Origin of the sequence: Pseudarthrobacter sp. BRE9, assembly GCF_031844305.1 — a bacterium.
GTDB lineage: Bacteria > Actinomycetota > Actinomycetes > Actinomycetales > Micrococcaceae > Arthrobacter.
Genome location: NZ_JAUZUY010000009.1, coordinates 113680 through 169692, shown reverse-complemented (window position 1 = coordinate 169692; position 56013 = coordinate 113680). Strand labels below are relative to the sequence as shown.

The following is a 56013-nucleotide window of genomic DNA, read 5'->3' as shown; positions in this document are numbered from 1 at the left end:
CGCCCTGCTCGGTCCACGCCGACAGGTCGCCATGGGCGCGGGGCGGAATGCCCAGGTCCGATTCGAGCTCGCGGTAGATGTTCACCAGGCTGCGGGGGAGGGGGCGCGTGCGCGGGTCGACGGAAAAGGACAGCCCAACAGCGTGGCCCGGGGTGGGGTAGGGGTCCTGCCCAACAATGAGGACCCTGACGCCGGCGAGCGGCTGGCGGAAGGCGCGCAGGACGTTCGACGGCGGCGGCAGGAGTTGGTGCCCGGCCGCCTCTTCGGCAGCCAGGAAGGACAGGACCGACCGGAGCTTGCCCTCCACGCCCTGCAGGGCCGCAGCCCAGTCCGGCGCCATGAGTGCTGCCAGGGGCAGGTCAGCCAGGTCAGCGAAGCTGGTGCCGTCTGCCGGGTCCTGCTGCAGCTCGAAGAGCGCATCCGATTCAAACATCGTTCCATTCTTGCAGGCACCTCCCTGCCGGCGCCCACCTCGCAGCACTCACCTCGAAGGCACCCTGCGGAGCCCGCCAGCCGGAACCACCAGACTGCGGGCCGAGGCGCGAATGACACGGGTGTTATTCGGCCGGTAGCATGGGGGTAAGACATTTACTGTAACCAGCGAAGGAGTGTGCCGTGGCGGAACCGGCCCGGGAACACCTGCCGGAGCAGGATCCACGGAAGTCCCTCCTGGCGGATTTCACCCTTCGAGACTCCTCCCTTTCCGAGCGCGAACAGCAGATGCTGGCCCTGGAACGGCAGTGGTGGAAGTACGCAGGAGCCAAGGAACAGGCCATCCGCGACCTGTTCGATCTCTCCGCCACCCATTACTACCAGCTCCTCAACGCGCTGATCGACCGCGAGGATGCCCTGGCCCACGATCCCATGCTGGTGAAGAGATTGCGTAGACTACGTACGTCGCGCCACCGTGCGCGCACTGCCCGGCGCCTGGGATCCGACGCTTAACACGCCCCAGGCCGGGACAACAGCCGCAATCAACAAGGATGTCCTTCCACCATGACCAGATACGCCCGCGATGAATTCGACAAGGTCCCGGAGGCCGCGTCGCGACAAGGTGTCCATCGGACGGCCTCGGCCCCATCCCGGGTGCGGCTCTGGCCCATCCTGGCGGTAGGAATGGCGGCCCTGGCCATCGGGCTGGTGTCCTTCCTGATCCTTCCCAGGCTTGGGTTCAACGCCACGGCGAGCCAGGCCTCGGCAAGCGTGGAGTCAGCCCCACTGGCCGGAACCGGTACCACCCCCTCGGCTCCACAGGCATCGGCGCCTCCTGCCGTAGCGGCGTCGCCGTCTGCCTCGTCCGGGCCAACCCACAGCACCGACCCCGAGCCCCAGGCGAGCGCATCTGCCACCCAGCAGGCCGTCGTCGACAGGACCCAGACAGTTGCCGTCTACAACGCCGCAGGCACGGCAGGGCTGGCCAGCCGGGTGGGCGGAACCGTCCAGGCTGATGGCTGGCGCCTGGGCCAGGTAGGAAACTGGTCCGGCGCCCCGCAGAAATCCTCCGTGATCTTCTACTCCGGTCCCCAGCAACTGGCCAGCGCACAGGCTCTTGCTGGGCTGCTCAACATCCCCACCGTGGTCAGCAGCACCGAATTCCAGGTGCCCCTCGTGGTGGTGCTGGGCCCCGGCTACCGCTAGCCGCACCCGCTCCCGTTACGCCTCCATAACGTTCATGCCTCGGGACAGTCCGCTGCCAGCGCCCGCCGGCGGCGATTGGCTAGAGTGATTTTCAAGCCAGGGCCGGCCGGGCTTTACGCCGACGGTCCGGTCCCACCCGGCACCCAACGGAAAGAGTTGTTCATCATGGCACTGGGAACCGTCAAATGGTTCAACGCTGAAAAGGGCTATGGCTTCATCACCGTTGACGGCTCCGGCGACGACGTTTTTGTCCACTGGTCCGCGATCCAGGGAGAGGGCTACCGCGGCCTCGACGAGGGACAGAGGGTGCAATTGGAAGTCGGGGAGGGCGAAAAGGGCCCGCAGGCAGAAAACGTCCGGCCCGCCCAGTGACGCCGTTTTACCGTTCCACTGTCCGCGTCCGTGCGGCGCTGGCCGCCTCCCTGGCAGCCGTCGTCACGGTCACCGCATGTTCGGGCGGCGGCAACGCCAGGGTGGACACAGCGGAAGCGTCCGGGGACGGTGTCCTCCGCGTGGGACTGATCCTGGACAACACCGGCGACAGTGCTTTCCTTAATGCACCCCAGCTGGCCGCAACCAAGCTGGCCATCCAGGAGATCAACGCTGCCGGCGGACACAAAGGCCGGCCGGTGGAGCTGCTTCCTGCGCATCCCGGCCGGGAAGCCGCGGGGCAGGCGAACGACCTGGTGGCCGCCAAAGCGGACGTGGTGATTGGACCCACCGATTCCAGCCACGCGGCCGCGGCAGTGGACATCCTGTCCCGCGCGCACATACCGCTCATCTCGCCGGCCAACACCGCTGCCGCCCTCTCCGGAACCGCCGGCGGAGGCTACTATTTCCGCACCGCTGCATCCGACGTCGCACAAGGACCCGTGCTGGCCAAACTCGCCAAGGCCGCCGGGGCCGCCACCATCGTCGTGCTGCACCAGGAAGGCGCCTACGGCAAGGACCTGGCGGCTGCCGTCACGGCAGCTGCCCAGCAGTCCGGCCTGACGGTCCTGCCCGGAGCCGGCTTCAAGCCCGGCGACGCCGCAGAAGCCGCACGTTCCGCCGCCAAAGCCAAGCCGGACGCCGTCGTCCTGGTTGCCCGGGAAGGTGCGCGGGGCGCATTGGCCGAGCTGAACAATTCCGGCCTCAGCGGTTCAAAAATCGTCCTCAGCGACGGCGCCTTTGCCCGCTACGGCTCCGGGCTCGCCCCCCGGGTCCTGGACGGTACCCGCGCCGTCGTCCCCGGCCAGCTGCCCAGCGCCGCCTTCCAGGGAAAACTGCTGGGTGTGGATCCTTCCCTGAAGGACGTTTCGTATGCTGCGGAAACCTACGACGCCGTGACGCTGGCTGCCCTGGCCGCGGCCAGGGCCCAGGACGACGCAGGACGCTCCATAGCCGCCAACCTGATCCCGGTGTCCGGCGGGACTGCATCAAGGGTGGCTGCATCCAACGGGGGTGGAACGCCAGAACCAGCAGCGCCCCCGGCCCGGTGCCTGACCTACAGGGAATGCCTGGGCGGGCTTGCCGCCAGCCCGGGCATCGATTACGACGGCGAATCGGGCCCGGTTGCCTTCGATACCAATGGGGACATCACCACCGCCGTTTTCTCCGTCTTCACGTACGGCCCGGACAATAACCCCAGTCCTACCGGGCGCGAGACGACCGGGCACTCCGGCTGATCGCCCTGGGCGAAGCCGCTGCCCCCACCCGCCCTTGCCGCGTCTTTTCGCTTGCACTCTCACCTGGGGAGTGCTAATTATTGAGTTAGCACTCTGACGTACCGACTGCTAAAGCAAAGCCAGGTTTCGGCCGGCGGCGCGCTGCACCGGTCGAGGAGCGAAAGAAACACCTAACTGGAGTGAGATCCGCACCCGGAGGCATACAGAGGCCGATGGCGAAGGATCGTCCGTCGCGGGCACTGCAGCGAAGGTTCATTCTTAACGACTGTCCCGAAAGGACTACTGCCGTTATGGCCAAGATCATTGCATTTGATGAAGAGGCACGCCGCGGCCTTGAGCGGGGCCTGAATATCCTCGCCGACGCCGTTAAGGTCACCCTCGGCCCGCGTGGACGCAACGTCGTCCTCGAAAAGAAGTGGGGCGCCCCCACGATCACCAACGATGGTGTGTCCATCGCCAAGGAGATCGAGCTGGACGATCCTTACGAGAAGATCGGCGCCGAGCTGGTCAAGGAAGTTGCCAAGAAGACGGACGATGTTGCCGGCGACGGCACCACCACGGCTACCGTCCTGGCCCAGGCCCTGGTGAAGGAAGGCCTGCGCAACGTTGCTGCCGGCGCCGACCCGCTGTCCCTCAAGCGCGGTATCGAGAAGGCCGTTGAGGCCGTCACCGCCGAGCTGCTGAACTCCGCCAAGGAAATCGAAACCAAGGAAGAGATCGCCGCTACGGCGTCCATCTCCGCCGGTGACGAGGAAATTGGTGCCCTCATCGCCGAAGCCCTGGACAAGGTGGGCAAGGAAGGCGTCATCACGGTCGAGGAGTCCAACACCTTCGGCCTGGAGCTTGAGCTCACCGAAGGCATGCGCTTCGACAAGGGCTACATCTCCGCCTACTTCGTCACCGACGCCGAGCGCCAGGAAACGGTCCTCGAGGATCCGTACATCCTGATCGTCAACTCCAAGATCTCCAACGTCAAGGAACTGGTTGCTGTCCTGGAAAAGGTCATGCAGTCCAACAAGCCGCTGCTGATCATCGCCGAGGACATCGAGGGCGAGGCCCTGGCCACCCTGATCGTCAACAAGATCCGTGGCACCTTCAAGTCCGTTGCCGTCAAGGCTCCGGGCTTCGGTGACCGCCGCAAGGCACAGCTGGCCGACATCGCCGTCCTCACCGGCGGCCAGGTCATCTCCGAAGAGGTTGGCCTCAAGCTGGAGAACGCCGGCCTGGAGCTCCTGGGCCAGGCCCGCAAGGTTGTTGTCACCAAGGACGAGACCACCATCGTCGAAGGTGCCGGCGACGCCGACCAGATCGCAGGCCGCGTTTCCCAGATCCGCGCCGAGATCGAGAACTCGGACTCCGACTACGACCGCGAGAAGCTGCAGGAACGCCTGGCCAAGCTGGCCGGCGGCGTTGCAGTCATCAAGGCCGGTGCCGCCACCGAGGTTGAGCTCAAGGAGCGCAAGCACCGCATCGAAGACGCCGTCCGCAACGCCAAGGCTGCAGTTGAAGAAGGCATCGTGGCCGGTGGCGGCGTGGCCCTCATCCAGGCCGGCGCCAAGGCATTCGCCAACCTGCAGCTGTCCGGCGACGAAGCAACGGGCGCCAACATCGTCCGCGTTGCCATCGACGCTCCGCTGAAGCAGATCGCCTTCAACGCAGGCCTCGAGCCCGGCGTGGTTGTCGACAAGGTCCGCGGCCTGCCTGCCGGCCACGGCCTGAACGCAGCAACGGGCGAGTACGTCGACCTGCTGGCTGCCGGCGTCAACGATCCCGTCAAGGTAACCCGCTCTGCCCTGCAGAACGCGGCTTCCATCGCCGGCCTGTTCCTCACCACCGAAGCTGTGGTGGCTGACAAGCCGGAGAAGAACGCCGCCCCCGCGGGCGGAGACGACATGGGCGGCATGGGAGGCATGGGCGGCTTCTAAGCCTTCCTGCCGGGACCCGTCCCGCCAACCGCAAAATGCGGCCCCCTCCTTCGAGGGGGCCGCATTTTTGTGTCCTTGAGATCTACTTCCGGGCCGAGTCCAGCATTCCCTGGACTTCCTTCTGGAAGGCTTCCGCCGCGGCCTGCGGGGTCATCCGGTCATACAGCACTTCATCCGTGTACCGCTTGATGACGTTCTGGACGCTGCCCGCACCCACTGGCGGGACCGGCGGTGCGTCCTTGATGTCCGGCGCTATGTCCTTGAGGAATCCAACCACAGTGGTGTCGGTCGGCTTGAGCTGCGGGGCGATGTTCGAAACGATCTCCGAATTGGTGGGGACGCCCCTGTCGGTCATCAGGATGGCACCCGCCTCCGGACTGTTGGTGAGGTAGTTGATGAACTCAGCGGCCTGCTGGGGGTGCTTTGAGCGGGAGGAGGCAGACCAGAACATGGAGGGCTTGTAGTACATGCCGTTTTTGGCCGAGCTACCGTCGACGCTTGGGGCGCGCAGCATCTTGATGCTGCTGCCGGTGGTGGTTTGAAGGGAACCAAGCTGGTTGGTCCACCACCAGGCCATCGCCACCCGATTTGTACCGAACAGGCTTTCCTCCAATCCCGCCCCTGCATCCTCGGTGGCCACGGTGGCCGGCGGGCTGGCCTTGGAATCGCGTTGTTCCTTGAGCCGCTCCCAGAAGGAGGCGGCGGTGGCGGTTTCGAAGTCGAGCTTGCCGTCCCCGGAGTAGAGGTTTTCCCCGTGCTGGCGCAGCCAGATGATCAGGTCGGCTTCGTTACTGCCATAAGCAGCCCCGTAGCTCTTTCCGCCTCCTGCGGCGCTGATCTTCGCCGCAGTGTCCACGAAGTCTTTCCACGTCCACGTCTTGTCGTCCGGTACGGGCACGCCGGCTGCCTCGAATACCTTGGTGTTGGCCATGATGACGTAGGCGTTCTGGCCTGTGCTCAGCCCGTACTGGGCGCCATCGTACTGGCCGGAGGCGAGTCCCTCCTTGTCCAGCTTTGAGGTGTCGATGCCGTTCTGCTTGGACAGGTCCGCCAGTGCCCCGCGGCCACCGTATTCCGCAATGTATTTCTGGTCCATCTGGATCACGTCCGGCGCATCGTTGGCGGCAGTCTTCGTCGCCAGCTTGTCCCAGTAGCTGGACCATTCGCCCGGTTCGGCCTTGATCTTGATATTCGGGTGTGATGCCTCAAACGCTGCGATCACCTTGTCCGTCTGTGCGTTCAGGTATTCATTGCCCCACCAGGCGAACCGCAGGGTGACCTGGCCGTTGTCGCCTGAACCGCCGGGGGCAGCGCAGCCGGTGGCCAGGATGGAGAGGGCCAGTGCGGCGGCACCCAGCTGGAAGCGGCGCCGGCTTACGACTGGAATCGTCATTGATGTTCCTTCCGGATTGGCTCCTTCGCGCCGAGCTGTGGTTGCACGCAGCCGCTGGACACTCAGAAACCGTTTTCTTAGCTAATGCTGCGATTGTTTCGCGTGCTGCCAGGCCACGTCAAGGACTAGCGGTAAACGTTTTCCCGTTGCTTCCAGCGCTCAACGGGAGGGCTTCCTGCTGGTCCCGGCACAGGTGCGGGCAGGAGCGGGGAAGGAACAGGGGCAGGGCACGCGGGCTGCTGCGCGCCCACGGCCTCCCGTTGTCGGTTGCTTCTGGCAGGATGGATTGGTGACGATAACTGCAGCGGCTGATGGTTCGGCCTTGGGAAACCCGGGCCCGGCCGGCTGGGCCTGGTACGTGAATGACGATTGCTGGCGGGCCGGCGGCTGGCCGCACGGCACCAATAACCAAGGTGAGCTGATGGCGGTCCTTGACCTCCTGCGTGCCACCGCGCACGTGCCCGGTGAGGACCTGCGCATTCTTTGCGACAGCCAGTACGTGATCAATTCGATTACCAAGTGGATGCCGGGCTGGAAGCGCAAGGGCTGGCGCAAGGCGGACGGAAAGCCCGTCCTGAATGTGGAACTGTTGAAGGAACTCGACCGCGAACTGGCTGGCAGGACCTACACGTTTGAGTGGGTCAAGGGGCATGCCGGGCATGAGCTGAACGAGGCCGCCGACGAACGTGCCAGGGCCGCGGCTACTGCTTATCAGCAGGGAGTGGCAGCACGGTCAGGGCCCGGTTTCCCCGGCGGGCACCACCCGGGTGCGCCGCAAGCCGGTACCGCGGGCGCCCAGTCATCCTCCGGCAACGGCCTCCCGGCCGCCACACTCGACATCGAGTCCGCCACCCTGGACATCGCCACCAATGCATCTGCCGGCCCGGTTGGAGGGCCTGGCGGCAACTCACGTGCAGCGGCCGCCGGGAGGCCGCGGGCCACCCCTGAACCGCTTCAGGCCTTCGATGAACTTGACCTGTTCAGCGAGCTGGACAGCGAAGCCCTTGAAGTGGCCGAGGCAACGCAGCAGGCCGGCTCCATCCCGCCCGAGGCTCTGGTGGAGCAGCTCGAACGTGAGCTGTTGGGCCCACTGGTGCGGGGGGATATTGGCCGGACAGCTGTCCTGCTGCATCCTGACTTCATGGAGATCGGCAGCTCGGGAAGGGTCTGGACCCGGGATGCCATGATGATGGCCCTCGAAGAGGACCCCGGTGAACGGACCGACATCGAGATCCTGGGTGCTGACCGCGTCGGCACCGGCGCGGTCCTGCTGACTTACAGGAGCTTCGCCCGCTCCGGCACCACGCTGCGCAGCTCGCTGTGGGTCCTTGACGGCGGCCGGTGGCGGCTGCGGTTCCACCAGGGAACCCCGGAAGCCTAAGTCCAGGGCCGGCTGAACAGGACCGTCAGCTGAACCGCTGCGTGTTTCCCTGCTCCGCCTGGGCGTACGTGGCGGCGGCGGAGGCCAGGGCCGCGTTGATGGAGGCCAGGGACGCCTCCACCCGGCCCTGGGTGATGGTCCATTCGGTGATGAGGGCCTGGAAGTTGGTGGCCGCGGAACCGCGCCATGAACCCTGCAGCTCGTCGAGGCCGCGCTTCATTGTTTGTACGTCCGTACTGATGCGGTCAACGGTGGCCTGGACGTTGGCGGACTTCAGCTGCAGGAGTTCGGTGTCGACCGAGATGATGCTCATGGCGGTGCCTTTCGATACGGCGGGCGGAATGCGCCCGCGCCCGGCTGATCCGGGCTGCTGCCACGAGCCTAGGGAGCAGAAGCAGGCGATAGCCATGACCGGCGGGCTATATGTGGATAACCGACCCGTCACTGCCCCTGGCCTCGGCGGCGGGCCCTGCTCCCAGCCTGTCCGTGCCGTCAGTGCGGGGTGCCTCCTCACGCCGCGGAAGGCTGACCACCAGCGTTGCGCCGCCGCCGTCGGTCTTTTCCACCCTTACCGAGCCGCCATGGGACCCCACGATCGCGGCCACGATGGCCAGCCCAAGGCCGCTGCCGCCCGTCTCCCTGGTCCGCGACGTGTCAGCCCGGTAGAAGCGTTCGAAGACCTTGGCTGCATCCTCTTCCGAAATGCCCGGCCCGTGGTCCCGTACTTCGATGACCGAACGTAGGTCACCGCCGGTCCTGCGGACCCCGACGGCGAGTTCGATGGGGCTGCCCTCCGGGGTGTAGCGCAGGGCATTGCCCACGAGGTTGCCCACCACCTGGCGCAGCTTGGCTTCGTCCCCGAGTACCGGGGCGGGTGCCGCCAATCCGCTGTCGAGCCCGGTGAGCGTGATGAGCCTGGACCTGTCGCTGGCCTGGGTATCTACCACTGCGTCGTGCGCGATCAGTTGAAGGTCCACCGGCTTTTGCTGCAGCGGCCGCTGTTCATCGAGGCGGGCCAGCAGGAGCAGGTCCTCAACCATGGAACCCATGCGCTTGGCCTCGCTTTCGATCCGGCCCATGGCCGTGGCCACGTCTTCGTCCGTGGCCAGGGCGCCGTGGCGGTACAACTCGGAGAATCCGCGGATGGTGACCAGGGGAGTGCGCAGCTCGTGGGATGCGTCGGCGGCGAAGCGGCGCATCCGTGCTTCGGAAGCGGTCCGTGCCGCGAAGGCGGTCTCGATGTGTGCCAGCATGGCATTCAGGGAGCTGCTCAGCCTGCCCAGCTCGGTGGCCGGGTTCTCCACCTCCACACGGCGGGAGAGGTCACCGGCGGCAATCGCAGCCGCCGTTTTTTCCACCCGGGCCAGCGGCCGGAAGGACCGCGACACGGTCCAGCTGGCAATCAGCGAGGCCAGCAGCAGCGTCAACAGGCCCACCCCGGTGACCACCAGGGTGGCATGCTTGAGGACATCGTCAACGCTTTCCAGGGGCAGTCCGATGACCACGACGGCGGTGGTCTGGCCGTTCTGGACGGTCACTGCAACTACCCGCCAGTTTTCCCCGTCCGTCCCGCGGACCTGAAAGGGAGCCAGCCCGCGCGCCTGTGCCTGGTCCACGGTCATGGAGCTGATGTCGGGGTGGTGGGCAGGATCCCCGCCGAAGGTGTACGGCTCCTCACCCGGGGCGAAGAGCATGAGCGAATAGTCGGTGGGAATGGAGCTGGGCGCCTGCAGCTGGGTGAATGAGCGCTGTTTCCGGGCAGAGTCGACGGCGGCATTCAGTTTGTCGTCCACCTGGCCTTGCAGATAGCTGTGCAGCAGCGTCAGTGTGACCGTTCCGGTCACCGTCAGGGCCACGATCAGCAGTGCCATGATCATGGCCACCAGCTGCGACCTGAGCGAGGCCGACTTCCACCGCTTGAGCAAGATCAGCGCTTTTCGGCCGTCCGCAGCACGTAGCCCACGCCGCGCTTGGTCTGGATCAGGGCCGGTGCCTCCGGGTCAATGTCAACTTTCCGGCGCAGGTAGGAGATGTAGGACTCCACGATGGACGCGTCACCGTTGAAGTTGTACTCCCACACATGGTCCAGGATCTGCGACTTCGACAGGACGCGGTTGGGATTGAGCATGAGGTAGCGCAACAGCTTGAATTCCGTGGGGGAGAGCTCGATGACCGTGCCCCCGCGCCGCACCTCGTGGGCGTCGTCGTCCAGTTCCAGATCGTCAACCCGGATAACTGCATCATCGTCCAGCAGGGGCTGCGTCCGGCGAAGCACGGCGCGGATCCGGGCCACTACTTCGTCGAGGCTGAAGGGCTTGGTCACGTAGTCATCGCCGCCTACCGTGAGGCCGGTGACCTTGTCCTCGGTGTCATCCTTCGCGGTCAGGAAGAGGACCGGGAAGTGCTTTCCCGAGGCACGGAGCCGGCGGGTCACGGTGAAGCCGTCCATGTCCGGGAGCATGACGTCCAGCACGGCCAGGTCAGGGGCGTGCGTATCGGCTGCGGCCAGGGCGTCGCGCCCGTTCGCAGCGGAGACCACTTCAAAGCCGGCGAACCGCAATGAGGTGGAGAGGAGCTCGCGGATGTTGGGTTCATCATCGACGACGAGCAGCCTGGCTTCTGGACCGTTCTTGTTCATGCTCCCATCATGCTCCCAGTGTCTGGGAGTTGTCTGGATATTCCTTGTGAACGCGATGAAGCCAGGCTTACCAGGCCATGGTTCCCGGTTCCCCCTTGAAGGGGCCCGCCACCCGGCTGGTAATCCAGCCGCCATAGAACCGGCCGGGCTGGGGACGCACCCGCTCTCCATCCACTTCGCAGTAGTCCATCCTTCCCGCGTAGACGGCCACCCGGTCCGCGAGCGCCTCAAACCCGGAAGCCGGCTCGGGATAGGACCAGGCGGCGCCCTCCGCCTCTTTCCCGCCGCCGCGCACGGTCAGGTAATCCGCCGCGCCCTTGAATTCGCAGAAGCTGCTGCCCGCCGCGGACTCCAGCGCGCCCTGCACAAATGCTGACTGCCGGACGTAGTACACCGGTGGATGGCTCGTCTCAAGCACCCGCAGCGAATCGGTGGTGTCAAGGATCACCTCGCCGCCCAGGACGATGCGAATCCGTTCCGTGCTGGCTTCGATCCTCGGCGGACGGGGATAGTCCCAGACGGACTCCTGGCCGGGCCCGGGCACGTCCGGAATAATGCGTGGACTCATGCTTCCAGTGTGCGCCCCGCAGGTGCAGCCGCACAGGGGGTTCCTACTCCGCCGCGTGCACGTCCTTGGCGTCCATGATCCGGTAGGCGTACCCCTGCTCGGCCAGGAACCGTTGGCGCTTGGCGGCGAAGTCCTGGTCCAGGGTGTCCCGTGCCACGAGTGAGTAGAAGCGGGCCGCCCGGCCGTCCTTCTTGGGCCGCAGCAGCCGGCCCAAACGTTGCGCCTCCTCCTGCCGGGAACCGAAGGAGCCCGAGACCTGGATGGCCACCGACGCCTCCGGCAGGTCAATGGAGAAGTTGGCCACCTTGGACACCACAAGGGTCTGCAGCTCCCCGGCGCGGAACGCGTCAAAGAGTTTTTGCCGTACCTTCACGGAGGTATCGCCCTTGATTACCGGTGCCTGGAGGCGCTCGCCGAGGTCGTCCAACTGGTCGATGTATTGGCCTATCACCAGGAGCTGCTCACCGGCGTGCCGTGTCACCAGCTGCTCCACCACCTGTGTCTTGGATTCCGAGGTGGCGCACAGCCGGTACTTGTCGGCGTCGTCCGCCATGGCGTAGGCAACGCGTTCGTCCTTTGGCAGGTCGACGCGGACCTCGACACAGTCGGCCGGAGCGATATAGCCCTGGGACTCGATGTCCTTCCAGGGCGCGTCATACCGCTTGGGGCCGATCAGGCTGAACACCTCGCCCTCGCGCCCGTCCTCCCGGACCAGGGTGGCGGTCAGCCCAAGGCGGCGGCGGGCCTGCAGGTCGGCCGTCATCCGGAAGATCGGCGCGGGCAGCAGGTGGACCTCGTCGTAGATGATCAGTCCCCAGTCGTGGCCGTCCACCAGTTCCAGGTGGGGGTAGATGCCGCCGCGCTTGGTGGTCAGTACCTGGTAGGTGGCGATGGTCACCGGCCGGACCTCTTTCAAGGCGCCGGAGTATTCGCCCACCTCGTCCTCCGTGAGGGACGTCCGCCGAAGCAGTTCGTCCTTCCACTGCCGGGCGGCCACGGTGTTGGTGACCAGGATCAGCGTGGTGGTGGAACCTGTGGCCATGGCCGCGGCCCCCACCAGGGTCTTGCCGGCGCCGCAGGGCAGCACCACCACTCCGCTGCCGCCCGCCCAGAAGTTTTCGCTGGCCAGGCGCTGGTAGGGGCGCAGTTCCCAGCCGTCCTCGTTAAGCGAAATCAGGTGCGGGGTGCCGTCCACGTAACCGGCCAGGTCCTCCGCCGGCCAGCCGAGCTTCAGCAGCAGCTGCTTAAGCTGCCCGCGCTGGGAGGCATGCACTACCACCGTCTCGCCGTCGATCCTCGGGCCCAGCAGAGGCGCGATCTTCTTGGCCCGGATCACCTCCTCAAGGACCGGGTAGTCATCCGTCCGCATGACCAGTCCGTGCCGCGGATCCTTTTCGAGGCGCAGCCGGCCGTACCGGGACATGGTTTCCTCGACGTCGATCAGCAGCGAGTGCGGCACCGGGAAGCGGGAGTACTTCAGTAACGTGTCCAGGACCTTTTCCGCGTCCAGTCCGGCGGCCCGTGCGTTCCACAGTCCCAACGGGGTCAGCCGGTAGCTGTGCATGTGCTCGGGTGCCCGCTCCAGCTCGGCGAAGGGCGCAATGGCATGCCGGGCCTCGGTGGCCAGCTCGTGGTCCACCTCGAGGAGGATGGTTTTATCGCTTTGGACGATCAGGGGTCCGTCGGTCACGCGGGGGATCCTTTACTGGCGCAGTTCCTCTGCGGCCTCGATGTCGATGATGCGGTGGACGGACAGGACCCGTTCGGTGTCCTTGGCGGGATCGAACACACGGACCCGGCCTCCGCTTACAGAGAGCGGAACAACAACTTCCAGGCTGGCATTCCCCAGGTTGTCCACCACGTTCATGTTGATCCGCTGCTTCAGCCGGATGGCCCGTTGCAGCGCCTCAAGCCCCAGCTGGGTGGCTGCCTCGCCGGCCCCGGCGCCGGGGAGATGCCCGACGGCGGGTCCCGCCTGCCGCAGGACGTCCAGCTGGGCGTCAACCTCCTCCGCTGCGGGCGCCAGCCGCGGCGCGCTGTACACGGGACGGAGGCTTTCCTGCGGCGCGGAAGGCCGCCGGGGGTGCGCCGAGGGCTCGGCGCCGTCCACCGTAGGGGACAGGCCCAGGCTCCGGAGTGCGGCGGCGAGCTCGCGCGGGGGTGCCGACGACGTCAGGACCGTGGGGGAAAGGCCGGCCAGGCCAAGCTGCGCCGCCTTGGGTCCCGCCAGCAACTCACGGAGCACGGCTTCATCATCGCTCTGGATAAAGCTTGCCGCCTGGCCCACCCGGAGCCTGCCGTGCCGGGAAGCGGTGTCCTCCACCAGGTACTCCAGCGGCTGGGGAACAGCGGTGGCGGAATGTTCCCGAAGAAACGCCAACAGGCCGGCGGCGTCGTAGCCTTCATCGAGTGCGCGTTTGATGGAGGCCGCCGAGAACCGGTAGATGGTTGCCGGGCCCTGCCCCTCGGTGTCGGCCATCACCAGGAGCTTTTCGGTCAGGGCGGGAGCGAGGTAGCCAGGGGCAACAGCGGTCAGGTCGGCCTGCAACAGCACGTGGTTCAGGGCCGCCGGCAGGTGCTCGCCCAGGATGGCAAGGGCGGCGTCGGGGTGGTCTTCGGCGACAGCGCTCCCTAATTGGCTTAGTGCCCCCGTCCCCACCAGGCCCAGCATCTCCGCCTCGGCGAGGACCCCCCGGATGAGGGAAGTGAACCGCCGGGCCATCCGCGGCTGTGACCATTCCGCACGCTGCAGGACGGCGCCGGCGTCAAGCACGGGCGCGGTGCCGTCCGGCCCCGCGGCTTCGAGGGTGAGTTCGTGCAGGATCTCCAGGATGCGCTTGCGGACCACGGGCGCGTCGGGCCGCTGCGCGCCGGCGGACAACGCGGCGATGCTGGTTCCGGACGGGCCCCGGGATGGGGCCCCCGGTGCCGTGCTCACGGGCTGGCCCACCATTGAGGGCACGCGCTCGCTGGCCAGCCACGCGTTTACCAGCCACAGCCATTGTTCCTGCCGCGGCAGCACCAGCCACTCCAGCTCCGGCGGCTGCACCCATGAGGATGAGTCGACGTCGAGGCGGATCAGCCCCGCCAGGCCGCACAGCTCCAGCAGCCGGCCCGCCGCACCCTGGTCAATGCGCAGCTGGTCGGACAGGCGGCGCATCTCGCGGACCCCCACGCCTCCGCTGCGCAGCGTTGCCAGCGGGTTCTCCCTGATGGCATGCAGCAGTTCGGAGACCAGCCGCAGGGTTTCCGAGATGGCGCTCAGCGCCGCATTCCTGCGCAGCGCCGCCGTGGTGCGGCCGAGCTCCGGGACCGGCGGCGACAGGGTGAAGTCGTTGATGATCGCCCCGCCGCGCAGGGCCAGGCCCACACTGTGCGGCAGCTCCACATGGGCGGCGTCCAGCGGCACCAGCAGCCCGCGCGCAAGGAGCCAGTCCACGGGCCCGACGTCGGCCGCTTCCGTCAGGACCGACGCCTTCCGTTGCGCCTGGGGGACGGCACCCATGGCCCAGTTGCGGAACCTGGCGAGCAGCGCCGTCGTCCGTTCCGGAGCGCCGGCGAGGATGTCCTGCAGCGCCTCGGGGGAGGAGGTCCAGTGCTGGAGCGCGAGTGCCGCCTCCATGGGGGTGGTGGCATCGTGGATGGCGAATCCGCTGCGGTGCAGTTCGGAGACGAGCTGGACCACCCGCTGGGCGAAGGCCGGCTGCAGGCGGACCAGTTCCGTGTAACTGCGGCCCAGGCCGGCGGGATAGATTCCCACCACATCCTTGAGGGAACCAACAGGGAGGTAGAAGTGTTGTTGGTTGGCAGCCTGGACCGGGGTGCCATGCGGGGGAACGGCAGGATGCGCCAGGGCAAGTTCCTGCAGGGTGCCCATGATCTGTTCGATGACGTCCAGGGAGGCACCCCGGATCAGCTGATGCAGGCCCTCGGCCGAGGCGCTGTGGCCGGTGTCCGTGTTGGTGCACAGATGGAGGGTCTCAAGGACCTGCATCTGGGGCCGGTTGAGGCGCTCCAGCGCGCGCTGGACGCTGACCCGGGAACTGGCCCGTGCCGCCAGCGCGGCGAAGTCCGGAACAGGCGGCGAGATAAGGTCCGGCCGCGCGGCGAACAACGCGCGCAACGAGTCGTCGCTGCGCGCCTCCAGGTCCTTGCCGAGCGCACGAATGAGGGACATCAGTCCAACGTTACCGCGGCTCCCGCTTCCCCGCCCGCCGCCGGGCGGCAACACCGTCCAGGATCAGCAGGAGCATCAGGATGAAGGCCACCGGCAGGCCGTAAAGGGCCGCGTAGGTGACCCATGCGGGGGCGACGGAGTTGGCGAAGGCAAGCGCCATGACAGTTCCCACAGCGACGAGGGAGAGCACGGCAATAACTGCGGCGAGGACCATCAGCAGCCGCCGGTAACGCAAGGGAGTCATGGACGTAACGCTACAGCGGCCGGGCCGCCGCCAGTGAAAGCCGCGGACCTTGCGCCTGGGGCGGAACGGTGCTGCCGGAAGCGTGATTAGCGCATGCGGCAGGATAACCTTGAAGGATACAGACCAACACGGTCAGCGCTGGCCATACCTTGAACCCGCACAACAATGCGGACGCGGTGGCAGCCGGCCGTGTCTCATGACAGCAGAACGAAGAAGGTTGATTACGTGCCTACCGGCAAGGTCAAGTGGTATGACAAGGACAAGGGCTTTGGGTTCCTCGCGGGCGAAGACGGCCAGGAGGTCTTCCTGCCCAAGTCGTCTCTGCCCGAGGGAGTGACGGAACTGAAAGCCGGCACCCGGGTGGAATTCGGCGTGGCGGACGGCCGCAAGGGTGCCCAGGCCCTGGGCCTGCGGGTGCTGGACAAGACCCCGTCCATCGCCAAGGCGAAGCGCCCCAGCGCGAAGGACCTCGCCCCGCTGGTGCAGGACCTGGTGACCGTCCTGGACAACCTGTCCGGCACCTTGTCCAAGGGCAAGTACCCGGACGGCAACAAGGGCAAGGCCATCGCTGCCGCCCTGCGCAAGGTTGCCGACGAGCTGGACGTTTAGGCGCCCATGGATCCCCAATCTGAACAGCCGGGCACGCCAATGCAGGAGCAGGCTGCCAAGACTCCGCCCAAGCGCAAGGCAGGCGTGCCCGTGTGGCGTACGGGCAAGCCCGATGCTTTCCTGGCCGCGGCAGTGGACACGGCCAGGACTGCAGTGGAAGGCATCACTCCGGCCGGCACCATCGGGCCGCACCTGGCAGCAAGGAGCGAGGGCGACCGGCTGGTCACCCACCTGTTCGAGTCCCGGCTGCCCGGCTACGCGGGCTGGCAGTGGTACGCGGTGCTGACCCGCAACTCGCGCTCCAAGGTGGTCACGGTCAACGAGCTGGGACTGCTGCCGTCGGAGGAATCCATCCTGGCGCCGGAGTGGGTGCCGTGGGCCGAACGCGTCCGGCCCGAGGACGAGCAGCAGCAGGAGCCCGAACCGCAGGAGCCGGAACAGCAGGAACCCGGCCAGCAGGAACCGGGACAAGGGAAGCCGGACGGGCTTCCCGCAGGGGAACAGGAACCTGGGGATGAAGGGCTTGCCGACGACGGCCCGGCGCTTAGTAACGGCGCGGACCTGAGTAACGGCGCGGAACCTGACGACGAAGCAAGGACTTCCTGACCACAAACATTCCTGACCACAAACAAACGGCGCCGCCCGGGAAAACCCGGGCGGCGCCGTCGTGCGTTAACTGTGGTTACTTGCGCAGCTCGCCCACCACGTAGTCGATGCTGGCCAGCAGTGCCGAGACGTCACTGGGCTCGATGGCCACGAACGTTGCGATGCGCAGCTGGTTGCGGCCCAGCTTCCGGTACGGCTCGGTGTCCACGATGCCGTTGGCGCGCAGGACCTTGGCCACTGCGGCTGCGTCCACGGACTCGTCGAAGTCGATGGTGGCGATGACGTTGGAGCGCTCGTCCGGGTTGGTGACGAACGGGGTGGCGAACTCCGAGGCGTCAGCCCAGCTGTAGATACGCCCGGCGGAGTCGGCGGTGCGCTTGGCCGCGAAGTCCAGGCCGCCGTTGGAGTTCAGCCACTGGACCTGGGCATCCAGGGTTACCAGTGTGGACAGCGATGGCGTGTTGTATGTCTGGTTCAGGCGGGAGTTGTCGATGGCGGTCTGGAGGTCCAGGAAGTCCGGGATCCAGCGGCCGCTTTCCTTGACCCGCGCTGCGCGCTCGATGGCGGCGGGGGAGAAGAGGCCCAGCCAGAGGCCGCCGTCGGAGGCAAAGTTCTTCTGCGGGGCGAAGTAGTAGACATCGCTCTGGGCAACGTCCACGTCCAGGCCGCCGGCCGCCGACGTGGCGTCCACCAGGACAAGCGATCCCTCGTCGGCCCCGGACACCCGCTGGACCGGGGCGGCAACACCCGTGGAGGTCTCGTTCTGCGGCCACGCATAGACGTCCACGCCGGCCTCGGCCTGGGCTGCGGGCCGGGTGCCCGGCTCGGACTTGATGATGGAGGAGGCCTCGAGGAAGGGCGCCTTGTTGGTGGCGGCGGCGAACTTGGACCCGAACTCACCGAAGGACAGGTGCTGGGCTTTCTTTTCCACGAGGCCGAAGCTCGCAACATCCCAGAAAGCAGTGGAGCCGCCGACGCCGAGGACCACCTCGTAGCCCTCCGGCGCGCGGAAGAACTGGCTCAGCCCTTCACGGACGGACCCCACCAGGTTCTTGACCGGGGCCTGGCGGTGGGACGTGCCGAGGATCGTCCTGGAAGCCGCTGCCAGTGCGTCGATCTGCTCCTGCCGGACCTTTGACGGGCCGGCCCCGAACCGCCCGTCCTGGGGCAGGAGGTCGGCGGGGATCGTGATGCTGGTGTCGCTCACAGGTGCTCCAATTCGGCGGGGACGAAAGTTTTGGTCCGGTAGGGCGGGCAGTGGACGGCCGGCAGGAGCGCGGTGGCAGCGCTGCGGGCCATTCCCATTCTGCCTGAACGGCCGCCGGGGGCGGGAGCCGGGTACGTCATAGTCCGGACAGTGAGACGTGCCCCTCCCAGGCCCAGCCCTTCGGAGCGGAGCTATTCGGACAAAATCAAAATAGGCTAAGCTTTCCCCCGGACTACTTCGCGGGAAGAGGCGATACGGTGGGACAACGCAAGGTACTGCGCTCGAGGAGCTGAGCTGGATGACGGATCTGATCGACACTACGGAGATGTACCTCAGGACCATCCTGGAGCTTGAGGAAGAAAACATCGTCGCCCTCCGGGCCCGTATCGCCGAGCGTCTGCGCCACTCCGGGCCCACCGTCTCCCAGACCATTGGCCGGATGGAGCGGGACGGACTTGTCGTCGTCTCCGGTGACCGGCACCTGGAACTCACGGACACGGGGCGCCAGCGCGCCACGGAGGTCATGCGCAAGCACCGGCTGGCCGAACGCCTGCTGGCCGATGTCATCGGCCTGGACTGGGCCTACGTCCACGACGAAGCCTGCCGCTGGGAACACGTCATGAGTGAGCGGGTGGAGCGGCGCATCTACGAGATGCTGGACCATCCCACCGAATCGCCGTACGGCAACCCCATCCCCGGCCTTGCGGCGCTGGGCGGCCAGGCGGGTCCCGGCTTTGCCGACGGCGCCATCAGTTTGGTGGAAGCAATGAAGAACTACGGGCCCTCCTCCGCCGTGACCGTCAGCCGCCTGGCGGAGCCCATCCAGGTAGAGCCGGAACTGCTGGCGCAGCTGGACGAAGGTGGGATCCGACCCGGTGCTGCAGTGGCGCTGGAACGCGTGGGTGAATACATTTCCGTCCGGGTCCCGGGGATCGAAGGAGCGCTGGAGCTGCCGCCCGAGGTGGCTGCGCACGTATTTGTGGCCGTCAAGCAGGGCTGATCCGGGCCTTCCATACCCCAGACAAGGGCATCTACGCAAAGGTAACGGAATTGTTACCTAGGGACTTAAGCCCCTATAGTGGAACCAAGCGTTGATACATAAGCGTTACCTGACCCGGAGCCGAGCTCTGCCAGCGGGCCAGGCATACGAGTTCGTTACTGGCAGAGGCGGGGGAACCACAAGCGGCAGCGGGGGACTGCCTTGGGGTGAAGTCCGTCAGTAGCAAGCCTCTCCAGTGAAGGGTTCTTCCGGGAATACCCCTGTGCGGAAGCTTGCCTGTTGCGGACCGGGTCTTTGATCTCTCTGACCCGAATCCGACAGCTAACTCCGCAGGCTTCTTCCAGAGAGGAACCCTTCTTGACCATGCAGACCTCACGGGGGCGCCGACGCGCGGCCGGCCCCCCTTCGGCATCCCGGGTTGCCGAAGTTGTCGCAGCGGAGCGCCCCCGCGACCTGCATCGCGACGCGCGCCGCCGCCGGGGTCCATTCCGGCAGATGACGGAGTTTGCCGCCGCCAGCGGCGTCGGTCAAAAGGCCGGTATCGCCCTTGCCGCCACCGGCCTTGTGTTGACGGTCACAGTACCCTCCACGGGCGCCGTTATGGCCACGGATGCCTCTGGCAGCGCGCCCATGGCAGCCTCCGCGGTGAGCCCCCAGCCGCAGATCTCCGCTGATATCGGAGCCCAGATCGACTTCAGCCGTTCCGCGGTGGTGACCCAGGCTGACCCGGACGGGAAGCTGAAGCAGCTCCTGAGCGCCCAGTCCGCCGGCTCTGTCACGCGTGCCGCCTCGGCCGGCACCCTGGCTGCACCCCTCACGTCCCTCGCTACCGCTTCGCCCTTCGGTTACCGGGTCAGCCCCATTACCGGAGGCTCCGGTGACTTCCACCGGGGCCAGGACTTCGTGGCGCAGTGCGGGACCTCGGTCCTGGCTGCCGCGACAGGTACGGTGACGTTCGCGGGCTGGCACCAGTTCGGCGGCGGAAACCGGGTGGTCATCGACCACGGCAACGGGTTGGAGACCACCTACAACCACCTCTCGTCCTTCAGCGTCAAGGTGGGCCAGACCGTCTCCCGCGGGGACGTTGTGGCATTGAGTGGAACCACCGGCGCATCCACCGGCTGCCACCTGCACTTCGAGGTCCAGGTCAACGGCGAAGTGGTCGATCCCATGGGCTGGCTGTAACCGAATGATTGCTCACTCTCAGATCGCCGTGACCGGTCGTGACCTGAATGTGACATTGAAGCAAAACTGCTGTACCGTCTAACTCGCGTCAACTTTTCCGAAGTTGACGCTCTTGAGTGGATTGCCTAACTCTGCCACCGCTCAAGGTCCGTTCGCATTTCATCGTCTGGCAGGGGCGGGGGAACCAATTTTGGCCTTCATCCAAGAAGGCCTTGGGGTTAAGTCACGAGCTTCCCAGGAAGCAGTGTGGCCGGGTGACTCCCATCCGAATCCGACAGCTCACCTCGCAGGCATTGGGAGAGGCTACCTTCGTGTCTTCACGCCATCATTCTGCGCGCCACCGTGCGCAAACGGTCCGCAGCAACCCCTTGGACGCCATGTCCAAGGCCGTCAGTGCAAATGCCGGGACCGTGGGCCGCCAGGCTGCCGTTGTGGCAGCGGCCTCGGGACTCATCCTGAGCATGGGCCTGCCCGCCACGGCAGCTGACACCACTGCCGGTGTCTCTGCCTCCACCGAGTCCGGTTCGGCCCAGGCGGCCCTCGCTGTCACCGCCGCCCCCACGGCCACGGTTTCCTTCGAGCGTCCCGTCGTCAAGACCACCGCCGCTCCGAAGGTGGAAGCGGTGCGTACCCAGTCCACGGCAGCAGCGAACCGCACCGCCAACACCGCGGCTGCAGGCCAGGAGGCATCCCCGGCGGCCAAGGCGGAAGAATCCGTATCGGCTGCGGCAACCTCGGGCATTGCCGCCATCGCCTACACCGGCATTGGCCACTCCTACGTTTGGGGCGGCACCAGCCCCGTCACCGGCTGGGACTGCTCCGGGTTCGTGCAGTGGGTTTACGCCCAGGCCGGAATCAGCATTCCCCGCACCAACGCGTGGAGCATCATGACCCCCACGTCCGCCCCGCAGCCGGGTGACCTGGTCGTCCAGAACGGCGGCGCGCACGTCGGCATCTACGTCGGCAACGGCATGATGATCAGCGCACTCAACCCCTCGCAGGGCACGCTGCTCCACTCGCCCGCAGCCACCGGTACCTCCTCGTACTACCACTACAGCAAATAGTTCTTGGGCTTCACGCTCCAAGGGCTATTTCTTTGCCCAAAGCTTCTTCGCTAGAAACCACATCCCCGTTCGCGGGACGCGCCGGCGTACCCCCAAGATGCCGGCGCGTCCAACACCCTTCGTGTGCCTACAAGCGGTTCGAGGGAAAACGAAAGAGAGAACTGATGACGACTCGTGCCACCGCACGGCATCGCGCCGAGGCCACCAAAACCAACTCGATCGCTGTCATTGCCAAGGCTGTCAGCAACAATGCAGGCGGCATGGGCCGCCAGGCAGCGGTTATCGCTGCTGCTTCCGGCCTGGTCCTGACCAGCGGCATCGCGGCGAACGCTGCCGACGCCAACGTCAAGCGCGATTCCGCTCCGGCATCCGCTCTGGAAGTTGAGTCCGCCGTCGACGCCCCGATTTCTGCGGCTTCCACCATCGCCATCAGCTACGAGAAGCCCGCGGTGACCACCACGCCGGCTCCCGTCGTCGAGCCGGAGCCCCAGGTTGAGGTGCAGGAAGCTGCGCCGGCTCCTGCCGCCCAGCCCGTTGCCGCTCCCAAGGTCACGGCCAAGGTTGCCACCGCCGCTGCTCCTTCCGCTCCCGCGGCCCAGGCTTCCGCCAGCGGCAAGGGTGCAGCAATCCTCTCCGCCGCTTACGCGCAACTTGGCGTGATGCAGGACTGCACCATGCTGGTCACCAACTCCCTGGCCGCCGTCGGCATCCACTTCCACGACTGGCCTGCCGGCTACCTGTCCCTGGGCCGCACCGTGAGCGCAGCCGAAGCGCAGCCGGGTGACCTTATCTACTACGCTGACGGCGGCGCGGGCATGGCGCACATCGCTGTCTACGCCGGAAACGGCATGGCCGTCCACGGCGGGTACAACGGAAACCAGACGGTGGTCTTCAGCGCGAACGTCGGTTCCGGCCCCGTCTTCATCCGCGTCAACTAAGTATTCCAGCGCTGGCGTGAACGGACGCCGGCCACAAAATGCTGCGAAGGACCCCCGCCGTCGAGGCGGGGGTCCTTCGCGCTTATAAGGGGCCCCGACGGCCCGGGCGCCCTTCCTGAAGCGTTCTGCCGTGGATCGGTTCCCGGGTGGAAATTACCGGATTCTGCACTTCTTTGTTTACTCTTGTGGTGTCGATCCATAGCCCGGACATGCCGAGGGCAGCCGGCCCTCGTGCCCCTGACGGGTGCGGCCGTGAAGAGGTACGTGCATGCGCACTCTCGTTCTGAATGCTGGATATGAACCGCTGGCGGTTATTTCTTTCCGCCGGGCGCTGGTGCTTGTGCTGACCAACAAGGCGAGCGTCGTGGCCGAAGGGGACGATCCCGTAGTGGGCCCGCAGGAGATTCTGGGCCGACCGTCCGTGATCCTCCTGAACCGCTACATCCGGCCCCGGTACAACCACTCCACCGCCGTCAGCCGCAGGGGTGTGCTCCGGCGCGACGGGCACAAATGCGCCTACTGCGGGAAAGCGGCGCACACCATTGACCACGTGCAGCCGAAATCCCGCGGCGGGGCCGATTCGTGGGAGAACCTGGTGGCCGCCTGCCTGCGGTGCAACAACGTCAAGGGCGACCACACTCCCGCCGAGATGGGGTGGACCCTGCGGTTCGTGCCGGAACCGCCGCACGGGACCATCTGGCAGATCAAGGAACTGGAGAAGCCCACGCCGGCCTGGGATCCCTTCCTGCTTCCCGAACGCGCTGCCTGATCCGCTCTGCCCCTGACCCACTGAGCCGGCCTGGCCACGGTGCCGCCTCGACTTGTCCTGCCGCCGGCGGGCGCGCCGGTCGCTAGGCTGGAGGAGTGGATGTAAACAGGCCTGCCTTTGACGCCGTGATTCTGGCCGGGGGGAGGTCATCTCGGCTGGGCGGCGTACCCAAACAGTCGCTGGTCTTCCAAGGCCAAACCCTCCTGGAGCGCGCCGTCGCTGCGACGGCCGGGGCCCGGCAGACCGTTGTTGTTGGCGACATGGCGTCGCTGCGGGGCCGTGCATCCCCTGTACAGCCCCTGCCAACGTGGCCTGCCAACCTCCTGATCTGTCGGGAGGAACCCCGGTTCGCAGGCCCGGCGGCTGCCATCGCCGCAGGGCTGGAGGTTCTGGCGGCCCACGATGCGCGGACGGACAACCGCGGCAGCGCACCCTACACCTTGGTGCTGGCCTGCGACATGCCGCTGGCATCCCTCGCCGTGGCTGCGCTGCTGGATTCCCTGGAGCCGTCCACAAAGGGAAAAGCCGGAGGTGTCATGGCCTGCGCCGAAGACGGCAGGACGCAGCCATTGGCCGGTCTTTACCACACAGATGAGTTAATTAAGGCGTTCAAGGATCTCGCCGCCCGCAACAAGCTGGTCAACGCCTCGGTCAAGGCGCTCCTTGCTAATCTGGACGTGCAGCTTGTCACAGTCCCTGCCGGTTCCACCTCCGATGTGGATACCTGGGATGACGCTGCCGCGCTGGGGATTACCGCCGGGAACCAGTGTGAAGGCCAGGGTCGGCATTCGGGCGGAGCAAACGTGGGAGGCAATTCGTGAAGAGCCAGGACGAAACACTGGAAGAGTGGTGCAGGGCCCTTCTCCAGGCGTACAAACTTGAGGACGTCCAGGTGGACGTCAATGCGGTGCTGGCGCTTGCGGGCGTTGCCGCCCACTCTGTTGTCCGTCCGGCGGCCCCGCTCACCACTTTTATTGCCGGCTTCGCCGCGGGCCTGGCTGCCGCCCCCGGCAGGGAGATGGATGCCGAATCAATGGATGCGGCGCTTGCCGTTGCCCGCACCCTGGCAAAGGACTACGAGGCCGCCGCCGGGACTCCCGGCGAATGACTGCAGGACCCCAAAGCGATCCGGAAGCACCACCTGGCACTGATGAAGAAGGGCACGCTGCCCATCACCATCTGGCCCATACCTGGGAAGAGGCCCGGCAGGCCGCGTTCGACGCAGCAACACCGATTCCGCCGGGGCCCGTGGCACTGCGGTCAGCCTTGGGCCGCATACTCGACAGGGACATCGTGGCCCTCCAGGACATGCCCCATTACGCCTCTTCAGCCATGGACGGCTGGGTGGTCAACGGAAGCGGTCCCTGGATCCCGGTGGAGCCCGGCACCCGGCTGGCACCGCACCAGGCCAGCCCCATCGCCACGGGCGGTCTGATCCCGGCCGGCGGCAAGGCAGTTCTTCGTACTGAGAGTGCCGTCCTCAGCCAGGACGATGAAGGCCTCCCCGTCCTGATGACCGGAGGCAAGGCCCGCCCGGGCGAGCCCCGCGCGGGAGAGCACATCAGGAAGGCCGGGGAGGAAGCCCTGGAAGGGGACATCCTGGTCACAGCGGGAGTGCCGCTGAATCCGGCACACCTGGCCCTTGCCGCGGTGGCCGGCTACGACGAACTGCAGGTCCAGGGGAAGCCCGTGGTGCGCCTGGTGCTGACTGGGTCCGAGGTGGTGGAACACGGCACGCCGGCCCCTGGCCAGGTTCGCGACACCTTCGGGCCGCAACTGCCGGACGTCGTCGCCATGCTGGGCGGTATCCCCGGCGGGCAGCAGCGGATCGGCGACTCCTACGACGAATGGCTTGCGGCGCTCGAAGACGTGCTGCCGGAAGTGCCGGGCGCCCCTGACCTGCCGGCCGACGTCGTCATTACAACCGGCGGCACCGGACGCTCGGGGACGGACCATCTCCGGCGGGCAGTCGCTGAACTGGGCGGCCGGCTCATCATCGACGGCGTGGCCATGCGTCCGGGCCACCCCGCGGTTCTCGCCGAACTGCCGGACGGACGCTTTGTCCTGGGGCTGCCAGGAAACCCGCTGGCGGCCATGATGGCCCTCTCCACCGTGGGTGCCCCGCTGCTGGCCGCACTGGGACACCGCGCAATGCCGGCGGTGCAGGAGGTGCCCTGCGGGACCATGATCGAGCCGGACCCCGGCCGCACCCGGCTGATGCCGTTCAGGCTGCTGTACGGCATGGCATCCCCGGCACAGCATACGGACCCGGGGATGATGCGCGGGCTGGCCGCTGCCGATGGTGTGCTGGTAGTGCCCCCGCACGGCGTGCAGCTCGGGGAACCGGTACCCGCGTTCGCCCTGCCCTGGGGACCGCCCATCCACCGCGCCCCGGAAGGGCCGGCCAAAGCCAAACCGCGCAACACTGCACGGACGGGCCAGCCCAAGGGCAAGCCGGCACCCAGTGGACCCGTGGACTGGAGTGCGCTCCTGGGCTGAGGTGGGCCGTCTTGGTGCCATGATGGAGTAATGAACAGGCAGGGTGGAACATGGGACGCGTAACGCAGCGCCGCAAAGTGCACAAGTATGTCCTGGACGGCTCGCCGGCCGCCCGGGAGTACCCCGTCCGCCATCGCGAAGACGTCCTCGCCGTCGAGGAACCGCTGGAAATCCGGCTGGGCAGGCTTTCCTATTCGGTTACGATGCGGACTCCCGGGGACGACTTCGACCTGGTGGCCGGGTTCCTGGTGTCCGAGGGGGTCATCTGGGCCCCGGAACAATTGGTCTCGCTGCGCTTCTGTGCCGGCGAGGACGAGAATGGCGTCCAGACGTTCAACGTGGTGGAAGCCCAGCTGCGCCCGGATGTCCCGGTTCCCGATACCGGGCGCAAGATCTACACGTCCAGCTCCTGCGGTATCTGTGGAACGGACTCCATCGAAGCGGTCCAGAAGTCCTCCCACTTCAGCCCCCGGGCGGACCCGTTGACTGTGGATGCGGAAGTCCTGGCCGCCCTGCCCGCGCTGCTGCGGAAGTCCCAGCGTGTCTTCGAGGACACCGGGGGCGTGCACGCGGCGGGCCTGTTCAGGATCGGGGACGACGGCGACCCGCAACTCCTGTGCCTGCGCGAGGACGTCGGGCGGCACAACGCCGTGGACAAAGTGGTGGGCTGGGCACTGCGCCAGGGCATGCTGCCGCTGACCGGGACTGTCCTCCAGGTGTCCGGCAGGGCGTCCTTCGAACTCGTACAGAAAGCTTCCCTTGCGGGGATTCCCGTCCTGGCCGCTGTCAGTGCCCCTTCCAGCCTCGCCGTGGAGCTGGCGGAGGCCAACGGACTGACCTTGGCCGGTTTCAGCCGGAAAACCAGTTTCAATATTTACGCAGGGGACTCCCGGATCCTGCGTCCGGCAGCAGCCGTGCCCAGCACTTAGGGCGGGCAATTCCGGGATGGCCGGGGTCTGCCCTGGAAGGGGGTTGGTTGAGGTGCTACCAGCGGGTAGATTTGTCCATCGAATGGACGCGATGATCCAGCCCCAAGCCTAAAGAGGACTTATATTGCATGACGACCGCAGGATCACGGAAGTCCGTCTGGCCAGGTTTGAGCGCGAACGCATCTCTCCTGCCGTCTACAGCCGGGCAGTCCCTCTTGCCCTGAGCAGCTGGGAAGCCCCCGGCGAGCCGGTCCCCGCGCTCGAAGCGATGCGGCAGGAGTTCCAGCAGCAGGAGCACGGCGCCGCGTGGGGCAGGCCCTGGGGCACCACCTGGCTGCGGCTGCAAGGGGAAGTTCCTGAATCCTGGGGCGGGGGCATGGACACCACCGTTGAGGTGGTGGTGGATCTTGGGTTCACCACCGAAGCGCCCGGGTTCCAGTGCGAGGGCATTGCCTGGCGGCCGGACGGGACCATCATCAAGGCCATCTCACCCCGTAACCAGTACATCCCCCTGAAGCTGCTTGGCGGCGGCATGGCGGTGGACTTCTACGTCGAGGCGGCCGCCAATCCGGACATGGCGCAGGGCTGGACCTTTGCCGCCACCCAGCTGGGTGACAAGGCGACGGCCGGGGGAGCGCCGCAGTACCGGCTGGGGAACATCGCAATCGCTGAACTCAACCAGTGCGTGTGGGAACTCCAGCAGGACGTGTGGACGTTGGCCGGCCTCATGGAACAACTCCCGCTGGAGCTTCCCCGCCGCCATGAGATTTTGCGGGCCCTTGAGCACATGATGGATGTCATGGACCCGGATGACGTTGCCGGCACCGCTGCGGCCGGACGGCAGGCGCTCGCCGAAGTCCTCGCCCGCCCGGCGTATGCGTCCGCTCATCAGCTGGTTGCCACGGGGCATGCCCATATTGACTCGGCGTGGCTCTGGCCGGTCCGGGAAACCGTCCGCAAATGCGCCCGGACATTCTCCAATGTGGTTGCCTTGATGGACGAAGACCCGACTTTCGTCTTCTCCTGTTCCTCCGCACAGCAGCTGGCATGGATCAAGGAGCTGTACCCGGAGCTGTTCAGCCGGATCCGGGAAAAGGTGCGGGCCGGCCAGTTCGTCCCCGTCGGCGGCATGTGGGTGGAATCGGATACCAACATGCCCGGCGGCGAAGCCATGGCACGGCAGTTCGTGGAGGGCAAGGGCTTCTTCCTGGCGGAATTCGGGATTGAATGCAGGGAGGCGTGGCTGCCGGACTCGTTCGGATACAGCGCCGCCCTGCCCCAGATCGTGAAGGCCGCGGGCAGCCGTTGGTTCCTCACCCAGAAGATCTCCTGGAACCAGACCAACAGGATGCCGCACCACACCTTCAACTGGGAAGGGATTGATGGCACCCGGCTGTTTACCCACTTCCCCCCGGTGGACACCTACAACTCGGACCTCAGCGCCCGGGACCTGGCCCACGCCGAGCGCAACTACCGGGACCACGGCCGCGGGAGCATGTCGCTGGTGCCGTTCGGTTATGGCGACGGCGGCGGCGGACCCACCCGCGAAATGCTTGCGGCGGCTGCCCGCACCGCGGACTTGGAAGGATCACCCAAAGTAAGGATCGGCTCCGCAGAGAGTTTCTTCCGCCAGGCCGAGGAAGACTACCCGGCCCTGCCCGTCTGGGTCGGCGAGATGTACCTGGAGCTGCACCGCGGCACCTACACCAGCCAGGCCCGCACCAAGAAGGGCAACAGGCGCAGCGAACACCTCCTGCGTGAAGCGGAGCTGTGGTGCGCCACGGCCGTGGTCCGTGGGGGCGGTGCTTTCGAGTACCCCGATGCGGAGCTCAAGCGCCTCTGGCAACTGGTGCTGTTGCAGCAATTCCACGATATCCTTCCCGGCAGCTCCATCGCCTGGGTGCACCAGGACGCCGAGCGGAACTACCAGGCCATCGAAACCGCGCTCGAAGCGATCATCAGCCGGGCTGCTGACGCCATGCTGGGCTCAGGGGACCGGCAGTTCCTCCTCAACGCCGCACCGCATGCACGGGATGGGGTGCCCGCGCTGGCTGCCGGTGAACGCTCGCTGGTTCCGGAACGGGTGCAGGCCACACCGCACCACGGCGGCTACATCCTGGACAACGGGCTTGTCAGGGCCGTGGTGGACGCAAACGGACTCCTCGCTTCCCTGCGCGATCACGCCAGCGGCCGCGAGGCCATCGCTCCGGGCCAGCGCGGCAACCTGCTGGAACTTCACCGCGACACGCCCAACGAGTGGGACGCCTGGGACATCGATGAGTTCTACCGGCGCAACGTCACTGCGCTGGTCCGCGCGGAGTCCGTCCGGCTTGCCAGCGAAGGCGGCAGCGCCGTGGTGGTGGTGGAACGGCTGGCAGGCAACTCCCCGCTGACCCAGCGCATCACGCTCACCCCCGGCAGCCCGTCACTGGAGATCACCACCTCCGTGGACTGGCAGGAGCGCGAAAAGCTGCTGAAGCTCGGGTTTGCCCTCGATGTGCGGGCAGACCGGTCAGCCGCCGAAACCCAGTTCGGCCACGTCTTCCGGCCCACCCACACCAACACCTCATGGGAAGCTGCGAAGTTTGAAATCTGTGCCCACCGGTGGATCCATGTAGGGGAACCCGGTTACGGAGTGGCGGTGGCCAACTCATCCACGTACGGTCATGACGTGGGCAGAAGCATCAGGGAATCCGACGGCGGGACCACCACTACGGTGCGCCTGTCCCTGTTGCGGGCCCCGAAGTTCCCCGACCCCGACGCAGACCGTGGACACCACGAGCTGACGGTAACCATCCGCCCGGGTGCGGGCATTGCCGACGCCGTCGAGGAAGGGTACCGCACCAACCTGGCGCCGCGGCTGGTCAGGGGCGGTGCGCCCGTTGAGCCGCTCTTTTCCGTCAGCAATCCGGCCCTGGTCATTGAAGCCGTGAAGCTGGCCGAGGACGGATCGGGCGACGTGGTGGTCCGGCTTTATGAGTCGCTGGGGCAACGGTCCGCTGGAACTGTCTCGGCCAACTTTCCGATGAAGGGCGCGGTGCCGACGGATCTCCTGGAGCGTCCCATCGACGCGCCTGGAATTGTTCCTGTGGACAACGGCGCCGAGCTCACGCTGAGGCCATTCCAGCTGGTCACGATGAGGTTTACCCGGAAATAGGGAAGGCCCGGCACAGGAGCTTATGGGCCTTAAATAGGCTGAGTGGGGGCGGTCCCCAACGATCCGCCACCACTCATCCCCCCAATGCGTGCAAAGGCCCCCGGGACGGCCAGCGCTTTGGACTTTATCCCCGTTCGAAAACGCATGGCGGCCCCGCCTTCACACATTCATGATTGTTTCACATTCTAATGATTTTGTGAAAGCGGCCGAAGGTTACTTTTCGGTAGAAGTCCTGCGGCTTGCTGCGGTCCGGACACTGACCATCTTGGCCACCCAGATCAGGGCCAGCCCAACGACAAAGCACAGCACGGCCGTGTAGTTGATAAGGAACTCTATCTGGCCCAGGGTGGGTGGGATAAGGGGGAAGGACAAGCTCAGTCCCGTGGCTACGGCGCCGAGCCCCAACAGCCCTGCGGCAACCCGGATCAGGACGGGAAGCCGACTGAATACGGCGCGCACCATGGCCGGCAACAGGGCCAACGTGATGAAGGCAGGGTAAGCCCGGCCAGCGGCCCCGTAATACTCGAGTAAGGCAGAGTTCCAGGGGTCAGTGCCAACAACCCCTGTCAGGCCGGCCGAAGACCCGCTGGTGCCCATCATGAAGAACAGTGCCACCATGACAACAGAAATGACTGCGAGGACCGAAATCCCGGCCCGCCCTGTGATGAGCCTGTACGCGTCTTCTGCGCCGAAACCCCTGGAAATCCGGATGCCCATGAAGAAGATGGCACCAAAGATGACAAAGCGCAGCAGGAGGTTGGCCAGGTTGATCCCGCCCAACGCCTGATCAATGGCGATGTAGGGCCCCTGGATGCTCAGCAGGATGGCCAGGGTCATCAAAGCGAAAATGCCGAACAGGGAGCGGTTCTCACCCCTGAGGGTACTGGGGATGCGGGCCACCGCAATTAGGGCGCATATCGCCAGCGTTGTCCACTGCAGGGTCTCGATCATCCCAGGTTCTCCCATATTTTTTCTGTCTGTGCTTGGTCCTGCTCCTGACGGCGCAACACTTTACCGAGCGCCTGGAGCCGGTCTCCGGCAAGGATTGTAAGTTCTCCGTCGGAGAGGCTGTCCAGCGCCGCCTGCCGGGCCCCGGGCGGCCAGCCGGCTTCCTCCTCCGTAATGATCCCCGTGGCAACCAGCCCGCCTGCGGGTCCCACTCCGGCTGCCAGCGCCGTGGCTACGGCGAGCTCGGCGGACAGTCGGTTGGCGGTCAGCTGGGCGGAATAGTTTTGCGGGGCCACGCCCGTGGAGGCCGAAACGCGGTGCCGGACCTCGCCGTCGTCTATGGCATCAACCCAGTTCTTCACGGAAGTGGCGTGCGGGGCAGGGCTGAGGGCTGGAGCGGCTGATCCCAAGTCTGCGTCCATGGCCGGACGGTTCAGCAGTGCCCGGAGGAGGTCCGGGGTGGAAACCTGGCTGACCAGCTCGCTCCTGGTGGGTGGACGCTGCGGCCCCGCCAGGGCGCTGTAGGCGTCAAACCCGGCCAGGGCGTCGACGGGGTTGATCTTGTACGCGCGGCTGATGCTGACCACTGTGCTGACGGAAACCTTGCCCCGGACCAGTTGCTGGGCCAGTGTGGTCCGCTTGATCCCGGAGACCCTGCAGACGTCTGCAGTGCTGGCATCTGGCGCGATGCCTTGCAGCCAGCGCTGGAACGCCTTGGCGGAAAGGGTCATGGAGGACTCTCTGCAGAACGGGTGGTGTGGACGATTTTACCGTGCCGCCCGGGCCCCGCCGTGATGCCGATTTTGCCCACTGTCCCCGTTCGTCTATAGTTGATGGTCGAGCCCGCTGGTCCGTACACCCCCCAAGTCCGGACCAGCGGGTTCTTCTATGTCCTGCAGCCCCAGCGGCGCCGCGGCCCGGTTTGCGCCGCATCTGCCGGCCGTCGACGGCTGTCCGGGCAGCGGCGAAAGGACGAACCGATGACTGCAACCCTTGTTGCCAAAGACATCTCCGGCGGCCACGGCCACCGTGTGCTCTTTTCCGGGCTCTCGCTGACGGTGGCGCCCGGCGACGTGGTGGGCGTTGTGGGCGCCAACGGTGCCGGAAAATCAACATTGCTGCGCCTCCTTGCCGGTGTGGACCAGCCGCAGCAGGGCTCGGTCAGCCTTGCCCCAAGCGATGCCTTCGTTGGATGGCTGCCGCAGGAGCACGAGCGAGTTGCCGGCGAAACTGTGGCGGCGTACATTGCCCGCCGGACCGGCTGCGCGGAAGCGACCTTCGAGATGGAGTCCACGGCGGAAGCGCTGGGTTCCGGCGCCCCGGGAGCTGACGACGCCTATACCCATGCCTTTGACCGCTGGATGGCGTCCGGTGCCGCAGACCTGGATGACCGCATCCCGGCCGTATTGGCAGACTTGGGGCTGGACGCGGGCCCCGAAGCACTGATGACAGGTCTTTCCGGTGGGCAGGCCGCCCGGGTGGCTTTGGCTGCCCTCCTGCTGAGCCGCTTCGACGTGGTGTTGCTGGACGAGCCCACCAACGATCTCGACCTTGCCGGCCTGGCCACACTGGAGGGCTTTGTGAAGGGACTGCGCGGCGGCGTGGTCCTGGTCAGCCATGACCGCGAGTTCCTGGCCCGCTGCGTGACCCGGGTGGTGGAACTGGACCTGGCCCAGAACAATGTGGCCGTTTACGACGGCGGCTACGACGCCTTCCTCGAGGAGCGCGCGGTGGCGCGCCGGCACGCACGCGAAAAGTACGAGGATTTCGCCGCCACCAAGGCAGACCTGGTGTCCCGTGCGCGGACCCAGCGTGAGTGGAGCTCACAGGGTGTCCGGAACGCCATGAAGAAAAACCCCGACAACGACAAGATCAGGCGCGCAGCCAGCACCGAGTCCTCGGAGAAGCAGGCGCAGAAGGTCCGCCAGATGGAGTCCCGCATCGCCCGGCTGGACGTCGTGGAGGAGCCCCGGAAGGAATGGCAGCTCCAGTTCAGCATCGGCCAGGCACCGCGCTCCAGCGCCGTCGTCGCCACCCTGCGCAACGCCGTGGCACGCCAGGGCGGCTTCACGCTGGGACCGGTCAACCTCCAGCTCAACGGCGGCGAACGCGTGGGCATCACCGGCCCGAACGGCGCCGGCAAGTCCACCTTGCTGCGGCTGCTGCTGGGAACCCAGGCACCGGACGACGGCGATGCCTCCATGGGTGCCAACGTCGCCGTCGGCGAGATAGACCAGGCCCGTGGGCTGCTGGACGCTGCACTGCCGTTGGGTGACGCCGTCGAAGCGGTGCTCGCGGATTGGAACAGCGCCGACGTCCGCACACTCCTGGCCAAGTTCGGCCTCAAGGCGGACCACACCTCCCGGACCGTGGCTTCCCTGTCGCCGGGGGAGCGGACCCGGGCGGCCTTGGCGCTGCTCCAGGCACGCGGCGTGAACCTCCTGGTGCTGGACGAACCCACCAACCACCTCGACCTGCCGGCCATTGAGCAGCTGGAAGAGGCCCTTGAAAGCTACGACGGCGCCCTGTTGCTGGTCACCCATGACCGGCGGCTGCTGGAAAACGTTCGACTCGACTACCGGTGGCACCTGGAAAACGGCACGGTCCAGGAACTCCACCACACTGCAAGCCAGGAGAAACAGCCATGAGCATGGACCGCGTTGCCTGGAGCTCGCTGTACAACATCAGTACCGCAAAGAGCGGCTCCAAGCCTTTCTCGAAGGAAACCCTGAAGCGGGTGCTGGCCTTTGCCGCCCCGCACAAGGGCAAGCTCATCGCCTTCGTGCTCTCCTCCATCGCGGCAGCCTTCCTGGCCGTCGCCACCCCGGTGCTCGCCGGCCAGGTGGTTGACGCCATCATCGCCAAGGCAGCCGTAGGCACCGTGATCTGGCTGGCCGTGCTGATCGCCATTGTGGCTGTTGGGGAAGCAGGGGTGGGACTGCTGACCCGCTGGCTGTCCTCCACCATCGGCGAAGGCGTCATCGTGGACCTGCGCACCCGGGTGTTCGATCACGTGCAGCGCATGCCCATTGCCTTCTTCACCCGCACCCGCACGGGGGCGTTGGTCAGCCGGCTCAACAACGACGTCATTGGAGCGCAGTCAGCCTTCGCCGGAACCCTTTCCGGCGTGGTGAGCAACTCCGTGGCGCTGGCCCTGACACTGGCGGTGATGCTCAATACGTCCTGGCTGGTGACGGTGCTTGCCATGGTGCTCCTGCCGATCTTCCTCATCCCGGCACGGCGCATGGGTTCCAAGCTCGCGGACCTGCGCCGCGAAGCGGCCGCACACAACGCCGCCATGGGCACCCAGATGACGGAGCGGTTCTCCGCGCCGGGCGCCACGCTCGTCAAGCTGTTCGGCCGCCCCGACGAGGAGTCCCGCGAGTTCGCCGCGCGCGCAGGCCGGGTCCGTGACATCGGCGTCCGCATGGCGATGCTGCAGTTTACGTTTGTCACGGCACTGACCCTGGTGTCCGCCCTCGCACTGGCGCTGGTGTACGGCCTGGGCGGCTGGCTCGCGCTGGGCGGCCAGCTGGCGCCCGGCGACGTGGTGGTCCTGGCATTGCTGCTCACCCGGCTCTACGCTCCGCTCACTGCGCTCTCCAACGCCCGGGTGGAGGTCATGAGTGCCCTGGTCAGCTTTGAACGCGTCTTTGAGATCCTGGACCTGAAGCCGCTGATCCAGCAGAAGCCGGACGCCGTGCCGGTTCCGGCCGGTCCGGTGTCCGTTGAGTTCGACGACGTCCGCTTCGCCTACCCGTCGGCTGACAAGGTTTCCCTGGCCTCCCTGGAGGAGGTCTCCACCCTGGACACCCGCGGCGGCGAGGAGGTGCTGCACCGCGTCAGTTTCCGCGTGGAACCTGGCCAGACGGTGGCGTTGGTGGGTTCCTCCGGCGCCGGCAAGTCCACCATCGCCCAGCTGCTGGCGAGGCTGTACGACGTCGACTCGGGCGCCGTGCGGCTCGGCGGCACCTCCCCGGGGACCGGGCTGGACGTCCGGGACGCCACCTTCGATTCCTTGCGGGACACCCTGGGCATGGTGACCCAGGACGGCCACCTGTTCCACGAAACCATCGCATCCAACCTGAGGCTCGCCAAGCCCGACGCGAGCGAAGACGACATGTGGGACGTCCTGCGCCAGGCCCGGCTGGAGACGATGATCAGGTCCTTGCCCGACGGGCTGGAAACCGTTGTGGGGGAGCGCGGCTACCGGCTTTCCGGCGGCGAACGCCAGCGGCTGACCATCGCACGGCTCCTCATCGCCCAGCCCCGCGTCGTCATCCTCGACGAAGCCACGGCCGCGCTGGACTCAACGAATGAAGCCGCCGTGCAGGCAGCGCTGGGCGCCGCACTCGAGGGGCGGACCGCCGTCGTGATTGCCCACCGGCTGTCCACCGTGCGCGCGGCCGACGCCATCCTGGTGGTTGAGGGCGGCCGGATCGTGGAACGCGGAACGCACACCGAGCTCCTGGCGGCCGGCGGCCGCTATGCCGAGCTGTACAGGACGCAGTTCGCGGAAGCCACCGCAGTGGCGCAGGAGGCCGTCCCCGAGTTCTAGGCGTGCGGCGGGAAAGCCGGCGCCGCACCTGGCACTGCCTGGGCGGCCAGCAGGGGCAGAATGTGGTCCGTCAGCAGCGGCGCCAGGTCCCGGGGGAGGGGCAGACCCCCGGCGGCTTCGCGGATGTCCAGCCAGCGGATCTCGGCGATCTCGGCCGCCGGGCTTGCCTGCCACGTGCCCGGGGCGAGGAACACGGTTGCTTCGATGTCGGTGGCGGCCTCGTTCGCGGCGTCCGCGATCCACACGCCCATCAGTTCCAGCTCCTGCTGCGGCACCACGATGCCCACCTCTTCGGCCAGCTCCCGGGCCGCGGCCTCCAGCGCCGTCTCGCCCGGTTCGGGCTTGCCGCCGGGGTGCATGAACATGGCGGTTCCGCGTTTCCGCACCGTCAGCAGCCGGCCTGCGTCGTCGAACACGCAGACGGCGGAGACCACAATCCGGTCCTTCACGCTTCCGTACCGCCTGCCTGTGTCCCCCATGCCTGGGCATCCCGCACCAGGTGCGAGACCAGCAGCAGGTCCTTGCGGGGGCCGGTCACATCCCAGCTGAAGCTGAACTGGTCGGGGCCCTCGCGGGTGTAGGACACGCGGTAGGTATCCGGATCGCACCAGTGGGTGTCCAGGCTGGCATCCGGGGTGAAGCTCATCCGGTGGAACGGCCTGCCGTCGGGAAAGAACACGTCCAGCGCATCGGGCCGCGGCGCGGGCTTCAGGACGTACTCCCGCGAGGCGGGGCCGGTGAAAGAAGGCCAGCGCATGGTGCCTTCCTCGCGAAGGGCCAGGCCGTCGTCGTCCATCGGCGTGAAAAGCACGACGCCGGAGAAGGTTCCGCGCGTGCCGTCGGACCTGTCCAGGAGGTCCCGCTCCAGCCGCCAACGGCCCGGCCGCCCGGGATGGCTGGTGGCGCCGGCTGGCTGGCTGCCCAGAAGGTAGGCGCGGAGGCTGGGCTCCGGGGAACGGGAGTTCAAGTGCCCTCGATTGGAATCGAACCAACGACACCGGCTTTAGGAGAGCCGTGCTCTATCCACTGAGCTACGAGGGCGGGCATCCGGTGGTTCGGCGGGGCCGGTCCGGCGGACACGGTAACAAGCATACAAGGTGCGGGGCCGTACTACGCTCAAGGCATGAGTCCAGCCCCCTCTGCCGCTCCCGCCGCCTTTATTGCGCATGTTGCGTCCACCCGTCAGTACATCGGGGCCTGGGCCATTCTGAGCGTGCTGCAGTACTTCGCCGCGGAGGCCGCCGTGGCCATGGCCTGGGCGGGACCCCGTCCCTACGACCTGCGCACCGGGTACATCAGTGACCTGGGCGCCCTCCACTGCGGGATGTTCTCCGGCCGGGACGTCTGCTCCCCGTTGAACTGGCTGATGAATGCCTCGTTCGTGGTCCAGGGGCTTGGGATGCTGGTGGGCGCGTTGCTGCTGACGTCGGGGCTGCTGCGCGTGGCCGCCCTGCCCGGTATCCGGATCAACCGGTCCCGGAAGGAGCCGTGGCTCGCGGCCGGCGCAGTTCGGCTGCTCACCGGCGCCGCGGGTGCCGGAACGGTGGTTGTGGGACTGGTGCCCGAAGACGTTGGCTCCCCATGGCACTACTGGGGCGCGGTCACCTACTTCCTGGCCGGCGGCGCTGCACTGCTGGTGCTCGGCCTGCTCTGGCTCCGGAAAACCGGCATGGCATGGTTCATCCTGGCATGCGGCGTGGTGTCACTGGCGGCGGTGGCGACGGGCGGGCTGACCGGCATGATGGTCCCGGAGCCCGGCACACTGGAACGGCTGATGGGATATCCCGTAACCGTCGGGATGGCCGCCTCGGGGCTGGTCATCGCACAGCGGGTGCACCGGCACCGGAAGGAACGTCGGGCTGCTGCAGCCCGGGTAACTGCCGCCTAGGTCTCTGTCCGTGCCCGCCTGTTCAGGAACACGGCCGCGGCCCCGGCCAGGAGGCTCAACACCAAAAGCACCCACCCGGCGACGGTGAGGCCGGACGCCAGGGCAACCTGGCCGGCGTCGGGACCTGCCGACGCCATCATCGCGTCAATGGCCACGTTGCCCCACAGCCGGACCACCACGAACAGCATGGGCAGCGCCCACAGCGCCCAGCGCAGCGACTTCCGCGCCACGTTGGTCCCTATGAGCAGCAGCCAGGTGAACCCGAAGATCAGCGGGAAAAGGGTTCCGGCGGTCTTGTGCACGTAGTTCAGCTGCCCCAGGGCGTCGCTGCTCATGACCCCCTGCAGCCGTCCGATGTAGCCGGCATCAAATCCGCCCACCAGCGAATCCGGCATGGCCAGGCCGGTGGTGAGCTGCGTGAGCTGGTCCAGGGTCAGCAGGTGCAGGTACCAGAACAGGAACAGGCTGGCCACCACGCCGGCAATGACAATGAGGTTGCTGTTGCCTTGCGCCTTCTCCGGCGTACGCGCTGTGGTGGGATTGACCACCGGCGGCAGGTGATGCTGCGGCACCACCGCTTTGGCGCCGTGCTTCTTGATCCGCTGGGCAGGGGTTTTGGCCATGGCACCATTATCCCGCCCCATAAACTGAAGCCATGACCACTGGCCGACACAGCGCAGCTGTTCTTGACCCCTCACTGGACGACTACGAACTGGCGGCGGCGCTGGTCCGTGAAGCGGGGCAGCTGGCGCTCCTCATGCGCATGGCCGGCCTGCAGCCGGAACAAAAAACCTCCGTCTCCGACGTGGTGACCGCGGCGGACCACGCCGCCGAAGCCTACGTGCTGGAGCAGCTGCAGCGCTGCCGGCCGGAGGACGGCATCCTGGGTGAGGAAGGCGCCTCCGTCCAGGGAACCAGCGGCCGTACCTGGGTGATCGACCCCGTGGACGGCACCTACAACTTCCTGCACGGCTCCACGTACTGGTGCTCCGCCATCGCCCTGAAGGACCGCGACGACGTCGTGCTCGGCGCCATCTTCCAGCCGGAGGAGGACAAGCTGTGGCTTGGCGGGCAGGACCGGCCCGCCACCCTGAACGGCGACCTCCTCACCGGGTTCAGCGACGACGGTGGCAAGCGCAACGCCACCAGTGTCGCCGAACTTGGCGCGGCCACCTACATCCACCCCACCTGGCTGATGGACCCGATGTGCGCGATGCCCTGGCATGCGGCTGCCACGTCCGCCGCGTCCCTCCGCATGCTGGGCTCCGGCTCCTGCGACCTGGGCCGTGTGGCGGACGGACAGCTGGGCTGCTGGTTCCAGCACAGCTGCCCCGAATGGGACTGGCTGCCTGGCAAGGCGATCGTCCGTGCCGCCGGCGGCGCCGTGGACACCGTCCGCGTCAACGGCCTGGAGTGGTTCCTGGCAGGAGGAACGACGGCGGTGCGTCAGTTGCGTACGGCCCTTCAGTCAGGCTCGGTCGGCTAAAGCGGCTGCCTGCGGCGCTTCCTTGCATAGGGGAGTAATCCACAGGCTGGAAGGCGTTGTCGGTCCCACCGCCTAGACTTGTATGCACCATGGATATGTTGTTTGACCCGTACTCTGACGGACCGTTCAAGGCCGCTCCTGCCGCCACCGCCCGCACCAGGACGGGGCCGGAGGGCATTGCCACCACGGCCGGGCCCGGCGGAATGCCGGGCAGCCGCGCCGGCTGGCAGCAGCAGAACAACGGGGAGCAGGACCGCGCGGGCCACGGCGACAGGCACGACGACGGCCGGCACCATGGCAGCCGCCGCCCGGACGCTGCCCAGCTCCTGGAGGGTCTGAACCCGCAGCAGGAGGAAGCGGTCAAGCACGCTGGTACCGCGCTGCTGATCGTCGCCGGTGCCGGGTCCGGCAAGACCCGCGTGCTCAGCAACAGGATCGCGTATCTGATCGCCACCGGCCGTGCCCACCACGGCGAAATCCTGGCCATCACCTTCACCAACAAGGCAGCCGCGGAAATGCGGGAGCGCATTGAGGCCCTGGTGGGCGGCCGGGCCAAGATCATGTGGATCTCCACGTTCCACTCCTCCTGCGTGCGGATCCTGCGGCAGGAAGCGGCCAACGTCGGGCTGAAATCCAACTTCTCCATTTACGACTCCGCCGATTCCCTCCGGCTGGTCACCCAGGTATCCAAGGCCCTGGACCTGGACCCCAAGAAGTTCGCCCCCAAAGCCATCCAGCACAAGATCTCGGCGTTGAAGAACGAACTTATCGACGCCGATTCCTTTGCCTCGGCGGCCAATTACAACGACCCCTTCGAACATGCTGTCGCGGACGTCTACAAGGGCTACACCCAGCGCCTCCGGCAGGCCAACGCCATGGACTTCGATGACCTCATCGCCGAGACCGTCTACATGTTCCGCGCCTTCCCCGCGCTCGCCGAGTCCTACCGCCGCAGGTTCCGGCACGTGCTGGTGGACGAATACCAGGACACCAACCACGCCCAGTACGCCCTGGTGCGGGAAATCGTGGGCGAGGGCCCGGGTGCGTCCGAACTGACCGTGGTGGGTGATTCGGACCAGTCCATCTACGCCTTCCGTGGCGCGGACATACGGAACATCGTGGAGTTCGAAAAGGACTACCCGGAAGCCCGGACCATCAAGCTGGAGCAGAACTACCGCTCCACCCAAAACATCCTGAGCGCCGCCAACTCGGTCATCTCGCGCAACCCCAACCGCCCGGAAAAAAGGCTCTGGACTGCCGAGGGCGAAGGCCACAAGATCATCGGCTACGTGGGCGAAAACGAACATGACGAAGCGCAGTTCATCGCCAAGGAGATCGACCGGCTGCAGGACGAGGAAAACCTGCGCCCGGGCGATGTCGCCATCTTCTACCGGACCAACGCCCAGTCCCGCTCCATCGAAGACGTCCTGGTGCGCGTGGGCCTGCCGTACAAGGTAGTGGGCGGCACCCGCTTCTACGAGCGGAAGGAAATCAAGGACGCCCTCGCGTACCTGCGCGTGCTGGTGAACCCGGACGACGACGTCAACCTTCGCCGGGTGCTGAACGAGCCTAAGCGCGGCATCGGTGACCGCGCCGAAGGCGCCGTTGCAGCCCTGGCCCAGCGTGAGCGGACGTCGTTCATGGAAGCCGCCCGCCGCGCCGACCAGGCGCCCGGCATGGCCACCCGGTCCGTCAATGCGGTCCTGGGCTTCGTGAAGATGCTGGACGACCTCGCCGAAGTAGCCACTGGATCCGGGGCTGCCGCCGCACTGGAAGCGGTCCTGGAACAGACTGGCTACCTTGCCGCGCTGCGCTCCAGCACCGATCCGCAGGACGAATCGCGCGTGGAGAACCTGGCCGAACTCGTGGCCGTGGTGCGCGAGTACGAGCAGGAGAACCCGGAGGGCAGCCTTGCCGCATTCCTGGAACAGGTGTCCCTGGTGGCCGATGCCGACCAGATCCCGGATGCCCCCGGCGCGGACATTGACGCCGCCGTGGCCGAGGCCAAACGGCTGGGCGTGGTCACCCTCATGACCCTGCACACGGCCAAAGGCCTGGAATTCCCGGTAGTCTTCCTCACCGGCATGGAGCACGGTCTGTTTCCGCACCAGCGCTCCGCAACCGACCCCAAGGAACTGGCCGAGGAACGGCGCCTGGCCTACGTCGGGCTGACCCGTGCCCGCAAGCGGCTGTACGTGACCCGGTCCGAGGTGCGCAGCATGTGGGGCCAGAGCCAGTACAACCCTGCCAGCCAGTTCCTGGAGGAAATCCCTGCAGAGCTCCTGGAGTGGAAACGGGAAGGAATCAGCAGGCAGGCCGGCGGCTGGGGCGGCGGGTCCATTGGGTCCGGCCGCTACAGCGGGTCGTTCTGGGGCGCCGGTACTGCCCGCGGCGCGGCGGCGGACTCCTCCGCCGGGTTCAACGCCGACGTTCCCGCCTTCATCGCCAAAAACCGGGTGCAGCCGCAGAAGGAAATCATCGCCGTCAGCGTGGGGGACAAGGTCAACCACACCAGCTTCGGCAACGGAACCGTCCTGGCGCTTGAAGGGGCCGGGGACAAGACCGTGGCCAAGGTCAAGTTCGATGTCGGTGAGAAGCGCCTGCTGCTGCGGTACGCGCCGCTGACCAAACTGGACGCCTAAGCGTCGGCTGCGGGCATAATAAAGCCCATGCGACGGACTGCCTGGGGAATGCTCGCCGCCCTTTTCCTTATCACCGCCGTCACCGCCACGGGGTGCAGCGTGACCACCAAGGACCCCTCCTACGTTCCACCGGCGCCACTGCAGCCCATGGAGCAGCTGGAAAAGGCGCCCCTGGCCGATCCGAAGACGTTCTCCAGCGGAGGCGACGTCCTCTCCTTCATCACCGCGGACCGGACCATCGCCTGCTCACTGACGTCCGCGCGCGGTGACCACGTGAACCTGCCGTACGAACAAAACCGGTACGCCGATGCCGCCAACAACAAGCTGCCCATTGTCCCGGTGGCCCACTGCGGGCTTGCCACCTACCAGCCTCCCCAATCCGGGGACGTCAAGGATGACTGCGCGGGAACCCACCTTGGCTACCTGGGCGGCGTGGCATTGCTGGCGCCGGACACCGTACGCTACGGCGAATGCCGCTCCGGCGTCACGTCAATGGAAGCTGCCTACGGGCCCAAGGGGACTAAGGCCGGGCCGCTGGCCCAACTGCCTGTCCTTGGGGACGGGCAGAACCTGGAACGGAACGGGCTGCGCTGTTCCGCCTACAACGGCGGAGTGGCGTGCGGGAACGTGTCTGCCGGCGTCGGATTCTTCGTTTCCCCCGAACGTTACGAACTGGTCCCTGGGCCGGCCACAAGCAGTGCGTCGCCGCAGGCAGAGGGCTTAAAAACCCCGTAAATCCGCGGTTTTTCTACGGTCCATAGAATAGTGTGCTTACTCACATAAGAGGTAGTCTGGGACGGCCCGGTCCCTCCAAAGGACTAGAGTTCCCCATGGAGCATTACGCCGCGTGGCTCGTTTCCAGACAGCCGCCGGTGCGTGCAATCCGCAGCCCGGTCATCGTCTTTCGATGGTGTCCGACTGTACAGAAACTACTTCGACGTAGAAGGACACTAAACCGTGGACCTGTTTGAATACCAGGCGCGCGATATGTTCGAGGCGCACGGTGTACCCGTGCTTGCCGGCATCGTGGCGTACACCCCAGAAGAAGCAAAGGCAGCTGCCGAGAAGATCGGCGGCGTGACCGTTGTCAAGGCACAGGTCAAGGCAGGCGGCCGCGGCAAGGCCGGCGGCGTCAAGGTGGCAAAGTCCGCCGACGAGGCATTTGAGCATGCCACCAACATCCTGGGCATGGACATCAAGGGCCACACCGTCAACAAGGTGATGATTGCCCAGGGTGCTGACATCGCCGAGGAGTACTACTTCTCCGTCCTGCTGGACCGGGCCAACCGCAACTACCTGGCCATGTGCTCGGTTGAGGGCGGCATGGAAATCGAACAGCTCGCCGTCGAACGCCCCGAAGCGCTGGCAAAGATTGCCATCGACCCCGCCGTGGGCATCGACCAGGCCAAGGCCGACGAAATCGTCGCGGCCGCCGGCTTCGCCGAGGAACTCCGCGGCCAGGTGGCAGGCGTCATCCTGAAGCTCTGGGACGTCTTCAAGAAGGAAGACGCCACCCTGGTGGAGGTCAACCCGCTGGTCAAGACCGGCAGCGGTGACATCCTGGCCCTCGACGGCAAGGTTTCCCTCGACGAGAACGCCGACTTCCGCCACCCGAAGCACGCGCAGCTCGAGGACAAGGACGCTGCAGACCCGCTTGAGGCCAAGGCAAAGGCGCAAGACCTCAACTACGTCAAGCTCGACGGCGAAGTAGGCATCATCGGCAATGGCGCCGGCCTGGTCATGTCCACGCTCGACGTCGTCGCCTACGCAGGCGAGAACCACGGCAACGTCAAGCCGGCCAACTTCCTGGACATCGGCGGCGGAGCCTCCGCAGAGGTCATGGCCGCCGGCCTGGACGTCATCCTGGGCGACGAGCAGGTCAAGTCGGTGTTCGTCAACGTCTTCGGCGGCATCACCGCGTGCGACGCCGTCGCCAAGGGCATCGTCGGCGCACTGGCCGAACTCGGCAGCTCCGCCAACAAGCCGCTGGTAGTCCGGCTCGACGGCAACAACGTCGAGGAAGGCCGCCGCATCCTCACCGAGGCCAACCACCCGCTGGTTACCCTGGCCGCCACCATGGACGAGGGCGCCGACAAGGCCGCCGAGCTCGCCAACGCAGCGAAGTAAAGGGACGCACCATGTCTATCTATCTGAACAAGGACTCCAAGGTCATCGTCCAGGGCATCACCGGCGGCGAAGGCACCAAGCACACCGCCCTGATGCTCAAGGCCGGCACCAACATCGTCGGCGGCGTCAACGCCCGCAAGGCCGGCACCACGGTCCTGCACGGCGACAAGGAAATCAACGTCTACGGCACCGTCAAGGAAGCCATGGCTGAAACCGGCGCTGACGTCTCCATCGTCTTCGTGCCGCCGGCATTCACCAAGAACGCCGTGGTCGAAGCCATCGAGGCCGGCATCGGCCTGGTCGTGGTCATCACCGAAGGCGTTCCCGTCCAGGACTCCGCCGAATTCTGGGCACTGGCCCAGTCCACAGTGGACGCCGACGGCAACCAGGTCACCCGCATCATCGGCCCGAACTGCCCCGGCATCATCACCCCGGGTGAAGCCCTGGTCGGCATCACCCCGGCCAACATCACCGGCAAGGGCCCCATCGGCCTGGTTTCCAAGTCGGGCACCCTGACCTACCAGATGATGTACGAACTGCGCGACCTGGGCTTCTCCACCGCCATCGGCATCGGCGGCGACCCCATCATCGGCACCACGCACATCGACGCCCTGGCCGCGTTCGAGGCTGACCCCGAGACCAAGGCCATCGTCATGATCGGTGAAATCGGCGGCGACGCCGAAGAGCGCGCAGCCGACTTCATCAAGGCCAACGTGACCAAGCCGGTCGTCGGCTACGTCGCCGGCTTCACGGCTCCCGAAGGCAAGACCATGGGCCACGCAGGTGCCATCGTCTCCGGGTCCGCCGGTACCGCCCAGGCCAAGAAGGAAGCGCTCGAGGCCGCCGGCGTCAAGGTCGGCAAGACGCCGTCTGAGACCGCCAAGCTGCTCCGCGAGGTCTACTCAGCCCTCTAGCAGTACTGCACAGCGCGGGGCCATTCCCGGCCCGGTCCGCTCGATGGACCGGCAAGGGGTGGCCCCGCGTTTGCTGTTTAACGAGCTTTGCTGTTTAACGAGCTTTGCTGTTTGAAGAACGCTGCTGTTTAGCCAACGACGACGGCCGGGCAGCGGGTGCTCCAATGCGTCGAGTAATGTTGGGGAAGGAAAAACAGGGGCGCCTCGGGCGCGCAGGCAGGGGAATGACGGATGGCAGAAAAGCGACCCACCCTGGTCGACGCCGTCGTGGACAAGGTCCTTGAGCACATCCTCAGTGGAGAGATCAAGGCCGACGACGCCCTGCCGCCGGAGGCTGATATCGCCAAGGAGTCGGGTGTCAGCAGGCTGACGGCCCGGGAAGCCATGAAAGTGCTGAAGGCGCAGGACGTGGTGTACGTAAAGCGCGGCCTGGGCACCTTCGTCAACCCGCCCGAGCGCTGGACGGGACTGGACGCCATTATGCGGTCAGCCTCCAGGGGAGTGGCCTCGGACCAGGTGGCGCTTCGGTTGCTCGAAGTCCGCCGCATGGTGGAGACCGGCGCGGCGGAACTCGCCGCCTCGCGCCACCGGCCGGCCGACCTCGCCGCGCTGCAGGACAGCGTTGAGCAGATGGAAGCGGCGCATCATGCCGGCGACGTGGACGCGCTGACCGTGGCCGACATCGCCTTCCACGACACCGTCCTGCGCGCATCGGGCAACCCGTTCGTGCCGGCCCTGCTGGGCCAGTTGTCCACCCTGCTGTACGCGATGCGGCGCGAAACCTCAGCGTTCCCGGATGTGCAGCGCCACGCCATCCACCATCACAAGATGGTCCTCGCGGCCATCGCCGCAGGAGACCCGGCTACGGCCCGCTCCACCATGGACGCGCACATCACCCAGACCTTCGAGGACTACGAGCACTACCTCGCCGTTTCCAGCCGCAGCGGAGCCACTGCGCGCTAAGCGCGTGTCTAAGCTTCATCCAAGTGGGTATTTGCCTCCTATCGGCATGCCCGTCCGGCCCCGTCCGCAGTGATGTTGACGCTCCCGGTCCCTGTGATTAGAATCTCATACAGACATCAGACATCTGATATCAATCCCCCCAAAAATGCCGCCAGCCAAAGGAGTCGTTATGTGCGCGCATTCCCCTTCCGAGGGTTTCCACAACGCCAGGGGAGGCCAGCGATGACCTCGCGTGCTGCTGCCCCCGCTCTCGGCGAGCTGGGCGAGACCACCCTCCGCAAAGTTCGTCGGAGGCTCATGCCCCTGATCGTCCTTCTGTACTTCATTGCCTACCTGGACCGGAACAATGTGGGCTTTGCCAAGCTCGGCATGCAGGGGGACATCGGCCTGACCGAGGCCGCCTACGGCCTGGGCGCCGGCATCTTCTTCCTCGGCTATGCACTGCTTGAAATCCCGTCCAACGGCGGCATGTACCGCTATGGCGCCCGCAAGTGGATCGCCCGCATCCTCATCAGCTGGGGCATCTTTGCCACGGCCATGTTCCTGGTGAATGGTGAAGCGACCTTCTACATCATCCGCTTCCTGCTCGGAGCCGCCGAGGCCGGCTTCTTCCCTGCCATCCTCTTCTACCTGACCCTGTGGTTCCCTGCCGCGCAGCGCGTAACGGTGCTGGGTATCTTCATCCTGGCCCAGCCCATCTCCAACGCCCTCGGCGCCCCCGTGTCCGGCATGCTCCTGAACCTGGAAGGTGTTGCAGGCCTGCACGGCTGGCAGTGGCTCTACATCCTTGAAGGCATTCCCGCCATCCTGATGGGCATCATCACCCCGTTCGTCATGACCGACCGGCCTGAACACGCCAAGTGGCTCAAGCCGGAGGAACGCGAGTGGCTCTCCAATACGATGAGCGCCGAACTTGCCCACAAGCAGAAGGCCGGCAACCACAACTTCCTGGCCGGATTGAAGGACCCCCGCACCATCGCCTACTCCGCGCTGTACTTCGGCCTGGTGTGCGGCATCTACGGCCTGGGACTCTGGTTGCCCACCATCGTCAAGGCGCTGGGCAAGCTGGACTCCACCCAGGTGGGCTTCATCGTCTTCATCCCCTACGCCATCGCAGCAGTGTTCGTCTACTTCTGGAGCAAGCGCTCGGACCGAACCGGCAACCGCGTCTGGCATGCCAGCATGAGCATGGTGCTCGCCGCCGTCGGCCTCCTGGGCGCAGGCTTCCTGCTGCCAGTCAACGCCGTCCTGGCCATGGTGTTCCTGACCCTCGCCGCCATGGGCATCTACTCCGCCATCGCACCGTTCCTTGCCATGCCCTCGGCAGCCCTTACCGGTGCCGCGGCGGCTGCCGGGCTTGCCATGGTCAACTCCCTCGGTAACCTGGGCGGCTTCGTGGCGCCCTACATCGTGGGCATCCTCAAGGACGCCACCGGAAACAGCCAGAGCGGGCTGGTCTTCCTCGCCGCCTGCCTCGCCGTAACCGCCGTCGCCACCTACCTTTACGCACGCAATCGGCCGGAAGGTATCTCCGCCCCCGGGGCCACTGTTCCCGCCGCCGAAACCCACTAGGACGCATCAATGACTACACAGCACACCTTCCCCGCAGAGCGCACGGCGGTCCTCACCGGGGCGGCATCCGCCCGCGGTATCGGCCGGGCAACCGCAGACCGGCTGGCCAGCGAAGGCTGGTCCATCGCGATCCTTGACATCAACGCCGAGGATGCGAAGGCCGCGGCGGCGGAAATCGGCTCCAGCCGTGCCGTCAAGGCCATCGGCGTGGGTGCCGACGTCTCCGATGAGGCATCGGTGGACCGTGCCATCACGGAGATCGAGCAGGCGCTTCCGCCCATCGTCGGACTGGTTAACCTCGCGGGAATCAGTTCCCCCACTCCGTTCATGGAGACCACAGTGGCGGAATGGGACAAGGTCTTCGCCATTAACATGCGCGGCACCTTCCTTGTTTCCCAGCGTGTCCTTCGGGGCATGATCGAGCGCGAACTCGGGAGGATTGTCAGCATCTCCTCCATCTCGGCCCAGCGCGGCGGCGGCACCTACTCCAAGGTCGCCTACAGTGCGTCGAAAGCCGGGATCCTGGGCTTCACCCGTGCCCTGGCCCGCGAGGTGGGCGAGCACAACATCACCGTGAATGCCATCGCCCCCGGTCCGATCGACACGGACATCATGGGTGGAACGCTGACGGACGAGCGCAAGGCCCAGATGTCCGAGGGCATCATGATGGGCAGGGTGGGAACCCGCGAGGAAGTGGCAGCGCTGATCGCGTTCCTGCTGGGCGAGGACGCCGGGTACATCACCGCCGCCACTTACGACATCAACGGCGGCCTGCAGGTTTCCTGACCACCACTTCCCGCTGGTGCCGTGCGGTAAACCGCGCTGCACGGCACCAGCAGGCGTGCCCGGGACACCTCATCCGCGCGCTCCCGCGCTTTTTCCGGCTATAGGATTTCTACATGGCAACCAAGAAGCAGGCCTCCGGTGGCGTGAGCAGGCAGGTCCTCGCCGACCACGTTTACGAGGCGCTTCTTGTTGCCCTGATGGACGGCCGGCTGGAGGCCGGCACTCCGGTCAGCATCGATGGGATGGCGCGGGAACTGGACGTTTCCCCGACGCCGGTCCGCGAGGCGCTCGCCCGGCTGGAAGCGACCGGGATGGTGCGGAGGATGGCCCTGCGCGGCTACCGCGTCGCCCCGCTGTTTTCCCCGGAGGAACTTGCCGATCTCATGGACGCCCGCCTGGTCATCGAACCAGCCAATGCGTTTATGGCCTGCAAGCACGCGGACCCGCAACTGACAGGGCAGCTGCAGCAGGCCATCGAGGACCTGAAGGCAGCGCCACGCGGTCCGTCCTTCGCAGAGTTCCGTGCCTACTGGGAAGCCGACGAGCGCTTCCACCGGCTCATCGCCGAGTCCGCGGACAACCAGTTCCTGCTGTCTGCCTACAACGCGCTGGGCGGCCAGGTGCAGCGCTTCCGCTTCTTCGGCGGCCTGGGCGTGACTGATGCCGACTATGCCATCGCGGAGCATACCGAGATCCTCAACGCGTTCGAGAGTGGCGACGCCGATCTCGCCCGGCAAAAGATGATCGACCACATTGAGGGCGTCAAGCAGCGCTCGCAGCACGACAGCGAAGTGCGCAGCTAGCAGGCATCAGGGCCCGCGGCGGCGCGCCCTCCACCATCCTCCCAAGGGAGGAACAGAAAGACCCTTGACAGGACCAACCTAAAGCGTAGATCCTATAGGAAATGCGATTCTAGATCTGGAGTGACAATGCCGTACACCGCTGAAAACTGGCCCATCGCCGCTGCCCTGCTGCAGTTTCCGGGAACCAAGCCCGACGGAACAGCCGTCCAGGACGCCCCTGCCAGCGCCTGGCAGCAGGTCTTCGAAGAAGTGGCAGATGCCGGTTTCACCAACGCCGACCTCACCGACAGCTGGGTGCGCCCCGGCGACCTTTCGAGCGCCCGGCTTGATGAATTGAAGGCCGCCGCCACCGCCGCCGGCCTGGGGCTTCCCTCCATCTCCGCCATCCGCCGCAGCGTGATCCAAGAAGGCAAGTGGGAGGAAAACCTGGCCTACACGCACCGCACCCTCGAGGCCGCTGCGCAGCTCGGTTGCGAGGTCGTCTCGATCGGCCTGCACCAGGCCATCACGCCGGAGCAGCAGAAGCAGCTCTGGTTCTGGACCGTCGAAGGCCACAAGGACCCCGCAGGGGACAAGGAAACCTGGAACAACGCCGTCACGCGTATCCGCGAAGTGGGCAAGCATGCCGCGGAACTGGGACTCCTGGTCTCGCTGGAAATGTACGAGGATACCTACCTTGGCACCGCAGACTCCTCCGTGCAGCTCGTCCAGGACATCGACCTGCCCAACGTTGGCCTGAACCCGGACCTCGGCAACCTGATCCGCCTGCACCGCCCCATCGAGGACTGGCGCGAACTGGTGCACAAGACCCTGCCCTACTCCAACTACTGGCACGTCAAGAACTACATTCGTGACGAAGACCAGGCCCGGGACCACTACGTCGCCATGCCTGCCCCGATGGAATCCGGCCTCATCAGCTACCGCGAGGCCTTCCAGTTCGCCATCTCCGTGGGCTTCCAGGGCATTATCTGCACGGAGCACTACGGCGGCGACGGCCTGAGCGTCACGGCCGCCAACCAGGACTACCTGCGGCGGCAGGTGCTGCCCAAGCATGACGGCTACACCCTGGGTACCAGCCTGGTGGCGCAGGGCCGGCAGACCCCCGCGACCGTCCCGGCCCGCTAGGCCGGCAGGCATCCCAACCGACCCAACCGGTTCAACGAGGAATCATGACAAAGATATTTGACGATCCAGCGCAGTTCGCTGACGACGCCCTCGACGGCTTCGTTGCGGCCAACCGCCAGTACGTGGCCAGGGTCGACGGCGGTGTTGTCCGTTCCACCGAAACGCCCGAGGGCCAGGTGGCAGTGGTCATTGGCGGCGGTTCCGGCCACTACCCGGCCTTTGCCGGCCTGGTGGGGGCCGGGCTTGCCGCCGGAAGCGCCTGCGGCAACATGTTTGCTTCCCCCTCTGCCGGTCAGGTGTACCGCGTGGCCAAGGCGTCCCAGACCGGCGGCGGTGTCCTCCTCAGCTACGGCAATTACGCCGGCGACGTGCTCCACTTTGGCCAGGCACAGGAGAAGCTCAACGCTGAAGGCATCAAAACCCGCACCGTGCTGGTGACCGACGACATCGCCAGTGCGCCCCTTGAAGAGATCGGCAAGCGCCGCGGTATCGCCGGTGACCTCACCGTCTTCAAGGTGGCCGGCGCGGCCGCGGAGGCCGGGCTGGACCTGGACGAGGTGGAACGGCTTGCCATCAAGGCCAACCACCACACCCGCTCGCTCGGCGTGGCCTTCGCCGGCTGCACCCTGCCCGGCGCGGTTGAGCCCCTCTTCACCGTGCCGGAAGGCATGATGTCGGTGGGACTGGGCATCCATGGCGAACCGGGCATCTCCGAGCAGCCCCTGCCCAGCGCCAGTGAACTTGCCCAGCTGCTGGTGGACGGGCTGCTGAAGGACAAGCCGGACGCCGCGGGCCGCCGCGTGGTGCCCATCCTCAACGGCCTGGGAACGGTCAAGTACGACGAACTCTTCCTGCTGTTCGGCAAGATCGAAGCCCTGCTGACCGCTGCCGGACTCGAGATCGTCGAGCCGGAGTGCGGCGAACTGGTGACCAGCCTGGACATGTCCGGGCTGTCCCTGACGCTGTTTTGGCTGGATGAGGAACTGGAGCAGTTCTGGGCCGCGCCGGCTGACACCCCGGCCTTCCGCAAGGGCAACCTGGCCCCGCGCCGGGCACGGTCCGTCGACGCCCTTGCTGAGGCTGCCACGGCGCCTGCGCTGTCCTCGACAGCCGCCTCCACTGCCTTGGCCGGCACGGCGGTGGACGCGCTGAAGGAGGTGCGCGCCGTCGTCGTCGAACATGAGGAGGCGCTCGGGAAGCTGGATGCCATCGCCGGGGACGGCGACCACGGCATCGGCATGCGGCGCGGCGTGGACGCTGCCGTTGCCGCAGCGGAGAAGTCCCACGCCGGCGGAGCCGGCCTGGAGGAAGTCCTCGCCGCGGCGGGGGAGCAGTGGGCCGAGCGCGCCGGCGGTACCTCGGGGGCCCTGTGGGGTGCGGCCGTCACCGCCGTCGGCAGGACCCTCGGCAGCAAGGATGCCTACACCGCGGCTGACGCAGCGGCGGCCGTCAATGCCCTCCGCGATGCCATCATCACCCTCGGCAAGGCGGAGGCGGGGGACAAGACCATGGTGGATGCGCTCCTTCCGTTCGCCGAGACCTTCAGCAAAGCAATTGACGACGGCGGCAGCCTGGCCGGCAGCCTTCGTGCGGCGGCGGAGGCGGCCACCAAGGCCGCTGACGCGACTGCCGGCCTCAGCCCAAAGAAAGGCCGGGCCCGGCCGCTGGCTGAAAAGAGCCTGGGCCACCCGGACCCCGGCGCCGTCTCATTCGGCCTCATCGCCCGCAGGGTGGCCGACTACGCCGCCACCATCGAAAGCCACTAAGGAGAATCGCATGACCGAGCAAACCCAGCCAGGCTGGCGCATCGTCGTCGGCAACGACGAAGCAGGCGTCGAATACAAGAACGCCCTGCGCGAGATGCTGGAGGCGGACCCCCGGGTCGCCTCGGTGGAGGACGTAGGCGTTGCCGCCAACGACACCACTGCCTATCCGCACCTGGCCGTCGCCGCGGCCCGCAAGGTGGCCGCAGGGGAAGCGGACCGCGCGCTGCTGATCTGCGGAACCGGCCTCGGCGTGGCCATTTCAGCCAACAAGGTGCCCGGCATCCGGGCCGTCACCGCACATGACAGCTACTCCGTGGAGCGTTCCGTGCTGTCCAACAACGCCCAGGTGCTGACCCTTGGCCAGCGCGTCATCGGCCTGGAACTGGCCAAGAAACTCGTGGGCGAGTGGCTGGACCACCGCTTCGATGAAAACTCCGCATCCGCGGCCAAAGTAGACGCCATCTCCTCCTATGAGGATGCGTCGGAAGGACTTGAGGACAAATGACCAACCGCAACATCGCCGTCATCGGCTCAGGCTACATGGGCGGCGGAATCGCCCAGGTCCTGGCACTCGCAGGGGCCCGCGTCGCTTTGGCCGACGTCTCCGCCGAAATCGCCCAAAGCAACTACGAGCGCCTGCTGAAGGAGTCGGACGAGTTCGTGGCCGCCGGCCTGTTCCCGGCCAACGCCACCGACCTGCTCAAGGAAAACCTCTGGGCAGCCAAGGACATCGAAGAAGCCGTGGCCGGCGCCGAGTACATCGAGGAGGCGGTGCCGGAGGTCCTGGAGATCAAGCACGCCACCCTGGGCAGGATCAGCGCCGCCGCCCGCCCCGACGCCATCATTGGCTCCAACACCTCCACAATTTCGATCGCCAAGCTGGCCGAGGTTGTGGACAACCCGGAGCGCTTCCTGGGCGTCCACTTCTCCAACCCTGCCCCGTTCATCCCCGGGGTGGAGGTCATCCCGCACGAGGGCACCTCCGAGGCCACCGTCCAGGCTGCCCGCACCATCGTGGGTGAGACCGGCAAGGAAACAGCCACCGTCAAGGACGTCACCGGCTTCGTGCTGAACCGGCTCCAGTACGCCCTCTTCCACGAGGCAGCCCAGGTGGTGGAGGAAGGCATCGCCACCGCCGAGGACGTGGACACCCTGGTGCGCACCACCTTCGGCTTCCGGCTGCCGTTCTTCGGGCCGTTCGCGATCGCCGACATGGCAGGCCTGGACGTCTACGCCTTCTGCTACAAGTCGTTGCAGACCGGCTTCCCCGAGCGGTTCGCCACCCCGAAGATCCTGCAGGAGAAGGTCGACGCCGGCCAGCTGGGCACCAAGACCGGCTCCGGCTTCCTGGACGTCCCCGCCGACCGGACGGCTGCCCTGGTTGCCTACCGGAACAAGGCGTATGTCGCCATGCAAAAGCTCATTGAAGAGCTGGGCCCGGCCCCGCTTTCCTGATTCGAAGGAACATTTCCATGACAGCATTCCCCACAGACAGAACGGTGATCGTCACCGGCGCCGTCTCCGAGCGCGGCATCGGCCGGGCCACTGCGGACTACCTCGCCGAGCGCGGGTGGAATATCGGCGTGATCGACCTTGATGACGCCGCCAGCAAGGCCGCGGCCAAAGAGCTGGCCGAAAAGCACGGCGTCAAGGCCCACGGGGCCGGCGCGAACGTCAGCGACGAGGCATCGGTCCGGGCGGCCATCGACGAGATCGAGGCCGAACTTCCGCAGCTGGTGGCCCTGGCCAACATCGCGGGAGTCAGCTCCCCGGTGCCGTACCTGGAGCTGGACGCCGCCGAATGGGACCGGGTGCTCAGCATCAACATGAACGGCGTCCACTACGCCACCCGCCGCGCTGCCGAATCGATGGTCAAAAACCGGCTGGGACGGATCGTCAACATCTCCTCCGTCTCCGCCCAGCGCGGCGGCGGAACCTTCAGCAAGACGCCATACTCGGTGGCCAAGGCCGGCGTCATTGGCCTGACCCGCGCCACCGCCCGCGAACTGGGGGAGTACGACATCACTGTCAACGCCATCTCGCCGGGCCCGATCGACACCGACATCATGGGCGGCACCCTAAGCGAGGAACGCAAGGATGAGCTGGTCAAAGACCTGGTGGTGAACCGCGTGGGCAGCCCCCGCGATGTCGCGGCCGCCATCCACTTCCTGATTGGCGAAGACGCCGGCTACATCTCCGGCCAGACGCTGAACGTCGACGGCGGACTGTACATGCACTGACGGGCACCCCGCCGAGGCGCCACCACATAAAGCCTGCGGGCCGCCGGTCCGCAGGCAAACCATCAACGTCACCACTCGAAGGAGAGTGTTGTGTCCGAAACCACCGCAACATCCAAGGAACTTCTGGCCCGTCCGGTCCTGAAGTCCGCGATCTTCAAGGCGGCCCGCCGGCTCATGCCGATGCTGGTCATCCTGTACGTCGTTTCGTTCCTGGACCGCACCAACGTCGGCTTTGCCGAGGCGGCCCTGGGGGCGGACAAGGGGGTGTCCGCCGCGGCCTTCGCCCTGGGCGCAGGCATCTTCTTCATTGGCTACGCGATCTTCGAGATCCCCAGCAACCTGCTGCTCAAGAAGGTCGGAGCCAAGGTCTGGCTGGCCCGCATCGCCATCACCTGGGGCATCGTTTCGGCGTGCTTCGCCTTCGTCCAGGGCGAGACCTCGTTCGTGATCCTGCGCTTCCTCCTCGGCGTGACCGAGGCCGGCCTCTTCCCGGGCGTGATCATGTACCTTGCCGAATGGTTCCCGAACAAGGTGCGCGTCCAGATGTTCGCCATCTTCTACCTCGCCCAGCCGTTCTCCCAGATGATCGGCAACCCGCTCTCGGGCTGGCTGATCAACATCGGCGACCAGGTGCCGGGCCTGCGCGGCTGGCAGGTGATGTTCTTCGTTGAAGGCCTGCTGGCCGTCCTGGCAGGCATCGCAGCGTTCTTCTTCCTGATCAACGGTCCTGAGAAGGCCAAGTTCCTCAGCGGGGAAGAAAAGTACGCGCTGAAGGAAGTCATGGCGCTTGAAGACAACATCAAGGACGAGCACGGTCCCCGGGGCATCCTCGCTGCCATGCGCAACGGCCGCGTCTGGTACTTCACGGCCATCTACTTCTGCCTGCAGATCGCCGTTTACGGCGTGACGTTCTTCCTGCCGCAGCAGGTGTCCTCACTGACCGGGCAGAAGGTGGGGCTCGCCGTTGGCCTGCTGATCGCCGTCCCGTGGTTCTTTGGCATCTTCTCCTGCTACTTCATCGGCAGGGCCGCGGACACCGTGGCCAAGCGGCGGAAGTTCGGCACCATCCTGTTCATCTCCACGGGCCTGTGCATCTTCGGCTCAGCCTGGGCAGGGACCAACCACCAGCCGGTCCTGGGGATGATTTTCATAACCCTGGCAGTCTGCAGCTTCCTGGCAGTAGGCCCCGTTGTCTGGTCCTATCCCACCGCATTCCTGGCCGGTTCCGCCGCCGCGGCTGGCATCGGCCTGATCAACTCACTGGGCAACCTGGGCGGCTTTGTCGCACCCATCCTCCGGACAGCGGTCAACGAAGCCACGCACTCGCCAACGGGTTCCATGGGCGTTTACGCCCTGGGCGTCCTGCCCTTCGTGGCTGCCGCGATGATGTACGCCACCAAGCGGTTCAAGAACAAGGCCGACGACCTGCTCGACTGAGCAGCTAAAAAAAGCCAGGCACTTTACAAAAGGAAACCCATGGCCACCTCCGGCAGCAGCACAGGCAACGGCACCGTCTTCGTCGGTGTCAGCACCAAAATGTACCTGGGATACCAGGCAAGCCTGCGCTGGCTGTCGGAGGTGCGCTCGGTTGTGGACGAACTGCCCGGACTGGGCACGAACTCGGCGGAAGACTCCCCGGTCCGGGTCTTTGTCATCCCTTCGTTCCCCGTCCTGGAGCCGGCCGCCCGGATCCTGGCAGGCTCACCCGTCCTGCTCGGCGCCCAGAACTGCGCCTGGGGAGACGGGCCTCTGACCGGCGAAGTGAGCCCGGGCATGCTGGCCGAACTGGGCGTCACGCTCGTCGAAATCGGCCACGCGGAACGCCGCCGGCTGTTCGCCGAAGACGACGCTGTGGTGGCGCGCAAGGTGCGCGCCGCCGTCGCGCATTCCCTCACCCCGCTGCTGTGCATCGGTGAGCGGGAGACGCTCGACGCCGGGGCTGCCGCGGACTTCTGCGCCGGGCAGGTCCGCGCGGCCACGGGCGGAGACCCCGCGCTGCTGGGACGCCTGGTGCTGGCCTACGAACCCGTGTGGGCCATCGGTGCACAGGCGCCTGCCCCGCCGCACCACGTCAACTCTGTGCTGACCCTGCTCCGTGCTGAACTGGGCCCGGACCGCCCCCTGATCTACGGCGGCAGCGCCGGGCCCGGGCTGCTGCCGCAGCTCCCCGCGGCGGACGGACTCTTCCTGGGCCGCTTTGCCCACGACGCCGGTAACCTGGGCCGCGTGCTGGACGAGGCCCTTGCGTTGGCTCAGACCCGCGCCCCGGCCAACAATTCCTCAAGCCGCTCGTAACCTTCGCTCATGCCGCCCTCCATTCCGGACTGGGCCATGCCGTCGCGCGCCTCCTGGCTGGGGTAGACGGAGTGGCCCCGCAACCGGGTCCGGCCGTTGCCCAGGTCCTCAAACGTCATGAACTCCAGGCTGACCACATCCGGGTACCCGCCGAACTCAAAGGTCTGGATGGCGAACTCGTTCTCCCGGACCGTATGGAAGATGCCCTTGAACTCGTAGGCCACACCGTCCGGTCCCGTATGCAGGTAGCTGTAGCTGCCGCCCGTGCGAAAATCGTAGCGGCCGATTTCCATCTTCATGCCCCGC

53 protein-coding genes, 1 tRNA gene and 2 riboswitches (2 of these 56 cut by a window edge) are annotated in these 56013 nt (G+C 66.5%); of the genes, 37 read left to right on the top strand and 17 right to left on the bottom strand.

The window, feature by feature from the left end; genetic code table 11:
• Nucleotides 1-433: the 5' portion of a uracil-DNA glycosylase gene (locus Q9R31_RS16290; protein ID WP_311263749.1), read on the bottom strand. It extends 338 nt beyond the left edge of the window; only the first 433 of its 771 coding nucleotides appear in the window; its start codon is at nt 431-433; the stop codon falls past the left edge of the window.
• 182 nt (nt 434-615) lie between these two features.
• Here Q9R31_RS16290 and Q9R31_RS16285 point away from each other — a divergent pair, with 182 nt between their 5' ends.
• From Q9R31_RS16285 to groL, 5 genes are all read left to right on the top strand, one after another.
• Nucleotides 616-945, top strand: a complete 330-nt coding sequence (locus Q9R31_RS16285; protein ID WP_311263748.1) for a DUF3263 domain-containing protein — start codon at nt 616-618, stop codon at nt 943-945.
• 51 nt (nt 946-996) lie between these two features.
• A complete protein-coding gene (locus tag Q9R31_RS16280) occupies nt 997-1638 on the top strand; it encodes a LytR C-terminal domain-containing protein (RefSeq protein WP_311263747.1) in 642 nt (213 codons plus the stop codon).
• A gap of 165 nt (nt 1639-1803) precedes the next feature.
• Nucleotides 1804-2010, top strand: coding sequence for a cold-shock protein (locus Q9R31_RS16275; RefSeq protein ID WP_311263746.1), 207 nt, complete (start codon nt 1804-1806; stop codon nt 2008-2010).
• The gene (locus Q9R31_RS16270; protein WP_311263745.1) at nt 2007-3305 is read left to right on the top strand and encodes an ABC transporter substrate-binding protein; all 1299 of its coding nucleotides are present in this window, start codon (nt 2007-2009) and stop codon (nt 3303-3305) included. The genes Q9R31_RS16275 and Q9R31_RS16270 overlap by 4 nt, the downstream gene beginning before the upstream one ends.
• Nucleotides 3306-3595: 290 nt before the next feature.
• Nucleotides 3596-5230 carry a chaperonin GroEL gene (gene groL / locus Q9R31_RS16265; protein WP_066273856.1) on the top strand — a complete coding sequence of 545 codons (1635 nt, stop codon included), beginning with the start codon at nt 3596-3598 and terminating at the stop codon, nt 5228-5230.
• A gap of 82 nt (nt 5231-5312) precedes the next feature.
• On the opposite strand, the gene Q9R31_RS16260 is transcribed toward groL, so the two are convergent.
• The gene (locus Q9R31_RS16260; protein ID WP_311263744.1) at nt 5313-6623 is read right to left on the bottom strand and encodes a sugar ABC transporter substrate-binding protein; all 1311 of its coding nucleotides are present in this window, start codon (nt 6621-6623) and stop codon (nt 5313-5315) included.
• 289 nt (nt 6624-6912) lie between these two features.
• Between Q9R31_RS16260 and Q9R31_RS16255 the strand changes: the two genes are divergently transcribed.
• Entirely contained in the window at nt 6913-8004 is a 1092-nt protein-coding gene (locus tag Q9R31_RS16255; protein ID WP_311263743.1) for a ribonuclease HI family protein, read from the top strand.
• A 25-nt stretch (nt 8005-8029) separates the two neighbouring features.
• Here the strand turns inward: Q9R31_RS16255 and Q9R31_RS16250 are convergent, their stop codons facing one another.
• From Q9R31_RS16250 to Q9R31_RS16220, 7 genes are all read right to left on the bottom strand, one after another.
• A complete protein-coding gene (locus Q9R31_RS16250; protein WP_311263742.1) occupies nt 8030-8317 on the bottom strand; it encodes a WXG100 family type VII secretion target in 288 nt (95 codons plus the stop codon).
• A gap of 106 nt (nt 8318-8423) precedes the next feature.
• The gene (locus Q9R31_RS16245) at nt 8424-9929 is read right to left on the bottom strand and encodes a HAMP domain-containing sensor histidine kinase (RefSeq protein WP_311263741.1); all 1506 of its coding nucleotides are present in this window, start codon (nt 9927-9929) and stop codon (nt 8424-8426) included.
• A gap of 2 nt (nt 9930-9931) precedes the next feature.
• Nucleotides 9932-10642 (bottom strand): response regulator transcription factor, encoded by a 711-nt coding sequence (locus tag Q9R31_RS16240; RefSeq protein WP_056331118.1) that lies wholly within the window; start codon nt 10640-10642, stop codon nt 9932-9934.
• 67 nt (nt 10643-10709) lie between these two features.
• A complete protein-coding gene (locus Q9R31_RS16235; protein ID WP_311263740.1) occupies nt 10710-11210 on the bottom strand; it encodes a DUF427 domain-containing protein in 501 nt (166 codons plus the stop codon).
• 43 nt (nt 11211-11253) lie between these two features.
• A complete protein-coding gene (locus Q9R31_RS16230) occupies nt 11254-12900 on the bottom strand; it encodes a DNA repair helicase XPB (RefSeq protein ID WP_311263739.1) in 1647 nt (548 codons plus the stop codon).
• A gap of 12 nt (nt 12901-12912) precedes the next feature.
• On the bottom strand, nt 12913-15387 hold the full coding sequence (locus Q9R31_RS16225; protein ID WP_311263738.1) for a helicase-associated domain-containing protein: 2475 nt from the start codon (nt 15385-15387) through the stop codon (nt 12913-12915).
• A gap of 10 nt (nt 15388-15397) precedes the next feature.
• Nucleotides 15398-15631, bottom strand: a complete 234-nt coding sequence (locus Q9R31_RS16220) for a hypothetical protein (protein WP_311263737.1) — start codon at nt 15629-15631, stop codon at nt 15398-15400.
• Between the two features lie 225 nt (nt 15632-15856).
• Here Q9R31_RS16220 and Q9R31_RS16215 point away from each other — a divergent pair, with 225 nt between their 5' ends.
• Both Q9R31_RS16215 and Q9R31_RS16210 read left to right on the top strand, forming a co-directional pair.
• A complete protein-coding gene (locus tag Q9R31_RS16215; RefSeq protein WP_018762148.1) occupies nt 15857-16240 on the top strand; it encodes a cold-shock protein in 384 nt (127 codons plus the stop codon).
• Nucleotides 16241-16279: 39 nt separating this feature from the next.
• A complete protein-coding gene (locus tag Q9R31_RS16210) occupies nt 16280-16846 on the top strand; it encodes a DUF3027 domain-containing protein (RefSeq protein WP_311263789.1) in 567 nt (188 codons plus the stop codon).
• A gap of 76 nt (nt 16847-16922) precedes the next feature.
• Here the strand turns inward: Q9R31_RS16210 and serC are convergent, their stop codons facing one another.
• Nucleotides 16923-18053, bottom strand: a complete 1131-nt coding sequence (gene serC / locus Q9R31_RS16205; RefSeq protein WP_311263736.1) for a phosphoserine transaminase — start codon at nt 18051-18053, stop codon at nt 16923-16925.
• 298 nt (nt 18054-18351) lie between these two features.
• On the opposite strand from serC, the gene Q9R31_RS16200 reads away from it, so the two are divergent.
• From Q9R31_RS16200 to Q9R31_RS16155, 10 genes are all read left to right on the top strand, one after another.
• The gene (locus tag Q9R31_RS16200) at nt 18352-19053 is read left to right on the top strand and encodes a metal-dependent transcriptional regulator (protein WP_311263735.1); all 702 of its coding nucleotides are present in this window, start codon (nt 18352-18354) and stop codon (nt 19051-19053) included.
• 108 nt (nt 19054-19161) lie between these two features.
• A riboswitch (cyclic di-AMP (ydaO/yuaA leader) is annotated at nt 19162-19406 on the top strand.
• Nucleotides 19407-19416: 10 nt separating this feature from the next.
• Nucleotides 19417-20238, top strand: a complete 822-nt coding sequence (locus Q9R31_RS16195) for a peptidoglycan DD-metalloendopeptidase family protein (RefSeq protein WP_311263788.1) — start codon at nt 19417-19419, stop codon at nt 20236-20238.
• 112 nt (nt 20239-20350) lie between these two features.
• A riboswitch (cyclic di-AMP (ydaO/yuaA leader) is annotated at nt 20351-20545 on the top strand.
• Between the two features lie 70 nt (nt 20546-20615).
• Nucleotides 20616-21302, top strand: coding sequence for an NlpC/P60 family protein (locus Q9R31_RS16190; RefSeq protein ID WP_311263787.1), 687 nt, complete (start codon nt 20616-20618; stop codon nt 21300-21302).
• A gap of 164 nt (nt 21303-21466) precedes the next feature.
• Nucleotides 21467-22240 (top strand): NlpC/P60 family protein, encoded by a 774-nt coding sequence (locus tag Q9R31_RS16185; RefSeq protein WP_311263734.1) that lies wholly within the window; start codon nt 21467-21469, stop codon nt 22238-22240.
• 268 nt (nt 22241-22508) lie between these two features.
• Nucleotides 22509-23009, top strand: a complete 501-nt coding sequence (locus tag Q9R31_RS16180) for an HNH endonuclease (protein WP_311263733.1) — start codon at nt 22509-22511, stop codon at nt 23007-23009.
• A 95-nt stretch (nt 23010-23104) separates the two neighbouring features.
• Complete coding sequence (locus tag Q9R31_RS16175) at nt 23105-23830, top strand: NTP transferase domain-containing protein (protein WP_311263732.1); 726 nt, start codon at nt 23105-23107, stop codon at nt 23828-23830.
• Nucleotides 23827-24117: a DUF6457 domain-containing protein gene (locus Q9R31_RS16170; protein WP_311263731.1), complete on the top strand. Its 291-nt coding sequence runs from the start codon at nt 23827-23829 to the stop codon at nt 24115-24117. Before Q9R31_RS16175 ends, Q9R31_RS16170 begins: the two co-directional genes overlap by 4 nt.
• Complete coding sequence (locus Q9R31_RS16165; protein WP_311263730.1) at nt 24114-25508, top strand: molybdopterin molybdotransferase MoeA; 1395 nt, start codon at nt 24114-24116, stop codon at nt 25506-25508. Before Q9R31_RS16170 ends, Q9R31_RS16165 begins: the two co-directional genes overlap by 4 nt.
• 50 nt (nt 25509-25558) lie before the next feature.
• On the top strand, nt 25559-26437 hold the full coding sequence (gene fdhD, locus Q9R31_RS16160; protein WP_311263729.1) for a formate dehydrogenase accessory sulfurtransferase FdhD: 879 nt from the start codon (nt 25559-25561) through the stop codon (nt 26435-26437).
• Between the two features lie 124 nt (nt 26438-26561).
• Complete coding sequence (locus Q9R31_RS16155; protein WP_311263728.1) at nt 26562-29594, top strand: glycoside hydrolase family 38 C-terminal domain-containing protein; 3033 nt, start codon at nt 26562-26564, stop codon at nt 29592-29594.
• 213 nt (nt 29595-29807) lie between these two features.
• Here Q9R31_RS16155 and Q9R31_RS16150 read toward each other — a convergent pair whose 3' ends face one another.
• Together Q9R31_RS16150 and Q9R31_RS16145 are read right to left on the bottom strand one after the other, a co-directional pair.
• A complete protein-coding gene (locus tag Q9R31_RS16150; RefSeq protein WP_311263786.1) occupies nt 29808-30545 on the bottom strand; it encodes a hypothetical protein in 738 nt (245 codons plus the stop codon).
• On the bottom strand, nt 30542-31273 hold the full coding sequence (locus Q9R31_RS16145) for a hypothetical protein (RefSeq protein WP_311263726.1): 732 nt from the start codon (nt 31271-31273) through the stop codon (nt 30542-30544). The genes Q9R31_RS16150 and Q9R31_RS16145 overlap by 4 nt, the downstream gene beginning before the upstream one ends.
• A gap of 249 nt (nt 31274-31522) precedes the next feature.
• On the opposite strand from Q9R31_RS16145, the gene Q9R31_RS16140 reads away from it, so the two are divergent.
• Nucleotides 31523-33190: an ABC-F family ATP-binding cassette domain-containing protein gene (locus Q9R31_RS16140; RefSeq protein ID WP_311263725.1), complete on the top strand. Its 1668-nt coding sequence runs from the start codon at nt 31523-31525 to the stop codon at nt 33188-33190.
• Nucleotides 33187-35100, top strand: a complete 1914-nt coding sequence (locus tag Q9R31_RS16135) for an ABC transporter ATP-binding protein (protein ID WP_311263724.1) — start codon at nt 33187-33189, stop codon at nt 35098-35100. The genes Q9R31_RS16140 and Q9R31_RS16135 overlap by 4 nt, the downstream gene beginning before the upstream one ends.
• On the opposite strand, the gene Q9R31_RS16130 is transcribed toward Q9R31_RS16135, so the two are convergent.
• The 3 genes from Q9R31_RS16130 to Q9R31_RS16120 form a co-directional block, all read right to left on the bottom strand.
• Nucleotides 35097-35549, bottom strand: a complete 453-nt coding sequence (locus Q9R31_RS16130; protein WP_311263723.1) for an NUDIX domain-containing protein — start codon at nt 35547-35549, stop codon at nt 35097-35099. The genes Q9R31_RS16135 and Q9R31_RS16130 overlap by 4 nt on opposite strands.
• The gene (locus Q9R31_RS16125) at nt 35546-36067 is read right to left on the bottom strand and encodes a DUF6314 family protein (RefSeq protein WP_311263722.1); all 522 of its coding nucleotides are present in this window, start codon (nt 36065-36067) and stop codon (nt 35546-35548) included. Before Q9R31_RS16125 ends, Q9R31_RS16130 begins: the two co-directional genes overlap by 4 nt.
• 1 nt (nt 36068) lies before the next feature.
• A tRNA-Arg gene (locus Q9R31_RS16120) sits at nt 36069-36141 on the bottom strand.
• A gap of 82 nt (nt 36142-36223) precedes the next feature.
• Between Q9R31_RS16120 and Q9R31_RS16115 the strand changes: the two genes are divergently transcribed.
• A complete protein-coding gene (locus tag Q9R31_RS16115) occupies nt 36224-36988 on the top strand; it encodes a DUF998 domain-containing protein (RefSeq protein WP_311263721.1) in 765 nt (254 codons plus the stop codon).
• On the opposite strand, the gene Q9R31_RS16110 is transcribed toward Q9R31_RS16115, so the two are convergent.
• Entirely contained in the window at nt 36985-37611 is a 627-nt protein-coding gene (locus tag Q9R31_RS16110; protein WP_311263720.1) for a hypothetical protein, read from the bottom strand. The two genes, Q9R31_RS16115 and Q9R31_RS16110, sit on opposite strands and share 4 nt — an antisense overlap.
• A 32-nt stretch (nt 37612-37643) precedes the next feature.
• Here Q9R31_RS16110 and Q9R31_RS16105 point away from each other — a divergent pair, with 32 nt between their 5' ends.
• The 16 genes from Q9R31_RS16105 to Q9R31_RS16030 all read left to right on the top strand — a co-directional run bounded on the left by Q9R31_RS16105 (nt 37644) and on the right by Q9R31_RS16030 (nt 55707).
• Nucleotides 37644-38474, top strand: coding sequence for an inositol monophosphatase family protein (locus Q9R31_RS16105; RefSeq protein ID WP_311263719.1), 831 nt, complete (start codon nt 37644-37646; stop codon nt 38472-38474).
• An 89-nt stretch (nt 38475-38563) separates the two neighbouring features.
• Nucleotides 38564-41116, top strand: coding sequence for a DNA helicase PcrA (pcrA, locus tag Q9R31_RS16100; protein WP_311263718.1), 2553 nt, complete (start codon nt 38564-38566; stop codon nt 41114-41116).
• A gap of 48 nt (nt 41117-41164) precedes the next feature.
• A complete protein-coding gene (locus Q9R31_RS16095) occupies nt 41165-41851 on the top strand; it encodes a hypothetical protein (protein WP_311263785.1) in 687 nt (228 codons plus the stop codon).
• A 222-nt stretch (nt 41852-42073) separates the two neighbouring features.
• Entirely contained in the window at nt 42074-43243 is a 1170-nt protein-coding gene (gene sucC / locus Q9R31_RS16090) for an ADP-forming succinate--CoA ligase subunit beta (RefSeq protein ID WP_311263717.1), read from the top strand.
• Between the two features lie 11 nt (nt 43244-43254).
• Nucleotides 43255-44157: a succinate--CoA ligase subunit alpha gene (gene sucD, locus Q9R31_RS16085; protein ID WP_311263716.1), complete on the top strand. Its 903-nt coding sequence runs from the start codon at nt 43255-43257 to the stop codon at nt 44155-44157.
• Nucleotides 44158-44388: 231 nt separating this feature from the next.
• Nucleotides 44389-45120: a FadR/GntR family transcriptional regulator gene (locus tag Q9R31_RS16080; protein ID WP_311263715.1), complete on the top strand. Its 732-nt coding sequence runs from the start codon at nt 44389-44391 to the stop codon at nt 45118-45120.
• A 222-nt stretch (nt 45121-45342) separates the two neighbouring features.
• A complete protein-coding gene (locus Q9R31_RS16075) occupies nt 45343-46692 on the top strand; it encodes an MFS transporter (protein ID WP_311263714.1) in 1350 nt (449 codons plus the stop codon).
• A 9-nt stretch (nt 46693-46701) separates the two neighbouring features.
• Nucleotides 46702-47478, top strand: coding sequence for an SDR family NAD(P)-dependent oxidoreductase (locus Q9R31_RS16070; protein WP_311263713.1), 777 nt, complete (start codon nt 46702-46704; stop codon nt 47476-47478).
• Nucleotides 47479-47591: 113 nt separating this feature from the next.
• Nucleotides 47592-48281 (top strand): GntR family transcriptional regulator, encoded by a 690-nt coding sequence (locus tag Q9R31_RS16065; protein ID WP_311263712.1) that lies wholly within the window; start codon nt 47592-47594, stop codon nt 48279-48281.
• A 126-nt stretch (nt 48282-48407) separates the two neighbouring features.
• Complete coding sequence (locus Q9R31_RS16060) at nt 48408-49406, top strand: sugar phosphate isomerase/epimerase family protein (RefSeq protein ID WP_311263711.1); 999 nt, start codon at nt 48408-48410, stop codon at nt 49404-49406.
• Between the two features lie 44 nt (nt 49407-49450).
• Nucleotides 49451-51172, top strand: coding sequence for a dihydroxyacetone kinase family protein (locus tag Q9R31_RS16055; RefSeq protein ID WP_311263710.1), 1722 nt, complete (start codon nt 49451-49453; stop codon nt 51170-51172).
• 10 nt (nt 51173-51182) lie between these two features.
• The gene (locus Q9R31_RS16050) at nt 51183-51677 is read left to right on the top strand and encodes a ribose-5-phosphate isomerase (protein ID WP_311263709.1); all 495 of its coding nucleotides are present in this window, start codon (nt 51183-51185) and stop codon (nt 51675-51677) included.
• On the top strand, nt 51674-52627 hold the full coding sequence (locus tag Q9R31_RS16045; RefSeq protein ID WP_311263708.1) for a 3-hydroxyacyl-CoA dehydrogenase family protein: 954 nt from the start codon (nt 51674-51676) through the stop codon (nt 52625-52627). The genes Q9R31_RS16050 and Q9R31_RS16045 overlap by 4 nt, the downstream gene beginning before the upstream one ends.
• Nucleotides 52628-52644: 17 nt before the next feature.
• A complete protein-coding gene (locus tag Q9R31_RS16040; RefSeq protein ID WP_311263707.1) occupies nt 52645-53412 on the top strand; it encodes an SDR family oxidoreductase in 768 nt (255 codons plus the stop codon).
• Nucleotides 53413-53502: 90 nt separating this feature from the next.
• The gene (locus Q9R31_RS16035) at nt 53503-54849 is read left to right on the top strand and encodes an MFS transporter (protein ID WP_311263706.1); all 1347 of its coding nucleotides are present in this window, start codon (nt 53503-53505) and stop codon (nt 54847-54849) included.
• A gap of 39 nt (nt 54850-54888) precedes the next feature.
• Entirely contained in the window at nt 54889-55707 is an 819-nt protein-coding gene (locus tag Q9R31_RS16030) for a triose-phosphate isomerase family protein (protein WP_311263705.1), read from the top strand.
• Here the strand turns inward: Q9R31_RS16030 and Q9R31_RS16025 are convergent.
• Nucleotides 55665-56013, bottom strand: partial view of an SRPBCC family protein gene (locus Q9R31_RS16025; RefSeq protein WP_311263704.1) — the 3' portion only. The gene runs 134 nt beyond the window's last position; 349 of the gene's 483 nt are visible here — the last part of the coding sequence; the start codon falls outside the window, past its right edge; it ends in the stop codon at nt 55665-55667. The two genes, Q9R31_RS16030 and Q9R31_RS16025, sit on opposite strands and share 43 nt — an antisense overlap.

What these genes read in the sequence shown, in the direction of transcription:
- Q9R31_RS16180 (WP_311263733.1), top strand. Translation starts at nt 22,509, where the DNA reads ATGCGCACTCTCGTTCTGAATGCTGGATATGAACCGCTGGCGGTTATT.
- Q9R31_RS16105 (WP_311263719.1), top strand. Translation starts at nt 37,644, where the DNA reads ATGACCACTGGCCGACACAGCGCAGCTGTTCTTGACCCCTCACTGGAC.
- Q9R31_RS16070 (WP_311263713.1), top strand. Translation starts at nt 46,702, where the DNA reads ATGACTACACAGCACACCTTCCCCGCAGAGCGCACGGCGGTCCTCACC.
- sucD (WP_311263716.1), top strand. Translation starts at nt 43,255, where the DNA reads ATGTCTATCTATCTGAACAAGGACTCCAAGGTCATCGTCCAGGGCATC.
- Q9R31_RS16145 (WP_311263726.1), bottom strand. Translation starts at nt 31,273, where the DNA reads ATGACCCTTTCCGCCAAGGCGTTCCAGCGCTGGCTGCAAGGCATCGCG.
- Q9R31_RS16080 (WP_311263715.1), top strand. Translation starts at nt 44,389, where the DNA reads ATGGCAGAAAAGCGACCCACCCTGGTCGACGCCGTCGTGGACAAGGTC.
- Q9R31_RS16225 (WP_311263738.1), bottom strand. Translation starts at nt 15,387, where the DNA reads ATGTCCCTCATTCGTGCGCTCGGCAAGGACCTGGAGGCGCGCAGCGAC.
- Q9R31_RS16095 (WP_311263785.1), top strand. Translation starts at nt 41,165, where the DNA reads ATGCTCGCCGCCCTTTTCCTTATCACCGCCGTCACCGCCACGGGGTGC.
- Q9R31_RS16150 (WP_311263786.1), bottom strand. Translation starts at nt 30,545, where the DNA reads ATGATCGAGACCCTGCAGTGGACAACGCTGGCGATATGCGCCCTAATT.
- Q9R31_RS16140 (WP_311263725.1), top strand. Translation starts at nt 31,523, where the DNA reads ATGACTGCAACCCTTGTTGCCAAAGACATCTCCGGCGGCCACGGCCAC.
- Q9R31_RS16260 (WP_311263744.1), bottom strand. Translation starts at nt 6,623, where the DNA reads ATGACGATTCCAGTCGTAAGCCGGCGCCGCTTCCAGCTGGGTGCCGCC.
- Q9R31_RS16135 (WP_311263724.1), top strand. Translation starts at nt 33,187, where the DNA reads ATGAGCATGGACCGCGTTGCCTGGAGCTCGCTGTACAACATCAGTACC.
- Q9R31_RS16110 (WP_311263720.1), bottom strand. Translation starts at nt 37,611, where the DNA reads ATGGCCAAAACCCCTGCCCAGCGGATCAAGAAGCACGGCGCCAAAGCG.
- Q9R31_RS16045 (WP_311263708.1), top strand. Translation starts at nt 51,674, where the DNA reads ATGACCAACCGCAACATCGCCGTCATCGGCTCAGGCTACATGGGCGGC.
- Q9R31_RS16210 (WP_311263789.1), top strand. Translation starts at nt 16,280, where the DNA reads ATGCAGGAGCAGGCTGCCAAGACTCCGCCCAAGCGCAAGGCAGGCGTG.
- groL (WP_066273856.1), top strand. Translation starts at nt 3,596, where the DNA reads ATGGCCAAGATCATTGCATTTGATGAAGAGGCACGCCGCGGCCTTGAG.
- Q9R31_RS16275 (WP_311263746.1), top strand. Translation starts at nt 1,804, where the DNA reads ATGGCACTGGGAACCGTCAAATGGTTCAACGCTGAAAAGGGCTATGGC.
- Q9R31_RS16200 (WP_311263735.1), top strand. Translation starts at nt 18,352, where the DNA reads ATGACGGATCTGATCGACACTACGGAGATGTACCTCAGGACCATCCTG.
- fdhD (WP_311263729.1), top strand. Translation starts at nt 25,559, where the DNA reads ATGGGACGCGTAACGCAGCGCCGCAAAGTGCACAAGTATGTCCTGGAC.
- Q9R31_RS16060 (WP_311263711.1), top strand. Translation starts at nt 48,408, where the DNA reads ATGCCGTACACCGCTGAAAACTGGCCCATCGCCGCTGCCCTGCTGCAG.
- Q9R31_RS16220 (WP_311263737.1), bottom strand. Translation starts at nt 15,631, where the DNA reads ATGACTCCCTTGCGTTACCGGCGGCTGCTGATGGTCCTCGCCGCAGTT.
- Q9R31_RS16050 (WP_311263709.1), top strand. Translation starts at nt 51,183, where the DNA reads ATGACCGAGCAAACCCAGCCAGGCTGGCGCATCGTCGTCGGCAACGAC.
- Q9R31_RS16165 (WP_311263730.1), top strand. Translation starts at nt 24,114, where the DNA reads ATGACTGCAGGACCCCAAAGCGATCCGGAAGCACCACCTGGCACTGAT.
- Q9R31_RS16030 (WP_311263705.1), top strand. Translation starts at nt 54,889, where the DNA reads ATGGCCACCTCCGGCAGCAGCACAGGCAACGGCACCGTCTTCGTCGGT.
- Q9R31_RS16240 (WP_056331118.1), bottom strand. Translation starts at nt 10,642, where the DNA reads ATGAACAAGAACGGTCCAGAAGCCAGGCTGCTCGTCGTCGATGATGAA.
- Q9R31_RS16040 (WP_311263707.1), top strand. Translation starts at nt 52,645, where the DNA reads ATGACAGCATTCCCCACAGACAGAACGGTGATCGTCACCGGCGCCGTC.
- pcrA (WP_311263718.1), top strand. Translation starts at nt 38,564, where the DNA reads ATGGATATGTTGTTTGACCCGTACTCTGACGGACCGTTCAAGGCCGCT.
- Q9R31_RS16195 (WP_311263788.1), top strand. Translation starts at nt 19,417, where the DNA reads ATGCAGACCTCACGGGGGCGCCGACGCGCGGCCGGCCCCCCTTCGGCA.
- Q9R31_RS16055 (WP_311263710.1), top strand. Translation starts at nt 49,451, where the DNA reads ATGACAAAGATATTTGACGATCCAGCGCAGTTCGCTGACGACGCCCTC.
- Q9R31_RS16115 (WP_311263721.1), top strand. Translation starts at nt 36,224, where the DNA reads ATGAGTCCAGCCCCCTCTGCCGCTCCCGCCGCCTTTATTGCGCATGTT.
- Q9R31_RS16065 (WP_311263712.1), top strand. Translation starts at nt 47,592, where the DNA reads ATGGCAACCAAGAAGCAGGCCTCCGGTGGCGTGAGCAGGCAGGTCCTC.
- Q9R31_RS16235 (WP_311263740.1), bottom strand. Translation starts at nt 11,210, where the DNA reads ATGAGTCCACGCATTATTCCGGACGTGCCCGGGCCCGGCCAGGAGTCC.
- Q9R31_RS16075 (WP_311263714.1), top strand. Translation starts at nt 45,343, where the DNA reads ATGACCTCGCGTGCTGCTGCCCCCGCTCTCGGCGAGCTGGGCGAGACC.
- Q9R31_RS16250 (WP_311263742.1), bottom strand. Translation starts at nt 8,317, where the DNA reads ATGAGCATCATCTCGGTCGACACCGAACTCCTGCAGCTGAAGTCCGCC.
- Q9R31_RS16280 (WP_311263747.1), top strand. Translation starts at nt 997, where the DNA reads ATGACCAGATACGCCCGCGATGAATTCGACAAGGTCCCGGAGGCCGCG.
- Q9R31_RS16185 (WP_311263734.1), top strand. Translation starts at nt 21,467, where the DNA reads ATGACGACTCGTGCCACCGCACGGCATCGCGCCGAGGCCACCAAAACC.
- Q9R31_RS16190 (WP_311263787.1), top strand. Translation starts at nt 20,616, where the DNA reads ATGTCCAAGGCCGTCAGTGCAAATGCCGGGACCGTGGGCCGCCAGGCT.